This window comes from Neobacillus rhizosphaerae (genome assembly GCF_050477885.1).
Lineage (GTDB): Bacteria > Bacillota > Bacilli > Bacillales > Cytobacillaceae > Neobacillus > Neobacillus rhizosphaerae_A.
On record NZ_JBCNAC010000110.1, the window covers coordinates 57,672 to 102,449 of the forward strand.

A 44,778-nucleotide genomic window follows, 5' to 3' on the forward strand; every position below is an offset into this window, starting at 1 on the left:
CACTGTTTCTATCAACCTAAAGCAGAGGATTGTGCAAATGTTTATAATACTTTTTAAAAAAATCCCCATTTAAGATTAAAATACAAAAAAATACACCCTCTTTGATTGAGAGGTGCATTTTTTTTGAAATGATCTTTTACCCTAAATTATATCTTTAATCGATTATTAAAATGAATAAGTCTATCTAATTCTGCAACCATTCTACAACACTGTAAATAATCCTTTTTACGGCGTTTTTCGACTTTCATTCTCACTGAATGATGTCTTCTGTATTCTTCATATCCTACACCATGAGCACTACGCATCGCTTTTTCCATTTCGCTCGTATAACTTAATTGTAAATGATTAATACCCAATCATTCCTTTCAGTTCTTTTTACTTGGCGAATTGTTCTTTAACGTAGTTTTTATCTTATCACCGAATTCTAGGGAACACAAAGTCGAAAAAACGTTGTAATTTGCTGTAATAGGGAATGTCATCCGCTCACAGGAAGATATCACTGCCATTCTTAGTTTTATATCCATATCCTTCCAAATAATGCGTTTTTCTAAAAATAATCCGAAAAATAAGGTATTTGTCTTTCAATTAAATTTTCTAATATTTCAACTGTTTGTTGATTACCTGCAAGCCGACCAATAACAGCCAAATAAGACGGCCTCTTGTAACCAAGCAACATGGTTGTAAGTGTCCGAATGTCCAATGAAAAATCAGGTGAACCTTCACTTTCGGTTAGCTTTCCTTGACCTTTGTCAGTTACATGAAGTGTAAATATCCCCTGATTCCATTCCAAAATTGGATCATTAAGCATAAACGTCAATCGGAGGTCTGTACTCACTGCCCTAAAAGGATATTGAGAAATAAATTGTTTAACATCCACAATACGCGCCATGTAATAAGGAGTAATTGTTTCTTTGATATCCCCATCCTCCAGCCAAAAGGCTAATGGGTCATTCGTAAAGGTGTTTCCTTCAACTTTTGACACCATTGAAAAATGAGCACTTATAAAATTCCAGAGCCCGTTTCTCGCCTCTTGATGAATATATACCATTTCTTTTACATGTAGCACATCTTTCGAAATCCAATATAGTAGGTAACCCTGTGGTTGGTGCGAGCGATCATAATAAACAGCTGCCGTTAGATCATCCAAATCCCATCTCCAGTATTCATCCCAAGCCAATTCATTTCGAATCATAGCGGCATGACGCATACTAGAAAAATTCCTGTAAACCGTACGAATGTCTGGATGCTCTGTATTTAATCTCTCCACATAACCAGTAACCTTTTTCACCTTTGGCAATTGATTGTCTCTGATTTCAAAGGTCATCTTATCTGAAATAATCTCCCATCCTTTTCTCCGATAAAAAGGAATCGAATAAGGAAATAAATAAGAAATGGATTGCTTTCTTTGCTGCATATCTGCAAGTGCCTGCCTCATCAAATTATTCATGAGTCCCAAATTGGCATATTCGGGATAGGTACCAACACCTGTCAGCCCTCCCATCTCAAATGTTCTCCCAAAAATATTCACTTGAAATGGATATACTGCTAGTTGCGAAATCAGCTTTTCACCATCAAACCACCCCAATACGTCAGCCTTTTCCAAAACTGGAAGTTTAGCTAATGCGATTTCTCGTTCCTCCCATCCAACCATTTGTAGGTCTTTTTTCGTAACTTGGAATACATATCGCAATAACTCATTAAACTGTTGAAAATGGCTGGTTTCCACTTTCCCCATTCTGAGTCTATCCAATCGACTCATACTATTCCCTCCAAAGTTGTGCAGCTTCATTTATCTTAAGGGTACCCTCGTTCTCCTTCATCTTTTTATTTTGGGCATGTATTAGGTATTTATGTGCAATTAGCTTGTCTAATTAATCGCTATCTTGTTGTTTTAGAAGTACATATTCTGACTTTTGATGCCTTGAAACATATTTATTATTAGTAACCCAAAAGCGCCATGGAAAGTCACGCGCTTCACCCGCGTTGTCAATTCCAATCCTTTTTCCGACTGATATGCTTTCGGGACAAAAACCCTTGGCAATATATAAGGGAAGAGCTGTAAGTGGACGGCCATAGTCCTCTTTCGTAATCCCCAATGATTTCGTCAGTTTGCCAGGTCCATTGGTTAAACTCGTCAGTTCTTCCATTCCTCTTCTACTTTTCATTAGCCCAACGCCGTACCAAGGTTCCACGGCGCGAATCAAAACGGCTTCAGGTTTTCCCTCACCACCGCTGGTCACATTGAATAGGCAGTGTGTATGCATCATATAAATGTAGGCAAGGCCGGAACGTTGAAACATGACCTCTGTTCTTGCTGTCCTCCTGTTTTGATAGCTGTGTGCTGCCCTGTCACTTGGACCGATGTAAGCCTCTGTTTCAACAATATATCCTGCCGCCATTCCTTCATTCGTTTCTTTTACAAGAAGGCACCCTAGCAAAGCCTTTGCCAGTTCAAGAGTGGGCTTTTCAAAAAATCCCTGAGATATAGGAACGATTTCTTTATTAAATTCCTCCATTTTTATGCCTCCATTATATTTTAATGATTTTTCCTATGTAAAAGTTTAATCCTCTTAGATGTTATTGAGAAAAATTGGAATTTGTTTTGTTTAGTGTTTATTCATAGCTTGTTCATTGTTTATTCATAATCATTATGTATTATAGTTTTTACCTTCGGTAGAATATTATTTTTAGGAGTGTAAAAATGAAAAAATTGATTCTTTCAGGACTTATTATAAGTGCATTAGGATTGTCTGCATGTAGTAGTAGTGGTAGTTCATTAGTAAAGTCCGATGCAGGAAACATCACACAGGATGAACTTTATCAGGCTATGAAAACCAAGTATGGAGCCCAAACACTTCAACAACTTCTTGTGGAAAAAGTCCTTTCAAAGGAATATAGTGTTTCAAAATCAGAAATCGATACAGAAGTACAAAAATCAAAGAAGCAACTAGGTGATCAATTTCTCACCACCCTACAGCAATATGGTTATAAAAGCGAGGATGACTTCCGAAAAAGTGTAAAACTAAATCTGTTAGAGAAAAAAGCGGTGCATAAAACGGTCAAGGTGACAGATAAAGATTTGCAAGATGCCTACGCCGCCTATAAGCCAGATATTCAAGCTCGTCATATTTTAGTTGCCGATGAAAAAACAGCAAATGAGATTGAAGCCAAACTTAAAAAAGGTGAAAAGTTTGAGGCTTTAGCGAAACAATCTTCCACAGATACCGAGAGTGCTAAAAAAGGTGGAGATCTCGGATGGTTTGGCTCTGGTATAATGGATCCAGATTTCGAAAAAGCAGCTTTTGCCTTAAAACAAAACGAAATCAGCGCTCCAGTCAAAACGCAATTTGGCTATCACATCATTCAAGTGACAGGAATAAAAGAAAAACAACCATTTGATAAGATGAAAGATACTCTCACGGATCAATTGAAAGACTCGAAGGTAACGCAGGATATGATTCTCAAAGTATTAAAAGACGAGTTTAAAAAGGCAGATATAAAAATCTCTGATAAAGATTTGAAGAGTGCTGCGGAATTTTCTACACCAACAGCAAGTTCATAATGATCTAATATACACAAAGAAGGCAACGACCAAACTGTCAGTTGCCTTCTTTTAATAGGAGGGCCAACTAGTTTAACGCCCTACTTCGCTTTTTCTCCTGACTATCCTAGCTATGCAAACTTCCTTTTAACCAGACGCGGGGACGGTATGGACCTACAGGGATTTGTATGAGGCATGTTTTTTCTTTCGAATTGACTCCGTAAAGGTCATCACTTTGGTTCGAGTCGAATCCTAATAGTGGGTGTCCTCCCATCTCTAGCGCACACGCTGTCAAGAGCAGCCTTTGCACGAGTATACCAGCTTCCATCTGTTGAATTCTGTATCCTCTATAGCCCAGTTCCTTTTTGAGGTGATCCTTGTCTCCAACAACATGCAGACAGAGCGGAACCTGAAACAGGTTTACATTAGGCACTGTTAAACAATTTTGCATATACTCCCGTAAATCACCCTTAGCTATTCTCCCAAGTGCATGAGCATTCTTGTCATAGACATAAGCACCATCCTGAACACCTTCCACGTTATAAAAAGTGCCATACAAATTTAAACCAGTCTCAAGCTTCCCCTGTTTATTGTAAAGGTCTTTTTGATATGAAAATGAAAAAGTCTCATGTAACAACGTGGATACTTTTGTTTGACTGATTTTCCCTATCATAAAATCAATATCTGGAGAGTGCCGCTCTCTGCAAACGGATGCCAGATCGTATGAAATGGCCTCCGGAAATGGCAGTATGGTTAACTCTGTACCTAATGCATAGTTAATAGAATCATCTTGTTTTATGTTCACAAATGAATGTGTTGATTCGAACATCGAGGCTTTATTGATCTCTTTCAGCTCTGGGTAATCAATGACTCTCTTTGAACGGTTATATGTTACATGCTTGAGCAATGGAACTTCCCGAGACAATTCCGTTGCAGAAATAGAAATATTATTTTCTATATTAAATTGGTCGACATTATAAATAGATAATGGGATCACAGCATATACATTTTCATCTTGTTCAGATAGCCCAAGCAAATGATTGATAGAACGATCTAGAAATTGGTAACATACCCGTGTTGAGAACCCCATTCTACCCGCCACTTCTAACGATTGCCCAATTAGCACGCCTGTATCTAACCCTTGTAACCTGTAAGAGAAGTTATTGTATTTATAAAAATTTTTTCCAAAAACCGTCGATACAAAAACAGTGCAAAAACAATCTGAAAGATTATAACGATTTCCAAGACTTCTGGATAGGTAGGAATCATAGTTGCCTTCACGCAGCAATAAAAGGCGATGGTGTGCAACATCGTAGTGGTATACTCCCTCTGGTACACCCTCCAATTTTAAGTACACATATAATTCATTGGGATACAACGCTCCGCCAGAGGGAACAAATCTACGAAACAACTGGGCATAGCTTACAGCAGCTTTTTCCTCGTTGCCTTCAATGAAAGCAGCTTGAGAGTATCGAGTAAGACCATATACATACCATAAGTAATGACCAATCTCCTCCAAGCTGGGTATTGAATTAGCTTCTCTTCCTTTGAGAGTTAACGGTACATCTGCGGTAAGTGGAATCTCTGGTAAGCCACGGTACAGTTTATAGGGAAGTGGTGCGTCTTCCCAATCCGGTTGCCAATCCGGCGGAAGAAGTTTATCAGTGTCAAAATGCAGATTGTATAGGAATGTATCTAGTTCCAACCTGAAACCCTCCTACTCTTGCAGTTATGGAAAAGGATGGGGATATGGATTCAACTGTTCATATGTTAACGGGTGCTTTTTAAACCCGAGTTTCACAGGTACGTTGAGTACCCGTTCAAGACCTTGTATACGTGTAAGGTGATGCCCAAATGTCATTGGCAGCATGCCAGGAATCAATACCTTTACACAAAATAAACCGTTTCGTTTGGTTATTGGTGTTGTTTGGTCAACCACAATGACTTCTAAGTCTAGCATTCGGAACCTATTTAGAATATCCTCAACATCATCCTTCAAATTAGCAGTCACAGGTGGGCATTTAAATTCCTCTGCAAATGTACGTAAAGGGCGATTTTCATCTAATAGAAAGCTCAAGTTCTCCTCTGCTTCTCTTAGTCCGTAAAGCATGCCATGGTCCTCCATAGTACGTACTGCAAAGGGATCCTGTAACATCGCTTCATATTTCGGTCGATTTTTCTCCAAGATTTCATCATGCCTAAACATCATTCCTGCAAGCTCGTAAATCGCACTTTTTACTGCATTTACTGGATCAGGATTCGCTGCGGCTGCACAAATGAGGTTTGCTCCCTTGGATCTTCTGTTTTTGGCCACTGCCCAAACGCTTGGAATCTCATGTTCCATCGTCGAATTGTAAAAATGCAGGTCATAACCAGCCACTTCACGAATTCGGCTCACCATCAGCTGCAATTCTTTGTCGTTCGCAGAACTAAGGTCAAGTCGGGGAAGGGGGAGTTGTGCATACCAGGTTAATAAGAATGAGTCTCGCTCGACTACTTCCATAATGCCATGGAAAATGGCCTCCTCTAAACTTCCTCCTAATGCACAACCGTTTGAGGTCTCATAAACAAAACCTTCTCCATATCCCAAACTGTAATAGGCCAGTAACTCCGGAACCAGAATAGGGCGTTCTTGTAAAAATGAATATCCCCAAACCCAATTCATTGGTTTATCAGGGTGAAATGGTTTAAATGGAAAATGGGGCCGTGCATACTGTTCCTTCTCATGCAAACCTACCTTTGCAGGATTTAGTGCTTTTTCCGCTAAATTGTAATAACTATCACGAACTACCTTCCTTTTGCCGCGAGGTTCGATTCCGCAATATCTCTCCAAACCCTCTAAAATGGCAGTTAGCTCACTCATTTCATAAGAATTAGTCCTACCTGCTACTCCCTCGTCCCCATCAAACAACGGCATGTTCACTAAAACATCGGCGAACGGCAGGTTAATATCTTGCATTTTCCCATTCATGATTCCAGTGCGAAAATCCAGATAATCTTTGACTAGCACGTTTTTTAATTCATCCATCGAACGACATCGGTAACCAGTGGGGTTCAATTTAGGACTTGGCTCTAACTTAATGTGCGCCAATTCAGATGTGTCTTTAGGTATTGGACTGCACATAGGGCATAACGAATTTGGCAAGAAAAAGTGGTTCGAGATCGTTAACGATTTCAGATTTGTAATAAACACCCGTTCTTCTAAGCTGCTTTGTTCTCCTTGAAGAATCTTTTTCACTTCGTTGCTAATTAAGATCGCCATTTGCGATAATCCGGTTCGTGATGCCCATGGATCACGCAGTAAATCTTCTCCTGTTGCCACTTTCACCCGAAGCCCCCACATTTCTTGGCGGTCAGGTCCAGCTAACATAAGTCGTAAGTCAGCACAGTGAGAACATCCCGGTACACCAGGGCGTACAAATGGACCAATGATTCCCTCACCAAACGAAACGAAACCTCGAAACCATGGAATAGCTAAAGCCCTTAGCCTCTCTTCCGCTTTTTGATGAACGGATGGTTTCCAGGTATCATGCAGCACAAGAACTAATTCTGTATTTTCGGGAACCTCTTCAAGAATGCTTTGGCGCCAAACTAGATAGTTTGGGGACAATTGATCATAGACATAATCCGCTAATACCCCCTCACCATCTATAAGTATATGAGCAGCCATTAGGATCCCCCCTCTTTTACCTGAACACCAAACACCCCTGCCAGCTCTTGTTTTAAAAATGGCTCAAAGGTAAGGTCATAGATTACTAGCCGATTGCGGTTCCGGTTCAATACCTGAATAGACGATTGTAATAGCTCCCGAGACCTAATTTCATCACAAGATGGGATATCCAGTTTGCTTTCGTTTTTTTCCAGAAAAACAATAGACTCCATCTCTTGCTTTACTGTGGAATTTACTTGGTTTTGAGCATCCAAAAGCGCTTGTTCCAATGCATTACGTAATGACAATGTGGTATTTAGACCTACGCTAGTGTACCAACGGCCCTTCGACCTTACCCCTACCACAGGGAAGCCTAGTACATCCTCTTTTATACCAATTATTGGAGCACCATTTAAGGTAGTCAAGGCATTAAAATAAAATCTGCATCTCTTATCCTCTATGGCTCCCACCTTCATTCGATAAATCCTACTCTGCTGATTGACCTTTCTCTTTTTCAATTCTTCACCTAAATAGACTTGAAGTCCTCTACAAACAGCCTCTGCAATTGTTTCTCCAGAACCGATGCCAATAAATCCCTCAGGTATTTTCGCACCTACCTTATTTTTCTGATGATTGTTTCCTAAAACGGACAAATTTATCATTTGTGAAACATACATTTCAATGCCTGTTAGCCCTGCCTCTTTTTTTGCTTCCTCATGTGTTAGTCCTGCACAGACAACTTCAGGAAGCAGCTCTGCCGGTCCCTCTGAAAAAGGGTCAACTGCTTGAACGTAGCACTGTGCAATTGGAAGTTGGGGTAAATTTCGTTCCTCCCAGGTATGGAAAATTCCTATTTCTTCTGACGTTAATCGACTGAAATACTCTAAGAGGTTACTCGTTGGTTCATTTCTGTCCGTTTCCTCTTTGAGGCGTAAATCAAAATCTTCCACCAGTCTTGGAGTATCACATTTAGACGTACCCAATGGATGTGGGATGAAGTAAAGCCAGTCTCCTTCGAGGGTTTCAAGATCAAGCCTGTAAATTTGATGACTCTCATTGGAATCTGCAATCCCGGTAGCCCTTTTGAAAAATTCGAATACTGAAACATTTGCCAGAATCGATCCCGCTGTTGAAGAGAAGGATTGAGGCGGCCGATCTTTTTTTAGTGCAGATTGATGGATTCTGCGCCATGCGGACTCCCAGCATCCATCTGTATCCGGTTGATCGAATGGACCAGAAAGCCCCACCTGGTCTAAATAGATGGCTGGCATAAATGCCTTCTTTTCTTCTTTGCAAACCAGATTAAGATCCCTTAACTCATTTATATTGCCATCCTGCGAGACGTATAGAATCCAATCATAGGGCTGAACTGCTTCTCTCCAGAAACTGCTTCCTGCTTCTTTATGAAAGGGTACATTCTTTATCTCGACTTCAGAATCGGTCTTACGGGCATTTTGCACCAGTTCATTTTGCCTCTGCCAATTGGTAGGAACAGAATCTGTGACCAAGACATTTAATTTGGGCAAACCTGATTCGATTAACGATGAAACCAATGAACCCAGAAAGTGGCCAGAGCCAACAACCAGAACTTTCGCCTGACGGTATTCTTGAAAATGGTAAGCACCAGACCCCATAATATTATCAATAAATTCGATTTGTGATGCATACTTTTCAAGAAGGTTTCGATTCAATTGATGGGGTTTATCTTTCCTTAGATCGCGTACAAAACCGTTGTTGTGCAACGTTTCTCCTATTTCGTATACCCTGTCCCGATAAGGGGTAGTTAATCCCATTGTTAATTCTCCCATTGTATGCTCCCCATTGAACATTGGAAGCAATTTTTCAATCCACTGATAGATTGTATTACCTTCCATTCGGAATGAGCTTAAGTTGTTTCTTAAATACACACCGCCATGTGGATCTGGTAGAAAGAAAGTATCCCTTTTGACCTTGAGACGTGAGGACGAGTCCAGTTTTGTCATTCAGCCCCTCCTTATTCATAATCGTACTAATTATGCACTATCAGTTTATGTACGATTTTTTGTCCAATATGATAAGAAAAGCGGAAGCTCCTAGCACATGCGCTTGAGCTAGAATCAACAATGGCTTTAACACCGCCATAAATTTAAGAAGTGCCCCTGCGGGCAAATTACGCAAGGGCACTTTTGATTTACAGAATAAATTTTTATCTTTAGGAAATGTTATCGGTGCACAACAGCACAAACTGCCAAAGCAATTAAATGAAACCGAAACAGCTAAAACCGATTCCAATGCCGAAACAGCTGAAACCGAAGCAGCCAAAACAGCCAAAACCACCACAACGGAAGCCTCCACAGCCTCCACAACGAAATCCTCCACAACCGCCGCAACGAAATCCTCCACAGCCACCGCAATGTCCGCAGCCACCGCAACGTCTAGCCATCGATTGCAGGTCCTGGCTCTGAAAATCCATAGGAACTAACTGACCAACTTGGTAAGGGTCGATTCCCAACCCTTGTAGCTCATTTTGAAACATTTTGTATTCTTTCCTCCCCATTGTAATTAATGATCTAAATTAACCTTGAATAGAGAGTAAAATGATCAATAGCAGTTATGTGAAACGAAATAATTAGTTAGTTGTGTACTCTCTTCAACAAATTATGTTTTCTTTTAGGTCTCTGTTACTAATCTAAGAGCCTATTTCGTGTTGAAGTATCTTAAACTGTTGCTAAAATAAAACTTATGGTTGATTCCTATATTCAGTCTGCATATTTTTTTGCCTTATATTTAGTTGGTCCATAAATCCCTCTTAGCCTTTAATATTCCGTATAAAAAAGTCTCTCCACTATACAAGCAGAGAGACTTTTTTTTACACAACTTCATCATTATTTCCTTAAAACTAAAAGTGAACAGCACTCAACATGTACCGTATGCGGGAATAGATCCACTGGCTGTACAATCTTTAATTCATATCCGAATGGCTCCAGCTCTTTAATATCTGTAGCAAACGTATCCGGATTACAAGATATATAAACGATTCTTTCTGGTTTGGAACGGCCAATTTTCCTCATTACTTTACCACCTGCACCCGAGCGAGGAGGGTCTATCACTAATAACTCCGGATGACCAAAGCTCTCCAGTACTTCATCTATCCCATTTCTCGCATCTTTGGCTAAGAAGTATGTGTTCGTAAGGCCATTATCGAGAGCATTTCGTTTTGCCGATTCAATCGAACTCTCTACAATTTCAATTCCTGCCAGTTTTTCTACTCTGCTGGCGAAAGGAAGAGAGAAGGTACCTACCCCACAGAATAAATCAATCATCTTTTCCGTTTTCTTTGGTTCACCCATCTCAATTGCCAAATCCACCAATTTTTGAGCTTGTGTTGGATTCGTTTGGAAGAACGTATCAAACCATAGACGGAAACGATAGCCATCCATTTCATCGTATATAAAATCACGTCCAGCTAATACATGACTTTTTTCTGATTGCGTGCGGTCGGCCCAGTCTGTATTTTCAAGCCATAAGAAGCTTTTAACCTGAGGGAACTTTTGTCCGATTCTCTTTGTTAAATCGGCAGAGGCATCCTCTAAATGCTCGACAGGTCCTTCCGTTGCAAATAGCGCCAGCATGATTTCACCTGTAGCAAAAGACTGTCTCACCATTAAATGTCGCAATAAGCCATCATGTAAGTCTTTGTTATATCCTGTTAATTGGTGGTCCCTTACCCATGCTGCTACTTCCATCGCAGCTTCAACCATTTCCTTACCCGCAATCAAACATGATTCGAGTGAAATGATTTTTCGGAAGTTCCCTTGTTCATGCAGCCCAAGTGACCCATCAGGAGCAAACGTAAATTCCATTTTATTTCGATAATGCCAAGGTTCGTCCATACCAATCGTGTCTTGGACGAGGTCCGGATTAAAGCCTTGAGCTTCAATTGCCTGCTTTACATGAAGTGTCTTTTGCTTTAGCTGGCCACTATAATCCCAATGCTGCCATACACACCCACCACATCTTTCAAAATGTGGACACGGCGCTGCTGTTCTTTCTGGATTCGCCTCTAGAATTTCTTCCGGCATAGCTTTTCTTCGTCTTCGATCCGGCTGGTCAACGATGACACGGACCTTTTCTCCAGGAAGAGTTTGAGGGATGGTCAGCTTTAACTTCCGTTGATTTCCCAATTCATTCTCAAGCCACTGAACCGCTTGTCCTGAACCTTTTTCATCTAAATTATCTATTTTAACTAGCATTTCTTTTGCTGTAGTAACAGTCAATTTTTCTTCCTCCCAAATTACCTTTCTTACTCTATTTAAAAATATAGTAAATATCTATTATGACATAAGTTTATCATTTTTTTAATCCTCTTTTACAAATAATAAAACCACCAAAATCTATTTTTTGGCGGTTTTAGTGTTTATTTTATTGTTTTCAAAGAAGGGCATTTACCAAGATTTACTCCTTCATCCCTGCAGATAGATTGGATCCTTTAATAAAGTAGTTCTGGAACAAAAAGAATATAAGAATAATAGGAATCAGAACCATAACTGACATGGCCATCAAATAATTCCATTGGGTTTGCACACTACCTTTAAAAGTTTGAAGGCCCAGCTGCAATGTATAAAGCTTTTCATCGCTAAGATACAACAACGGTGTTAACAGGTCATTCCATGCTCCTGTAAAGGAAAAAATCGCAACTGTGAGTAACGCAGGTTTCACAAGCGGCATAACAATCGACCACCAAATACGAAAATGGCTTGCACCGTCCATAAATGCTGCTTCAATGATTTCATTCGGTACGGTCATCATAAATTGCCGTATCAGAAAAATATTAAAAGCACTTCCTAAAAAAGCCGGTACAATTAACGGTAGATACGTATTGACCCATCCTAATTTTGAAAAAAGTATGTATTGAGGTATCAAGGTTACGAAACCAGGAATGATCATGGTCGAAAGAACAAGAACAAAAAGCGCATCCCTTCCTTTAAAACGAACTTTTGCAAACCCGTAAGCAACAAAAGAGTTGATCAAAACATTCCCTACTGTGCTGGTAACAGCAATTAGTAGGGTGTTCATACTCCATCTTGTAAAATCCCCCGTTTTCCATGCATCAATATAATTGGAAAAACGGAAATGATTCGGAAATAGAGAGGGTGGAAACTGCAAAATCTCCTGCGTTGATTTTAAGGAAGTGGAAATCATCCACAAAAGTGGTGTCAATAACACCAAGCTGCCTACTAGTAGAATGAGGAATACAACCAAATTCTTAATCTTCCATTCCTTCTTATGATGAAATTTTAATTCTCTTGAAGCCCTCATTTTCCATCCCCTCCCTCATAGTAAACCCACTTCTTTCCTACTTTTAAATTAATTACGGTTAACGCCATAATGATTATAAATAGGAACCAAGCCATAGCAGATGCATATCCCATATCAAATGACTTAAACGCATTGTTCCACATGTGAAGATTATAGAAAAGCATAGAATTGGCCGGACCGCCTGTACCATTTTGAGTCATCACATAAGCTTCCTGGAAAATTTGAAAGGATCCAATTGTACTGGTAATCACATCAAAGAAAATAATGGGCGTAATCAATGGAAGGGTGATATGGAAGAACTTTTGAAAACTGTTGGCCCCATCTAATTCAGCTGATTCATACAAGGAGGGTGAAATACCCTGCATTCTGCCAAGATATAATAACATCCCGCCACCGACACTCCACATTTTCATCAAAATTAGTGCCGGTTTTGTCCACGTTGGATCGAATAGCCAGTTAGGACCTTCGATTCCAAACATATGTAAGAATTGGTTAACTAGTCCCGTAGACGGGCTTAATAGTTGCATCCATAAAAAATATACGGCTACACCCGACAAGATAGCAGGAAGATAAAAAATGGTACGAAAAACTTTTATTCCTTTTATTTTTTGATTCATTAAAACCGCAGCAAAAATCGCCCCTGCTGTAGTTAAAGGAACAGAAAAAATAACATAATAGAACGTATTCCACAGGGAAGTCCAAAACATATCATCAAGGGTGAACATCTTCTTGTAATTATCCAAACCGATAAAATTCATCTTTGAGGTAATATTGTAATCTGTAAAGCTGGCAAATAGAGCGAATAACAAGGGCCCTGCTGTTAAACCGACAAACCCAACAAGCCAGGGAAAAATAAATACATATCCCGTAATGTTTCTTTTCCACATTACTCGGGAAGCAGTGGGGAGAATCGCGGCTTTGGAAGCCTTCTGGGTAAATTCAATATTTGATAGTGTTGTATCAATTTGCTTCATTGTTGCTTTAGCACCCCTTTCTTATAAAAGGAAGAGAAGCACGATGGCTTCTCTACTCACCTACTATTTTTTCATTTTTTCTACTTCTTTTTCGGCCTTTTCCAAGGCTTTTGAAGGTGTATTTCCACCTAGAATCGCAGCTTCTACTAACGGATTAATCCGGTTTTGATAATCAGGATAATGAATGGGAACTGGAGACATCGTCGTGTATTTTAACGCGTTAACCGCTTCTTGATAGACGGTTTTGGAGTCACCCGTTAAATCCTTCAGAGCACCTTCTGCACCCTTGACATTTGCGACATTATCATAATTCTTTTCAGCCCAATATTTTTGTGCTTTTGCACCCGTCAAATATTTAATAAATTCCACTGCTTCTTTCGGATGTTTGGCACCTTTGGGAACCTCAGCGACAAACCCGCCGCCATCACTCCAATGCTTACTTTTCTCATCAAAAGAAGGGATGGGTGCTACACCAAAGTTCATCTTTGAACCTGAGTCACGTAATTGGGTGTAGAAAGTAGCTACATCTGTGTACATAGCGACCTTTCCAGCAATGAACGGATTTGCTTGACCATTACTAAATTCAGACTGATAATTTTGAATCGTCTTATCCCCGTAATGTTTTTGCCAATCTGCCAGCATTTGTAGTGCTTTTACTTTATTAGGGGTATTAATTTTTAACTGTCCATTTTCAATGTAGCCATTTCCGTTATCAGCATTTTTCAGCCAACTTGGTGCACCAAAGCCGCCAAACAAAGGATAAAATCCGATTCTTGTAAATTGGCCGTCTTGCTTTATATCCAGCTTCTGGGCATATTCCTCTAGCTCTTTCCAAGTTTGAGGCGGTTTATTAGGGTCTAATCCAGCCTCTTTGAAAGCATCCTTATTATAGAAAAGCAATCTAGTATCCGTGGTAAACGGAACGGCGTACGGCTTCCCTTTATATAAAACGGTATCCCATAAATTCGGGTAGAATTGCTTTTTGAAGGTATCTGCTTTTATGTACTTTGATAAATCTTCTGCTTGATTGTTTTCTGCGCGCTGGGCCACACTATTAATATCATTAATGACAACATCTGCAGGATTTCCTGCTGCGACTGCGGCAAGATTTTTAGTCCAAATATCTCCCCAAGGTATGAATGTATGTTTCACAATAATTCGATCTTGCGATTGATTAAAATCATTGACGATTTTTTCAATGACCGGTCTTCTTGTTTCTGAGCCCCAAAAGGTCCAAAAGTTAACCACTACCTTCCCTTTTGTGTCAGCCGCTTCCGTTTTACTTGAACAGCCTGATAGGATCGTTGATAAAATGAGGATTACTACAAATAAAAAACTACCAATTTTTTTTGTCATTAGACGATGCCTCCTTAGATGTTTTTGTTTTTTTATAAAAAAACAACCCGATTACACTAGGAGGAATACCCAGGTTTTTGTCTAATAAACCTGCTTATTGTCAAAATAGGAAGAAAGTACGAGAAAACTTTGAGGGCTATAATATGACAAGTGGGGCAAGGTGAATTACCTTTACCTGCAAGTTTACCCGTGTTTCTATTATTTAAAAGGTGGCTTGGGTATATTACAATAAGGTCATTTGCCTTATTTTTTAGAACGGGGAGGAAAGTTCAATGGGAATTGTGACAGGAGCAAAATTTCATTTATATAAAGAGAAAATATTTTCTCTACAATTGCCGTTATCCGATCATGACCTGCTAAATTCAACTTTTTTATTAGAAAAGGATGTACAGAAAAAATTAGAAGTCTATTACACTCCTTTTGATTATATAAATGAGCACGCAAAGGTGGTTATAGCAGGCATCACACCTGGACTCCATCAGATGAAAAAAGCTTATACAACTGTTATTGAGAATAGACATTTAAGTGACGAGGAACTACTTCATCAGGTAAAAAAAAGTGCCAGCTTTGAGGGTTCAATGAGAAACAACCTTATTGCCATGCTTGATGAACTTGAATTGCCGAGATATCTAGGCATTTCATCTTCAAGTCAACTTTTTGGTGAAGCCAGTCATCTTGTTTACACTACCTCCATCCTTCCATATGCTGTATTTTACGATCATCAAAATTTTAACGGTTCACGGCCCAATATTTTAAAAACTGACATGCTATTGGCATATATAAAAAATTATTTTATGAAAGATATCTCAAAAATTGAAAATCCATTCATTATTCCTCTAGGTGTGAATGTAAGTAAAGTTCTTACCTTTTATTATAATGAAGAACATATTCTGAAGGGATTCCCTCATCCTTCAGGGAGTAACGGCCATCGGCACAGACAATTCCGTGAGAATAAAGAGGATATGAGAAGACAAATCGAGAATTATTTTACAGACCATTCGTTAGGAGTTTAGGAAATATGGAAAAAATCGCTGTCATTTCTGACATTCATGGAAATATCCCTGCACTAGAATCTGTGCTAAGTGATATAGATTCTAGAAACATTAAGAGAATTATTTGCCTAGGTGATTTAGTAGGCAAAGGCCCACAATCTAGTATGGCAATACAAATAATTCAAAAGCATTGTGAACGTGTGATTAGAGGAAATTGGGATGATTTTTTTCCTAAACCCCAAGAAGCGGACACAATTAAGTGGCATCAAAACCAATTAACAAAACACCAAATGGATTATTTAAAAGACCTCCCCTTTTCCGTCGAGTTTATGATGAGTGGAAAACTAGTCAGAATGTTTCATGCTTCACCAAGAAGTGTGTATGAAAGAATACAGCCATGGGATTCACTCGAACGACGCTTAAGTATGTTCGAAAACACTGCATGCACAGAAAATATAGAGGGAAAAAGGGAGCCGGATGTCGTTTGTTATGGAGATATTCATAATGCTTATCAGCAAAATATAAAAGGTAAAACTTTATGCAATGTCGGCAGCGTTGGTAATCCTCTTGATCTCACTCAAGCCTCCTATGCCATTCTTGAGGGTGAATATAACCAAACTGAAAAAGGTGTGTTTTCGATACAGCTTGTTCGTGTTCCATATGATATAGAATTATCAATCCAATTAGCGAGAGAAGCGGCAATGCCTGAGCTTGCAGAATATATTCAGGAATTAACCACGGCAAAATATCGAGGTTTAAATAAGTAGTGGAGAAATCAATTTTTAAAAGGCATGTATTCGATTAAGTCTCGAACTCATGCCAAAGAGGTGTTCTAATCATACGTGCCCAATTTTTCATGTATAAAACAAATCAAGCTGACCCACTATTTTTGTCCCATGTACTTCACTTATTTTAAGCTTACTAGTGATAAAATTTAGGTTTCTGTCTGTAATTCCTCCACCGGGCATAATGATGATTTTGTCTTTCGCATATTCTACATATTCCTTCAACCGACTTAGATTGTCTTCAATCGAACTAGAACTTGGTCCTCCATGAGTTAAAATTCGATTCACTCCATGCTCAGCAAGCCAATCAATAGCTTCAAGTTGATATTCGGGGTTTATATGATCAAATGCCATATGAAAGGTGACATCAAGCCCTTTCGCAGATTCCAGCAAATGGAGCATGGGCGCTTCATCTATCCAGCCAGAACGATTCAAACAGCCAATTACCACTCCGTCTGTCCCTAACTCTTTGAAATGTAGAAAGTCATTTTGCATAATATCGATTTCTTCTTTAGAATAGATAAAGTTTCCACCTCTGGGCCTAATTAAGGTCATTACTTTCGTATTGTGAAGGTGACAATATGTAATGGTTTTTTCAGCTACCCCGTGACTTACGGTGGTGCCCCCTACAGATAGGTTGTCACAAAGCTCAATACGATTTCCCCCACGCGCAATAGCCATAGGAACCCATGTGAAATTCTCTACACAAACTTCTTTAAGCATACAATTACACCCTTTTTGTTTAAACTTAACCATATTATATTAACTATTATTATATTATTGAAGAAACAAAAAAAATCCCCTCTCTTTTAGGGGATCAAATGTAAATCTATCAGTTTCAAATAACCGCTTATCAATTCACATTAAGGGTTAAAGGGTGAAGTTTTGACATAAATCTATTCGTACTTAAGCATACAAAAGTCCTTAGCCTTAAGTAGCCAGGCACCTTCGCCACAAGCATTATAAACTTCTTCTATTTACCTGTCGCTCACTTTTTCTCTTTCCACGGGCATTAGAATCTTCTTCTATTTACCGGTCGCTCACTTTTTCCCTTACCACGGGCATTAGAATCTTCTTCTATTTACCGGTCGCTCACTTTTTCTCTTTCCACGGGCATTAGAAACTTTTTCTATTTACCAGTCGGGCACTTTTTCTCTGTCCACGGGCATTAGAATCTTCTTCTATTTACCGGTCGCCCACTTTCTCTCTTTCCACGGGCATTAGAAACTTTTTCTATTTACCAGTCACTTACTTTTACCTGACCACGGGCATTAGAATCTTCTTCTATTTACCTGTCGCTCACTTTTTCTCTTTCCACGGGCATTTAAACCTACAAATTCTATTTATTCTTTTCTAAAAAAAGAGAAGTGCTTTTAAACACTTCTCCCCCTACTTTAATTCATCATTTCAAGAGCCCCGTCATCTTGGAAACACCTCTTGCAGCGCTTGTCACTGTAACTTCATTTCTTCTGCTAAATCTCGCCTTAATCGAACTTAAAATATGATACGTTGTAGGTACAATCACCAAGGTTAACAATGTTGAAGTCAACAGTCCCGAAATAACGACAATTGCTAAAGACCTAGAAATCAATCCACCTTCACTGGACAAAGCTAAAGGTAAAAGCGCACCAATTGTCGCTAGCGCGGTCATCAAGATTGGACGAAGACGTGTCTTACCAGCTTCAAGCAAAGCTGCTTTGATTTCCATGCCCTTCTTCTCATTCTGCTTCACCCGTTCCATTAGCACAATTGCATTTGTAACCACAATTCCGATTAACATGAGGAAGCCAACCAATGCTGGCATGCCGAGTGCTTGATTCGTCAGATATAAGCCCAACAATCCACCAGAGAACAAGAATGGCAGAGAAGACAAGATCGACAATGGCATTAACATATTTCCAAATGCGACAAGCATGACAATGAACACCAACACAACAGCTACAGCCATCGCAATCGTCATATTTGTAAATCCTTCATTCATTGCTTGCGCTTGGCCTTCAGAATGATAGGTAATTCCCTTTGGTAAGTCTAACTCTTTCAGACGCTTATCGACCTCTGCTTGCACACCAGAAGTATTATCCGTTGTGATCCTGCCCGAAACCTGCACATATTGCTGCTGATTTAGTCGGTACAATGCGGAAGGACTTGGTTGCTTCGTAAGAGTCGCTACCTCTGATAAAGTGACTGGAACCCCCATTGGATTCATAATCGTTTGGCTCAAAATATCATGAATAGAATGGGCTGGGTCTCCCGCCAATAACAAATTAACACTGGTTGTTTTCCCATCTACTTGCATATCGCCCACATGATCGCCTGAAATCAACTGTCTAACGAAGCCTGCAACCATAATGGGACTTAACCCTTTTTCTGCAGATTTTTGATCATCGATTTTCAATTGAAGCTGTTCCTTCACGCCAGAGAGGTTCGATTCGACATTTTCCAAACCATCAATATCTTTAATTTTATCTACAATCAGTTTACCGGCAGTCTCTAAATCTTTAGCATTCGCTCCCTCGACCATTAACGCTAAACCGCTTGTTCCAACGATCCCCACAGGAGCGAGGGCGACTTTCATTTGATTATCCAATTTCTCTACTTCTGTTCTTACCTTTTTTTCAAAATCATTGGTCTGTTCCTTCGTGATATCATCCTTTAAATCTATGGAAAAACGAATATGTTCCCCATTCACAATTGTTCGCACATTTTTAATTTGTTTTTCTTGAGCTAGCACTTCTTCAACCTTGACAGCGAGTTCGTTCGCTTTTACTAGTGAGGTTCCAGCTGGTAAATCCCCAGTTAACCGGTAAGAAACAGCTTTTTCCTGTGGTAAAAAGTTCTTTGGAATCATGGGAACCAGTGCGAGCGATCCGGCAAACATTACCACTGCAATGACAATCGTGATCGCTCGTTTATTTAAGACCCATGTCAAAGTATGCTTATACGCTTTTTCAAACCAACTTTCTTTCACTTCTTTATGCTTAATCTTCAATAAGAATAATTTTGCCAACAACGGTACAACCGTTAGTGAAACAATCAGTGAAAACGCGAGCGCCACGATAACAGTGATGCCAAACGGTGCAAAGAAGCGGCCAATAATTCCTGGAACAAAGGAAAGTGGACCAAATACGGCAATAGTTGTCAGAGTGGAGGAAGTAATGGCTCCTCCCACCTCTTTGGCTGCCGTTAACACCATTCGCTCATCGCGTCTTGTGCTCGTTAAGGTTCGACGGTATACATTTTCAATGACCACAATCGAGTCGTCAATTACCCGCCCGACAGCAACCGCTATTCCAGCCAGGGTCATCATGTTTAAGCTATAGTCCAAATATTTCATTGTGACCATTGAAGCCAAAATCGATAATGGGATTGATAAGACCGCAACAATCGTTGCTCTTATATTTCGTAAAAATAAGAACGTGACAATCACTGCAAACAAAGTACCAAGCAATACCTCACGCAACATTCCATTAACAGATGTTTTGACTTCTTTTGAGGTATCAAATAGTTTGGTTAATTTATAGCCAGCAGGAAGATCTAACGCATCCAGCTTTTCTTTTGCCTGCCCCACTACTTCAACCGTATTGGAGCCTGCTTGCGCCTTCATTTCGACTAAAACAGCCGGCTTTTCGTTTAAGCGGGTATAAACGGTTTCCTTTTTATTGCTGTAGGAAACGTCGGCGATCTCTGACAAACTGACCTTTTGGATACCACTCGACCCTTGGGCCAAAATTTGAAAATCCTCTACATCCTTTACTGAACCAAGCTTGAAATCAGCTTGAACATTTAATGTTTTATCCTCTACATTCATTTGACCAGCAGGAAATGAAAAATGATGAGCTAAAAATGTTTGTTTGACGGTCTCATATGTAATCCCGTAACTGTTCATCTTTTCCGGATCAAGTTTGATTGCTACTTGCTTTTCTGTCTCACCAGAAACCTCAATTGCACCTGCACCATCGATTCCGCTTAGAGCTGGCTTGATGTGTTCATTAATATACTGAGTTAAATCGGATTGATTGGCTGTTTCTGAAGAAAGAGCAAACTCAAATACTGGTGCAGCAGAAGGACCGTCCTTTAGAATTTGTGGTTTCTCGGCACCCTCCGGCAACTTGATTGAAGCGACTGCTGTGGTCACATCCTTTTCGGCTTCATCCATGTCCTTGCTCATCTCAAACTCAAGAATTCCAACAACTACATTGCTGTGTGCCTCAATATAGAGATTATCCAGTTTCTTGATTCCCGACAAGGTCGTTTCCAATGGCTTCCCTATATCCTCTAACCCTTGTTCCGGGGTAGCTCCTACATATGGAACCTGTACGATGATATACGGAATGTCGACATTCGGCATCGACTCCATCTTCATCGTTTTGACGGAATAGATACCGCCTGCAATCACCATTAACATGGCGATAAAAATAACCCCTGCGTTCTTTAAAGAAAATTTAATCCACGACTGCATAACTTCTTTCCCCTCCGGTATTCGTTTTTTCCATTCGCTTTTCATTTGATCTCTTTTTTCATTATAGGTTTTCCACCAACTTCCAGCCTCGGGCGGTTGTTGTAAAATAATCTAAGACCAGAGACCTAGAAATGTTTTCCAACTAGATTAATCAAACTGCTAAATAACAATTTACAGTCGAATAGCACCAGATGAATAGACGGGAAAGTTGAATGTATAGTTTCATAAAATTATCCATTTTTTCCGAACACACAAAAAAGCCGCCCAGCAGTAGGAGCAGCTCTTAAATAATGGCTCTTTTCTAAGTCATTGTTGCTTTTGGCTACCTTTTTTAAGGTTCGTTCTAATAAATAGACGGAGGAATTCCGCTTATTTGGAATACTGGATGTAAATTAGCTCAAATAGACGGAGATATTCCGCTTATTTGATTTTTAAACGCTAAAATGGGGCACTTTTCTTTGAATAAGCGGAAAAACTCCTCTTATCTATTCCGAAATTAGCTGGATTTTGCAAATAACCGGAAAAACTCCTCTTATTGTTTACTCTTCTAAAGGGGCAATCCAATTTGCCATCTTTTTCGCAGTGTAGCGCAGATTCTAAATGAATAAACCTCCGCTTTTATACCATCTCAACAATGTTTAAGTAAACTGCCTAAAAAATAAAAATCCTCGAATCGAAAACATAACTCATTTCATTACCTTATCCTTAGAAAGAGCTTGTTTAAACTGTTCGATTAATATAGGAACGATCTCAAAGGCATCGCCAACAATTCCATAATGACAGTTTTGAAAAATAGGGGCCTCTTTGTCCTTATTAATGGCAATAATTAAACCGGAATTTTTCATTCCCACAATATGTTGAATGGCACCGGAAATTCCTATCGCAAAATATATTTTTGGCGTTACCGTCACACCGGTTTGCCCTACTTGATGTGCGTGATCAATCCAACCCGCTTCCACCACATCCCTGCTGGCACCAACCGCTCCTCCAAGTGTTTCCGCCAATTGGTGAATTAGCTGAAAACCCTCGTAACTCCCCAATCCTTTTCCACCTGCAACAATAATGTCTGCTTCGTCGATTCTTACTTTCTTTACCGTTTCTTTTACAATTTCCAAGACTTTTGTCCGAATATCATCTTCCTTTAGGGATATTGTTTCTTCAACAATTTTGCCGGTTCTCCCTGGCTCCGGTTCCAGTGCCTTCATGACTTTGGCACGTACTGTCGCCATTTGTGGGCGATATTTTTTACAAAGGATGGTCGCCATAATATTTCCGCCAAACGCTGGTCTGCTCGCCAGTAGTAACCCTGTTTCCTCTTCGACATCCAGCTCAGTCGTATCGGCCGTCAAACCTGTTGGCAGATCAGTCGCTACTGCGCTTGCTAGGTCTTTGCCCGTTGAAGTGGCCCCGTAAAGGATAATTTCTGGTTTATGTTTATCACTGCACTCCAACAACGCCTTCATATAGGTTTCAGTTCGATAATGCTTGAAGATGGGTTGATCGTATACATACACGGTATCTGCTCCATATTCAAATACGGTCTTTGTTAAAGATTTAACATTTTCTCCGATTAGAATGCCTGCCAATTCCACTCCCCGTTTGTCTGCTAACTTTCTACCCGCACCTAACAGTTCAAGAGATACAGAAGCAACCGCCCCATCCTTTTGTTCAATGAATACCCAAACACCTTTGTAATCTTTGAAATCCAATTACATGCCCTCCTTTGTTTCGAACAGTTCTTTCTTTTCAAGCAGGACAGAGAGCAATTGCTCTACTTGTGAGGTCGGGTTGCCTTCGAGGAACGTTCCCCCTGCCGGTTTTTGCGGAGCCCAAACTTTAGATACAATCGTTGGGGACCCCTTCAATCCAAGCTGCTTGATATCTACACCTTCCAGGTCATCCACAGACCAGATATGAGGTTTATATCTGGCAGCTTTTATCATGTTAGGAAACGGAGAGTACGGCACGTCATTAATTGTTTTTTCAACAGAAAACAAACACGGCAAGGCGGACCGGACGACCTCATATCCATCCTCCAACTTACGATGAACAATGGCATATCCCTCTTCTTGATTAATTTCTACGACTTTATTAACAGAAGTCAGCGGTGGAATATCAAGCCTTCTTGCGATTCCGGGTCCGACTTGACCGGTATCGCCATCGATGGACATTTTTCCGCAAATGATTAAATCTACGGGCTTTTGTTTTGCTATTTTTTCAATCGCCTTTGTAACGGCATAGCTCGTTGCCAATGTATCAGCACCCGCAAACCGGCGGTCGGTGATTAAATAACCCTCATCGGCACCGATTTCAATACACTTCTTAATCGCGGTAACAGCTGGAGGCGGGCCCATCGTGACAACAGATACGATCCCCCCATATCTTTGCTTTAAACGGACAGCCTCTTCAACAGCATGAGCATCATACGGATTCAATATCGCAGGCGCAGTCCTACGGTCCATCGTATTTGTTTTTGGATTCATCTTAATAATTTTGGTGTCAGGCACTTGCTTGATACAGGCTACAATATGCAGCATTAAACCCCTCCCTTTTAATAAAGCAATTAATCCTCTACTTTCCGCAATATGAAACTTGCAGGATGTTTTTCGCTAAAAAGCCTTTTTATGCCCGTTTACTTTTACTTTATTAAAAGAGATGTCCTGACATTCGAGTTTTCTGACAAATAAATATGTAATGTTGCCGATGAAAAGCCAGACACATGTAAAAAAGAAGCTGCCAATAGTTTTGGCAACTTCTTAAAATACGGTTTATTCACCATTAGAGATTTGCCTGTTTAAAGGTATCTCCACCCTCAATGGTGCCATTTTCAAATCCTTTCTTAAACCATCGCTTTCTTTGTTCAGACGTTCCATGTGTAAAGCTTTCAGGAACCACATAGCCCTGTGCTTTTTTCTGAATATTATCATCACCGACTGCGTTTGCTGCATTCAGTGCCTCATCAAGGTCTCCTTTTTCAAGGTAGCCCTTTCCTTTGGCGTCGTGTGCCCAAACGCCCGCCAAGTAATCTGCCTGCAATTCAAACCGGACGGAGTATTCATTGGAACGTTTTTGGCTTGCAGAAGCGTTGTCTCCCATATTCAAGAGAGTCTGGACGTGGTGGCCAACCTCATGTGCAATAACGTACGCCATCGCAAAGTCACCAGGGGCCTGGAATCTTTGTTTCAGTTCCTGATAAAAACTTAGGTCAATGTAAAGCTTATGGTCACCTGGACAATAAAACGGTCCAACAGCAGAACTAGCAGTTCCACAGGCCGACTGAACACTGTCCCTGTACAAAACGAGCTTTGGATTTTCATATGTTAGACCTTGTTCCTTGAATTTTTCTGCCCATACATCCTCTGTATCAGCAAGGACTACAGAAACAAAGTTCGCCAGTTCCTTCTCTTGAGTTGATTCCTGATAAGGAGCACTTGTATCTGAACCAAGATTAGATGTGCTGTTGTTGATTAAATCTCCTGGATTACCGCCGAGTAGCGTAAAGAGGAGAACAATTATGATACTACCGATTCCGCCTCCAATTACCGTCTTTCCCCCCATGCCCATACCTCTACGATCCTCAACGTTTGAGCTTTGCCGTCTTCCTTTCCATTGCATTTTTTTACCTCCCTAAAAATTACTGATAATCAACCAGTTATCTATTTCCATAATGTTATACCCATGTAAAAGGGAAATAAAAATATGTATTTATTGGAAGTTGTTTCTTGACCTATTTGTTTCACACTTTCTATTAGTTTTCAAATTAATAGGCATAAAAAATCCACCTTTTCAAAAAGAAAAAGTGGATAATATTAATTTTTTATCAATAAATCTTCAATTTTTTGAAGAACAGGTGAAACCGAACATATATTGTATACCTAAAACAATGAAAGCCCTACCTCTCTTTCATCCTTACGGCTCCTTGTCCGTGCCAGTGTGGATCAGGAATGCAAAAATCAAGTGACTATTTTATTGAGTTATTTGATGAAACTTCAAACGTTCGTATAAGAATTTTAAATAATAAAATGGATTAGATTGTAGAAATGACATAAGAGGTTAATGCTCTAAAAGTGAGTTGAAGAAGCTGAATGTCTTTGAAATGATTTACTTTTAATTATTTTGGAAGATGTAATACATTATCTATTCCTTAATAGAAACTTTTTATTTGATTTTCAGTGATCCCTTTAATTAATCGCAGTTCACTCATCAAAAATCCATGTGCGTTATCCAACATTATTTTTTCGCTTGAATTAAGTGCTTTTTCTTTCTTCATACGCATTAAATCACGTACAACTTCAGCACCTTCTTGTATTTTACCCGTTTTTACTTTGTCGGTGTTCACTTTATACCTTTGTTTCCACGGCAGTAAATTATCTGATTCTCCATGCTGAAAAATGTGTATGATGTGTTTTAATGCAATTATGTCAGTAACTGGACGTATACTTGAACTCAATATTTTACCCGTAGGAATCAAAACTTGCATATTACTGATTAACATTTTTATGACATAATACTGTTGTTTTACCCCTGAGATTTCCTTTTCTTCTATGGCTTTAATTATACCTGCTCCGTGCATTGGATAAACAATGTTATCGCCAATATGAAACAAATAATCCACCTCCAAATATTGTAACTTTCTTAAGGTTAACACATATATTATTTTTTATCAAATTTTCATAATATCATAAATTTATTTTCAACGTCAACTACTTTTTCTTTTAAAATTAGAAAAAGTATAAACAAGTGTGATACTTTAATATTTCAACTCTCCAGCCTACATATATCGTAAATGATAGCATCAACTAAACGGGAAATATTAAGACCCGTTCACATAAAGAAGTTAAAAGGAAAACACACTGACTTTTCGATCAGTGTGTTTTATCTTATTCTATGAAGAGTTATTTTCCCACTCAAGCTATTTCAGGAAAATACATATTCAGACTTTTGATGCCTAGAAACATATTTATTATTAGTGACCCAGAATCGCCATGGATAGTCCAGGGCTTCACCCGAATTGTCAATTCCAATCCTCTTTCCGGCCGAAATGCTTTCTGGACTGTAGCCTTTAGCGAGTTATAAAGGGGGAATCGTTAGTGGGTGTCTATAGTCCTCCATTGTAATAGCTTGAAGAATATATTCAGGAATTAACCACGTCAAAGTATAGAGGGTTAAATAAGTAGTGGAGAAATCAATTTTTAAAAGTCATGAATTCGGTTCAATCCCGACTCATGCCATAGAGACCAATATCTTTAATTTTTTCTACGATGAGTTTGCCTGCGGTCGCTAAATCTTTGGCCTTAGCTCCCTCAATCGTAACTTAATCAACTGGAACTCTTGCATGGTACAACTCATAATCTAGTTCACGAAAATAAATTTTCTTTTGTTCATCTGTCCAACCCATTTGATTAGCCATATATTCAATTACGGCATCTTTGTTTTTAATAACATCATTAATATTAAACAATAAATCTCCAGTCCGCCTTAAAAAGAAATCCAGCGGTGTAGCTACCATTTCATATTGAATAGCATAATCAAGTTTTGCTAATAAGACTACTGGTAGCTTATTATTATAAACCAGTTCCTTCTTTTGAACGATGTCATATAAAACAGAAGCATTTGAGCCATAGCTGAGTGCAATTTCTCTTGCTTCTTCTACTAAAAGTCCAGCCCTCTGTCCTTTTTTTACCTGTTCATTAATAAAAGCACTAAATTTCTTTGAACCACCAAATTCGCCTCCAGATATGGGAATATTCCTAGTGTGAGATTCCGTAAACTTTCTGCCGGTTTCTTCAGTAAGTTTTTCGGAAAGTAAATCTACTACTGTTTCTGCCATTTTTCGATATCCAGTCAATTTTCCTCCGGCAATTGTGATTAAACCGGACTCAGAAACCCATATTTCATCTTTACGTGATATCTCAGACGGATTCTTTCCTTCTTGAAAGATTAATGGTCTTACTCCCGCCCAGCTGGATTCAATGTCATTTGGTTTAATCTGTACCTTTGGAAACATATAATTAATTGCATCGATAATATAGCTCCTATCGCTTGCTGTCATTTTTGGATTTGCAATATCACCGTTATAAAAAGTATCTGTTGTCCCTATATATGTTTTCCGATTACGGGGAATAGCGAATACCATTCTTCCATCCTGTGTATCAAAATATACCGCCTGCTTTAGCGGGAATCTTGCTTGATCAATTACAATGTGCACTCCCTTTGAAAGCCTAATCTGTTTCCCCTTTTTAGAATGGTCTTTTTCCCGGAGGGTATCTACCCAAGGACCTGCAGCGTTAACCACCTTCTTGGCCCTTACGGTGTAAGTCTCATTGCCTAACTGGTCTGTAAAAACGATTCCCATTGCCTGGCCATTATCATAGAGAAATCCTTCTGCTTTACCATAATTTATGGCAGTAACTCCAATTTCAACTGCCTTTTTTATTACTTCTATGGTAAGTCTGGCATCATCAGTTCTGTACTCTACATAGCAGCCTCCTCCCTTTAAACCTTCCTTTTTTATTAGAGGTTCAAGGTCAAGAGATTCACGTTTACTCAGCATACGTCTTCTTTCACTCTTCTTAACCCCAGCGAGAAAATCATAGACCCGCAGACCAATCGAAGTACTCAATTTACCAAAAGTACCACCCTGGTAGATTGGTAGAAGCATCCATTCCGGTTTTGTTACATGGGGACCATTTTCATAGACAATTGCCCGTTCTTTTCCTACCTCGGCTACCATTTTCACTTCTAACTGCTTTAAATATCTCAATCCTCCGTGAACAAGCTTTGTAGAACGGCTGGATGTACCGGACGCAAAATCCTGCATTTCAACTAGTGCTGTTTTCATACCTCTTGTTGCAGCATCAAGCGCAATACCTGCCCCTGTAATCCCGCCGCCAATTATTAGGACATCGTATTCCTCAGTTACGAGGTTTTTTATTATTTCTTTTCTGCTTAGATTTGTGAATGGCATATTAATCCCCTCGAGACCTTACAGGTTAAATACTATAATACGTTCCTCAGTCATTTCTTCGATGGCGTATTTTGGACCTTCCTTCCCATTTCCACTATTCTTTACCCCGCCATATGGCATATGATCCACACGATAGGCAGAAGCATCATTGACAATGAGTCCACCAACTTCTATTTCCAGAGCTGCTTTCATCACAAATTGAAGGTCATTCGTGAATAAACCAGCTTGCAATCCGTATTCAGAATCATTTACTTTTGCAATGACCTCATCGACCTCTCTATATGTGGCAACAGAAACAACCGGCCCAAATACTTCTTGCCGGCAAACCTTCATGTCATCATTTACATTGGTAAGAATAGTAGGATCATAGAGGGCCCCGTTGCGTTTCCCCCCCACCTCAATAACGGCTCCTTGTTCGACAGCTTCGTTGACCCAGGCTTCTACCCTCTCAGCCTCTAATAGGCTTATCATTGGACCAATGTCCGTTTTTTCATCCATTGGATCTCCGAGGACAAAGGAACTTGTTTGATCCTTTAATAGCGCTAAGAATCGTTCATAAACATCCTGGTGAACGTATACCCGCTGAACAGAGATACAAACTTGACCGGCATTGCTGAAGCCCTTTTGAACAATCAGAGATGCTGTCTGCTCTAAGTCAGCATCTTTATGAACTATTGTCGCAGAATTATTACCTAGTTCTAAAGCTACTTTCCTTAGTCCGGCTTTTGTGCGAAGGATTTCTCCCACACGTGGACTTCCTGTGAAGGTAAACATATTAATGTCTTTATTTTCAAGCAGCCAATCTCCAATTTTGGCACCTGAACCTGTTAATACTTGCAGTCGTCCGCTTGGAAGCCCGGCTTCCTCCATTATTTCTGCTAACAATAACGCACAAATCGATGTTACTTCCGCTGGTTTTAATACCACACTATTTCCTGCAGCAATGGCAGGGCCTATTTTGTGACAAACAAGATTAATAGGTACATTAAACGGAGTGATAGCGGCAATGACACCTACAGGTACACGTACCGTGAAGGCGATCCGATTTTCAGAACCGGGGGCCGCTTCTACAGGAACGCCTTCCCCTTGAATCCGCTTGGCTTCTTCAGCTGATATTTGTAAAGTTTGAGCTGCACGTTCAACCTCACCACGGGACTCCCGAATGGGTTTACCAACCTCAATCGCCAGAATGTTCGCCAATTGTTCCTTACGCTCTAATAACAGCTGTGACGCTTTCATTAACACCTTATAACGCTCGTAAGGTGGAAACGGTTGTTTAAGCGCGGCCTTCGCTCCTTTCACTGCCGTTTCCACATGCTCTTTTTTGGCAATGGAGATGTGCGCTGCCACCTCTTGGCTGTATTTATTTAAAACTGCCGTAGTGTCTACTGTCTTTTCAAACTGCCCATTTATATAAAGTCCATATTGATTGGATAAAGTAACAACCGACATCTATTCTCCACTCCTTTATGTTGGGAATGACTTCATTTACCTAATTATTTCTTCTGGGAAAACATTCTATAAAAAGACTTTTGTCTCTAGCCCGAGGATCCGGCCTAGTTCAATTAGCTGCTTCGTTACATCACCGTAAACCAATGCATAATGCGGCTCAAAGCCTTCATGCATAAGCTCATATACGGTTGATGTGACTTCTGTTGATAATTCAACTTCTACCGATGTTCCACTGAATGGCTGCTCAACATCAAGAGCAGACCCTTTCATGACAAGGAGCCGGTATCCATCTGGATAATGACTAACTCTAAATATCGTTACTTCTCCTGGTTTTAAGCCAAAGTCCATGGCCAATCCTATTTTTCGATTGGGATGTACACCTGCTGTTGCTCCAGTTGATGGATGTGCAAGGGAATAGGCACCAGCACCGCAGTGCCAAAATACCACCGAATTTTTATCTTCATTCACATGAACTAAATCTCCCAAGTAAGGAGCATTGCCACCTGTTAGTTCGCGTAACACAAACATTGAAATAGACCCATGAATATCGGATTCACATGAAGTAACCATGCCATCTTCTGTGAACTGCGACAATGTCGAACATGGTGCTGCGCCTAATTCATTGAAAAAGTCCGGCCAGCAGCGCATCGCTAAAGATTTCAGCTCTTCCTTTTTAATATGTTTTTTAATGTAGGTAGAGAACTGGGCGAATTTCTTTACGGTTTCGTCATCACGCTTTAAGCCGACCACTTGCTTTGCAGCCCGGTCAATTTCCCCAACCCACTCTTCCTCTGGAAGTTCCACGCATTTCTTAAAGGCTTCCTGAAGATCAATCTTATGAAGGGAAACGCCAAGTGCCCTTTGAAGTTCTTCTTCGTTGGCATCCGAGAAAAAGAATCCCGGTGGATAGTCCCCCACTACACCAATTTTTAATTCTCGGAGTTTTTTCAGTACGCGCATCACATCAAATTGTTGACGCAGCCTTTTTTGAAGCTCTTCCTCATCTGGATTTCCGAATACAAACGAAAATGGATGTTGATGGTTTTTTAGTACATTACACGTACTATTGCCGCCAGTTAAGGAATTGAGGCGTAATCGGCCGCCAACACTAGGTTCCCGAACCGACCATACAATGACTGGTTCTTTAAAATACTCTAATGCCTTCACCATAAATTCCCCATCAGCAAACGTAACACTTTGATATAAAATGGTATCAATTTCAATGCTTTTAAGGGGCTCTAAAAATTCCTCGAGTTCTTCTATTGATGAAATGATCTGTTTAGGTGCAAGAACAGTTTGGCAGCTTTCTTCCAACCACTTCAGGCTTTGATCACGATACCGTTCGGCGACTTCCATATCAAATGTTTTTCTGCCGATCGGCAGGTATAAAACTGCTGAATTTATCATTAAACGGTTCTCCTTTTTGACTAAATTATCATCTCTGCATACATCATTATCTTTTTGATAACAAAATGTGTTTTCTTAAATTCATATTGATGAAGAATCATATAATATTTGGATATTTTCTCCGATAATTCCTGGATAAGCACCACGATTCACTAAAACTTCTCTTTCAGGATGTACAAGTAGCCATTTATTTTTCATAAATAGCAGCTCATCCTCTTCAGTCCGTTTTACGACCTCTTCCTCTAAAGGGTCGTTCGTTCCTGTTGGTAAAATAACAACCGCTTTGAAACCATCCGGATTTACTTTACATGGTCCAAAATGCAAGGTAGTTGCATAAATTTCTATCGCTGTTCCTTTGGGAATAAAAAATGCTTCTACATTTTTAGAATCATAGCGGTTTTGATTGATATCCTGTACACGTCCCAAAAGAAGTACCAGATCCGTAATCGCAATGTTAATTTCGCTGCTTTTATGATACTCAAGCCCATTTAATGTAGAATTTGGACCATTACAGTATCCAATTTCAATTGGCATGCCCCCATAAAAAGCCGATTGAATGGCTTCTTTCAATTTGGTGTTTTCCATCACCGGAACCGATGCCACATAGACATTTCCTTCAGCCGGAATTACTGTTTGTTCCATAAACGGGTGTAAATCTTTAAAATCATAATTCTCGATTATTTTTCCATACCCTTTGAATTTTTGATCCTCTATATGAAAAAAAGGGACGTGCGGATTTAATTCTTTTAACCTGGTAAAATCTGACATCGTCATTCACTTCCTATACTGGCAAATTCAAAAAATGGTTGGGCTTTTTGACTACTACCGAATAGTCTTATTTTTTCTTTTACTTTTTCTTTCATGAATTCGCGTCCGTTTCCAAGCGAATTTGCGAGGTGATATTCGTGAGGATTATCCTTAAGTATTTCTAGCATTCCATAGGTAAATGCCTGGCGTAATTCTGTGTCGACATTGATTTTCGCAACTCCACGTGAAATAGCAGCTGATATTTGTTCATCAGGTACATCGGACCCCCCATGAAGAACAATCGGCCGATTTACAGCACCAGAAATTTCCTTCAGTCTTTCCAAAGCCAACTTTGGTGGTTTTTGATAAATGCCATGTGCAGTACCGATTGAAACAGCCAAGTAATCCACATCAGTTGCTTCCACAAAGGCCAATGCCTCTTCCGTACTAGTGATCATCGCATCCTCTTCTGCTACTGTAATATCATCCTCTGTACCGCCAATTTTCCCAATTTCCCCTTCGGTACCGATTCCGAGTGGGCGTGCTAGCTTCACCACTTTTGAGGTGATTGCTGCGTTCTCCTCAAAAGAACGAGCTGACCCATCAAACATGACGGACTGAAACCCGAGTTGAATGGCTTGTTTCGTTTGAGCAAAGTCACGGCTGTGATCCAGGTGAACGGAAATGGGAACGGTGATATTTTTTGAGAACAGGTCAATCATCCTTTTCATATGCTCTAGTCCCATGTACTGGATGACCTTTTGCCCTATCATAATCATGACCGGTGCTTGTTCCTCTTCAGCTGCCCAAAGAATGGCCTGAATCGTTTCCGCATTGTGAGCACTAAATGCCCCAACAGCGTATTTATTCGTATAGGCGTGGGATAATATGTCTTTTCCGGAAATAAACGTCATAGTATTCCTCCAAAATTAAAAAAATCATTTTTTACATCTATTGAATTTACTTGTGAATAGTCCGTACTGATTAGTGGTGAGAGCCACTCGTAATAATTGTTTGTTTCATATAAGTATTCATAAGGAAGTAATCTTTCGCCCGTATGAGCAACCGTATGGAGAGGCACAGCACAATATTCATAATGATAAAAAAGACCAGGTTTTCTTTTAATACTAACCATGACATTGGTTTTTCCTTCTCTTATAAAATCAGCAGCCATTTGCCCTATTTCATAAGCTTCCTGTCGATCCTGTGCAGATACAGCTAATGAAGAACTCCTCTGATTCATTCCAAGCATCTCAACTCTAGTAAAATATCCCAGACTTTCATTCACCATCTCTTTCAATTGAAAAGAGACGCCCCCCAGAACACTTCGCCCCTTTACCTCCGCCTGTTGTACTTGGCCCTGCCCTTCAAATACAGTCCCCTCGCTGACTACTACCGTGGCAGTACCATACTCTTTGACTGCATTCCCTACGTCTACGAGAAATCGATCTTTTTTGATAGAAACCTCAGGAACATATATCAGGTGCGGACCTTCCTGTTCCTGTCTTTTTAAATAACCCGCAGCCAATGCCAGCCAGCCGGCATTTCGCCCCATCGTTTCAATGACCCTGACTTGTTCAAAATTAGACATGGCTGCTAGATCGTAACTAATATCCCTAGTTGCATACGCAACATATTTGGCTGAACTCGCAAAACCTGGGGCATGATCCGTTTCAGCCAAGTCATTATCTACAGTCTTGGGTATTCCTAAGACTTGTAAGGGAATGTTTAATTTCCGGGCCATTTCACTAATGTGATACAGTGCTGCCATTGTTCCATTTCCCCCGATAAAAACGAGAGTAGTAATGTTCTTTTTTGCTAAATTTCTAACGGACATTTCTATTTTCTCTTCATCCATAGGGAATCTTCCTGCCCCGAGACAAGCACCCGGCAAATCCCTTCTTCGATGAACGCGTTTTATTAACTCGCCTTGAAGGGGGACAATATAATCGTGAGCCAGCCCCTCATATCCGTTCATTACGGAATATACAGGTCTGTTGGATGAAAGGTTTTCTAAAAATCCTATTACACTCAAATTAATAACGGCAGTAGGTCCTCCTGCCTGCCCAATTGCTATTCCACTCATACACGACACCCCTTTCGGCGCCAAACTATAATTCATTAATGGCAAATGTATTGAAAGAACCCATAAAATATGTGAACGGGCCAAATATTTTATGGGAGTGATGTTTATATACATTCACCTATTTCTTTAGATAAATTGTTCCAAGTGTTTTTTTGCGTGCAGCAGACCCTTCTGAACCTTTTCATCGGTCCCCTCCCAAATCGGGTCTTCATGTTCAATACTAAGAACATGGTCATATCCTGCTTCATGCAGTGCTGTAATGAATTTATTCCAATTTACATCCCCTTGACCCGGAATCCGGTGTCTCCACCATTTCATTGTCAGCATTCCTTCGTTCCGAAGGACGTTTGGAAGAACCTCGGTATCTTTCGCTTGGGCGAGTATTATTTGTTCCTTAAAATCATGTACTGCCTGCACATAATCAATTTTCTGCCACACTAAATGGGATGGATCGATATTTAAACCTAGTGCGCTAGACGGCACTCTGGTAAATAACTCGTTCCATAGAAATGGGGAAACAGCAATGTTATATACAGGCGGCCAAAACTCATACATCGGACAATTTTCAAAGGCAAGTTTTACACCGTATTTTTCAGCTTTTTCGGCAACCGCAGGAAACACTTGCTCAAAGGTATCCAAATTTTCTTCGATTGTCTTCATCGGATCCCGTCCTGTAAACGTAGAAACAACTGGCACGCCAATGTTTTTTGCCGCTCGTAATAACATATCGATATACTCCAGAGCTTCCTGCCTTTTATCCGGATCCGGCGACAAGAATGGAATCGCACCAAACATGATATCAATCACGGGCATTTCATATTTTTCTTGCAGACTCAAAATTTCTGATGTATTTTTCCCATCCGCAAGCTCTTTCCAATTGATATGCTTATACCTTGGGCCGCCGTGAAGTTCGATCCCGTAGAAATCATTCTCCTTGGCCCATTTAAACGTTTTTTCGAGTTCCCAATTCATAAAGCAAGAATGGTAGAATCCGACTCGCATCATACATCCCTTCCTTCCTGGTACTCTTTGATTTATACGTAAATGACTTTTCCAGTTTCGATTGATTCCAGCACGGCGTAGGACAGCTTTAGCATCTCTTTCCCCTGCTCAAATCCGTAAGGGACTGGTTTGTCATTTTCAAGAGCTTCTATAAAAGCTTCGAATTCCACTTGGTGAAGTACTCTGTTTTCCAGTGGAACGGTTTCTTCCTGATCACCAATAAATAGATGAATTTCTGCTCCGCTGTCAGTTCCCCACGTGTTAAAATAGCCCTCTGCTCCTCCTTTAGGTCCAATAAGCCTATCTGCTCTTCCCCGCATCTTTGTATGTTTCGCCAGTCCCCAGGAGATGGTCATGGTTCCGATATCTCCTGATTCAAATTCAATCGTGATGATGGCGGTATCTATTGCCAATTCCTCAAAATGGGCGATTTCCTGACGGTCCTTTCCTAAAATTCCGCCTCTTGCATACACTTTTTTAGGCTTCGAGCCAAACACGGTTTGCCACATCAGGAAAAAGTGACAGCAAGTATCCACAACCGGACCCTGGTTGCCATTTTTATCATGCATGGTGATCTTCGGGCGAACTTCCTGGAGAAGATCCGAATTAAACACCATTGGAGAACCAAACAATCCCTTCTTTACCCAGTCCCTTGTCAGTTCCACACCATGGGCAAAATTACGTTGAAAGCCCAGCCCAAATTTAACACCGGCTTCTTCTACAGCAGCTTGCATCCGTTCAACCTCTTCAAGTGAGCTTGCTAAAGGCTTCTCACAAAATACATGTTTGCCATGGTTTGCGGCCAAAATGGCTGCTGGGCCATGATTAATTAATGGTAATGCGATAGAAACGATATCTACATCAGGCTGGATAATAGATTGATTAAAATCTGAATATACCTGCTTTACACCTGCTTTTTCAGCCAAAGTATTTGCTCTTTCAAGATCCACATCGGTAACCGAAACTACCTCATGCCCGGCTAGCTGCCATCCCTGGACATGATGATTCGCCATGTCCCCTGCACCAAGAACTGCAACCCTATACTTTTTACTCATTGTTTCTACCCCCATAATAAAAATTGCTATTTTAGCATTGTTAAAGTTTTTTAAGGGTCCGCATTCTACATCCCCAGGTTTTGAAGGAATTTCCTGCTTATAATGGCACTCTCAAGTGGCACTTTATCGGTTTCATCCTGTTCAACAGTCCACCATTCCAAATGTAACTTTTTTAATTCGTCGAGAAGGGAGACCAAATCCATGTCACCGTTACCAAGTTCTTTCCATTGACCGTTTGCGGTGTCTTTCACATGCACATATTTAATCGTTTCTCTATACCGATCGATAAATTCTTTGAAACTATAATTAGCACGGAAAATCCATGCAAAATCTGCGGCTAGCTGCATATTAGGGTCTTTGTTTATCACATCGAACAGCTGATATCCGTAGTCAAATTCCCAATCATGGTTGTGGTATAAGAGCTGTATCTTTTTATTTGCACAGCTTTTTGCCATAGCGGATATGGCTTCCATCCATTCTAAATATTCTTCCAAACTATCTTTTTTTAATAATGTAACGATTAGCCTTTGAATACCGAAACGATTCATTCTATCAAGTAAGGCATTTAAATCCTCCTCAGGTCGGTCGGGGTGAAAGGATTCTGCAAGAATATGTAAAGCAACGATTTTTAGGTTTGGATTTTGCTGCAGGTAGGTGTTCAGTTTTTCCTCATCATTAACAAGATTAAAACGGCATTCAACACCGTAATATCCTGCCTCCAAAACATCATTGAAGATGAGAGGAAAATCCGTTTCGATCCGTTCTACGCCCCACATTCTTGTTTGTATGGCCAGCTTAGGTGAATGCATCTTAAAACACTTCCTCTCTATTATTTTCTTTAAAGAAAGGGAGACGTGGTTCCGTCTCCCAATCATAATCATTTTTTTATTGTTTCCTTAAGGTGTTCATCGCTTCATCTAATTTTTCCAGGGTCTGCTCTTTGGTCAATTTATCCGCCACATAGGCTTGGAAAATTGCACCGAATTCTTTCTCATAACCAGACGGCAACATATTGTAATAACGTCCATCACTTAACCCTTTATCGGTGTAAGCAGTAAGGGCCGTAGCCAGTGGACCAAGCTGTTCATTTGTAAATTTAATATTGGTGAAAGCAGGGATAAACTTAAACTTCTCCACAATAAACTTTTGACCTTCCGGATCGGTAACCAGCCAATTTAACCATTCTTTTACTTCAGGAATAACCTTTGAATCCTTATTGATAGACCAATAGTTTCCTGCAAATGCAAACATTTCTTCGTTGGCTTTTACATCATCATTAATTGGAATCGGGAACATCCCTAAGTTTAATTTAGACCCCATCTGATCCAGCACTGGCTGTGTCCATGAACCTTGTTGAATAATGGCCCCCTCACCGGCCACAAACTTTGCCATAGAAGTGTTGTAATCAGTTGTCATCGCATCTTTATTGCCATACTTTTTATTCAAATCAAGCAGTTTCATGTAATCTTCGGTCTGGGCGTTTCCTTTGAAAGTTACTTTTCCATTATTTAAATCTTCCATCCATTTTCTCGGATCACCTTGTCTGGCAAACACAGCATTAAACCCTTGTTTACCCATGGTGAAATTTTCCTGCCATGCATTAACGAAAGCAGTAATTCCTGCGGCTTTCAATTTTTTAGCTACATCTTCAAGCTCGCTTAACGTTTTCGGAGTTTCCTTAATACCGGCTTTTTCAAATAAATCCTTATTGTAAATGTAGCCAAAACCTTCTATATTGTAAGGCATTCCATAAATTTTTCCATCAACAGTAATAGGTGGTTTAGCGATTTCTACCATGTCTTTCACCCAGGGCTCATTGGAAAGATCAACCATTCGGTCTTTCCACAATACCGCGTCAGCATCACCATTATTGGTAAATACGTCAGGAGCATTCCCAGATGCAAAGGCTGACTTCAAAGCCGTGTTATAATCATCCTGCCCGCCTAAAAACTGAAATTCGATGTTTGGGTGTGTTTTTTGATATTCCGTGGCCATTTCTTTTAATTGGTCGATGATTTCCCGCTTTAATTGAAGAACCGTAATAACCTTCTTCTCTTGGGATTTTCCCCCTCCTCCTGCTGCATTGTTTGAACTCGATGTCTCCGTCTTATCGGAGCAAGCGCTGAGCATAGCAAGTAAAAGCATTAGAGATACACACAAGTTAAATACCTTTTTCATTTGATAGCCTCCCCAAATATTTTTATATGGTTTTCATTTACTAACCTTTTACTGATCCTGCCGTAACTCCTTCTATCACATGTTTTTGCAAAATCAGAAAGAAAATAATAATTGGTGTAATGCTCATTACCAGGCTTGCCAGTCCCATATCCCACTGCTTCGAATATTCCGTAAAGAAAGTGAAATTTGCCAGTGGAATGGTTCTCAATTCTATGTTTTGTAAAATCAATGAGGGAAGTAAGAAGTCATTCCAAACCCACAGGCTTTGGAGAATAATGACAGTTACTGTCATGGGTTTTAATAGAGGAAAAACCACCCTCCAAAAAACCCCATATGGAGAGCAACCGTCCATAACTGCTGCCTCTTCCAATTCAAGAGGAATCGTCTTAATAAATCCTTGGAATAGAAAGACACATAACGGTACTCCCAGACCCCAATAGATAAAAATAAGTCCCAGATGACTGTTCATGATATTCAAACCATTAGCCACTTGGACAAGAGGAATCATTATAGATTGAAAGGGAATAACCATAGCAGCAACGAACAAAGTAAAGACAAGTTTACTAAATAATGTGGGTCTGCGTGCAAGACGGTAGGCTGCCATTGCACTGATCAGTGTCATCCCGGCAACGCTGAAAACGGTTACAATTAATGAGTTCCAAAAAGCTTTCGGATAATCAATTCTCTCCCACACTTTTACATAGTTAGACCAAAGAAATTCTTTAGGCCAACTTGCCCCATTGATCAGAATATCTGCAAAACTCTTAACTGAATTAATAAAAACGAAATAGAAAGGAATTAAAAATAGAATGGCGATTATGATTGCAAATAGCTCCAAAATCCACCTTCCCTTGAAGATTGCCAATTATTGAACCTCCCTTCTTTTTGTAAACCAGACCTGTAATAAGGTAATTAAAGCGACAACAATAAAGAAAATGAATGCTTTAGCTGAACCAACCCCCATATTATTACGAGTAAAGGCTTCGACATAAATATCTAAAGCCACAGGCTCAGTGGAACGGAAAGGCCCCCCCTTGGTTAATGAGAAAATAACATCAAAAACCTTAAAGGATGTGGATAAACTGAGGAATACACAGACGGTAACAACCGGCATGATTAATGGAAGAATAATATGTCTGATTTTATGAAAGGTAGTAGCACCATCCATTTCAGCTGATTCCAATAATTCATGCGGGACACTGGCTATACCTGCTATATATATAACCATTAAATATCCTGCAAAATGCCAAACACTTACTATTACAATCCCCCAAAATGCGGTGTTTTCTGTACCAAGCCACGGCAGGTTAAAAAAGTCAATTCCCGTTAATTTACCGACTGTAGGGAGGCCTCTTGTGAAAATGAATAGCCAAATAAATCCTAGTAAAATCCCTCCAATTACATTCGGCAAAAAAGCGATGGCACGAACTGGATTTCTTGTACGGATTTTTCGAGTTAATAAGAATGCTAATAAAAATGCTAATACATTGTTCAAAATCACAACGACAACTGAATATTTAGCGGTAAATAAAAATGAGTCAAGAAAGTATTCATCTTTAAATATACGAAGGAAATTATCAAAGCCAATCCAATTTTTTGCTGTAGAAATTCCATTCCAATCTGTAAAGGAATAGTACATTCCCAAGAAAAACGGGATAATCTTCATTATGAGGAATAAAACTAGTGCAGGTCCCAAAAAAATCACGAGTTGCAGATTGTCGCTTTTTTTGCTATATTTCATTATTATACCTCCTCCCTTATCTAAAAGTTTACAATTAATAGAATTGTCGGTAAATTCTAAATATTTGATATATGAAGTGTAATATATTGACATAGGAGGAATGATGTTTAGCATTCGTTATAAACTAACCATACTCTTGTTGGCTGCCATTTTACTTCCCATTGTAACTTCGATTTTGATCACCCATAAACTGACCAAATCTTCTATCACTGAAAAGGTGATAGAGGGGAACTCAAAATTATTATTTCAAGGTAAAACAAATCTTGAGAACTACTTGCAATCCATTGATAACACCACGCAAAGCGCTTTATTTTCTAGAACCTCCTATCGATTATTTGACTTAATGAGAATCCGTACTCCAAAGGATCAGGAAAAAAACAATATTAATTTGTCTATCACTCAGCTGGGGGATTCAAAAAAAGAATTTCATCAAGTTTTCTTATTCTTGGACAGACAAAAGCAAAGCTATCTTTACACTGACTATGTTAGTAAACAAGCTATGTTAGATTTTAAAACAGAGTATAATGAAAGGGCTTTCATAGAACCAACTCATTTAAGTCACGACTATGGTTTCAATCAAAGGAATTTACTATCCCGGTCTGAACGTACACAAGTATTTTCCTTTTATCGAATCATTGAAGACGTACCGTTAAAGGATCGTCTAGGCGTACTTTCTATTGACGTACGGCTTGATTATCTGCGTTTTATTAGCAATATGCTATACACGGATAAAGAAGAAGATATTTTAATACTGGATCAAGACGGGAATGTCATTTATTCCTCTCAAGAAAAATTAATAGGTACTAAAGTACATGCACCGTGGGTCGATAAACTGTTTAGGAATAAAAAAATGGCCTCTCATTTTGAAGTGAATCAATCTGGTTCTAAAGATTTAATTCTATATGATACTATTAATCTTCCTTATGCAAACTGGAAATTGGTTAAGAAAATACCTTATAGCTGGCTATATCACGATGCCAACCTTTTAACTAAGATTAATACTTTTGTAGTCATCTGTTTCTTAATTCTGGCCATTAGCGCCTCATTACTAATAGTCATCCAAACTGTTGTAAGACCAATCCGCAGGCTTATTTATGAAATGAATATTGTCGAGAGAGGAGAATTTAATGTTCAATTCCCAAACATCGACCGTAAAGATGAATTTGGGGTATTATCGAGGCGCTTCCATCAAATGGTTGACCGAATCAATTCTCTTATTTTAAGCGAATATAAGTTAGAAATAGCCAATAAGACGAACCAATTAAAAGCACTTCAAGCACAGATTAATCCCCACTTCTTCAATAATGTACTTCAGTCAATTGGTACGTTAGCGTTAAAGAATAAAAACTTTAAAATCTACTCGTTAACATCCGCGTTAGGAAGAATGATGCATTTTAATATGAAAATCGATGAGTCCATTATTCCACTTGGGAAAGAAATAGATTATATTAAATCCTATTTGGAACTACAGCAGCAAAGGTTTGAAGATGATTTCCAGTTGATTATAGATATTGACGAATCCACTTTACCTATTCAAGTTCCTAAGATGATACTGCAACCCATTATTGAAAATTACTTTGTGCATGGCAGATTTGATGAAAATAACCAGGGTGTCCTGAAATTAACAACTAAACTGGAAAGCAATGAACAACTGATTTTAATAGTCGAAGACAACGGACAAGGAATTTCAGACTCGAAAATGAAAGAATTGACGGATTTATTACGAGAGAAAAACGACTTTGAATGGAAATCAACGGACCATATTGGCCTATTAAATGTATTAACTAGGTTACGTGTTTACTATTCCCCAGAAGTTAAAATGATTTTGGAACATGTAGTGCCACATGGTTTAAAAATAACGACAAGAATACCTTTACATAAAGGTGGTGACCCAGAAAAAAATGAAGGTGTTAATCGTTGATGATGAAAAACATGTTCGAGAGGCCATAATGCTTTTAATTCCATGGGAAGAATATAAAATTTCAAAGGTGCTGGAATCACAGAATGTAGAAGCGGCTAAACAAGTCATTGAGCTAGAAAAGCCGGATATTATTTTTCTGGATATGATGCTGGCAAATCAAACAGGTATTGAGCTGTTAAGCTGGATTCATGAATGCGGCATCCCTTCAAAAGTTATTGTAGTAAGTGGATACAATGATTTTCACCTTGTCAGAAATACCATGAGATATAACGGAGTTGATTATATATTAAAACCAATCGATCAAGGTGAAATTATAAATGCCCTGGAAAAAGCGATTGATGCGTGGAAACAAGATGAGATAAAAAGATTAGAAAATCAATCAAAAAACTTAAGAATGCAACACATAGAACCCATTTACTTGGACAAAGCTCTATCGGAATATCTCAAAGAACCAGCAAAGCATTATACTATTCTACACGAGATTAACAGGGATATCGACGTAAACAATGGTCTGATTCGGATTGCTTTATTGAGCTTTCAGCTGATCCATTGGAGAATTCTTCAAAAGTTTTCGACAAACAAAGATTTGCTACTTTTTTCAATCAAAAATTTATGTAACGAATATTTAAGTCTGTATGGTTGTGGTTATGCTTTTCAGGATTGGAACAATGAGAATGAGATTGTCATATTATTTTGGAATCAGTTTGACCATACAAAACAAATCCTGGAGGGTATAAATCAGAAGATTTATCAAACTCTAGGTTCACATTTTTTCTTTTCCGTTGGCAAGCCTCAGCCTCTTCCATTAGGAATCTCTCTTTCCTATGGTGACGCTCGAAAGGTATTAAAGAGCAAATTGAACCTAAAAAAACCTGCCAGCTTTATTTTTGATGATTCACACCCGAGCGTCATAGAGAATGAAACCATTTATATCAATAATTATGAAAAAAAACTCCTTTTTGCCATGAAGTGTAAAGAAGATTATGTCATCAAATCAATAACAGACAACTTTACAAACGAATTGCGAACCTTACAAGCCATTACACTCAATCATATAGAGATTTGGCAAAACGAGCTCAATATATTAAAGTTAAAATATTTTAAAGAATTCTCCGATCATTTAAAGCGATTTGACCCTCAAATTTCCTGTATCCTAATGAATGACAGTGGTCAATTGCTGATTGAGGAATGGTTAAAGGAGCTCAAACAGTCTTTCATTCTTCTCCATCAAATCATATCCAAAAATAATACTGAACGAGTAAATGTTTTTCATGAAATAGCTAATTATATCAGGAAGAATTATCATGAAGATTTAAGCCTGCAATATTTTTCAGATCATTTCTATTTAAGCCGTGAACATATTTCAAGGAAATTTAAGCAGGAATTTGGTACAAATTTACTTGATTTCGTCATTGACGTTAGGATGGAAAAAGCCAAGGCACTATTGTCCGACCCCGATTTAAGGGTTTCGGATATCTGCAAAATGGTTGGATATAATGATGAGAAATATTTCTATAAAGTTTTCAAAAAAAGTATAGGGTATTCTCCTTCTCAATTTAGAAATCACAAGATCTTGGAAAAATAATAGGGATTGGGGAAACCTTTTTCCCTGATCCCTTTGTGGTTTTTCCTCATCAAGGAATAATCGTAATACATATATTTTTTTCACTTAAGGAAATATAATGATGACTATTTACATCCTTAAATCGAGAATGGAGTGAGAAAAATGAAAGATTTACATTCAATCGAAGAGGTAGACCATTTTGTAAATGATCACCAACTTAGTTTTGTATATGTATTAAAACAGAATTGAAGCGTTTGTCACGCTTTACTTCCTCAGGTTGAGGAAGTTTTAAAGGAGTTTAGGCAGATTCATTTTGGGATTATTGATGCAGATGAGGTAACAGAAATAGCCGGCCACTTTGTGATTTTCACTGTCCCGGTTCTCCTATTGTTTGTCCACGGAAAAGAATCCTTGAGAGAAGCACGAATAGTCCATATAGATCTCTTTCAGGAGAAAATAAAAAGAATTTATGAGTCTGTGCTAAATTAAGATACTTAAACTTTCGCTTAAGTTGTTACAATTCTTTCATGATCCCTTACACTTTTACGCATACAAAAAAACCTCCAAATATACTAATTTGAAGGCTCTGAACAAACACAGTTTTGGCATCTCGGTCAACCACAGTTTCGTTCATGAGCAAAGACTATGTAGGTAAGAAATTTGATTGAACATGTTATTTTGGCGGGACTGCGTGGGAATCGAACCCACCAGACCTGGCACGCAGGTCTCAAGCAGTTTTGAAGACCGTGGAGGACACCAGTACCCCATTCAGCCCCACAAAGTGTAGTATTTTCAAGGGTTTCAGACAGCGCACACACGGTTTCGACTCTCGAACCCACACGGTCATGTCTTCAACCTTCACGGTCTATATTACTCAATTTCGCAATTTATTTCAACAACTAGAACCTATTTTGACAAAATAAAAAGAACTGGGATTTATTTGCCCCAGTCCTCGTCTTCCTCTCTTTGGACTTCCTCCCAACACTCCTCATGAAAAGAGTCGAAATCGTCCTCAACGAATGGTTCTCCTCTATAAATCTCATGACCACAAAACTGACATAAAGCGTGAAATTTCAAATGGTTGTCTGGCGTGTCCAGTTTCCAAGAGTCGTAATTCGGAATGTCGAACATTAAGCTTTCACCGTCCAGTTGGAGAGCTTCTCACAAGCTTCAGTGAGGTTCCTCAACATATTGAAAGCTTCCTTCCCTTTGTGAGTCTCCAAAATGATTGAACTCATTGCAAAGTGAACCCTGTGAATGACTTCTTGAGTGGTTCGTCCTTCTTTCACAATCTGGGTCCTAAGGTAATTGTCAAAAAACTCGATTGAACCGAACTTTTCAGTTTTCACAAGTTTTCCTCCTTTAATGGTTGTAAAATGGACTTTCTGACCATTCCAACGACTAACAACCATAACTGTGACAAAAACATAAAAAAAAAAAAAGAGACCTCATTGGTCTCCATTTATCCGAATATATGTACTTTATTAGAATTAGATTTATTACAAATATTCAACTGGCAACGTCCTACTCTCACAGGGGCAAAGCCCCAACTACCATCGGCGCTGAGAAGCTTAACTTCCGTGTTCGGTATGGGAACGGGTGTG

At 39.4% G+C, this 44,778-nt stretch carries 35 protein-coding genes, 1 tRNA gene, 1 rRNA gene and 2 pseudogenes (1 of these 39 cut by a window edge); 7 read left to right on the forward strand and 32 right to left on the reverse strand.

Annotated features, from left to right (window positions below; translation table 11 throughout):
- Positions 1-57, forward strand: the 3' portion of a protein-coding gene (locus ABES03_RS15245) for a cell wall hydrolase (RefSeq protein ID WP_430118167.1). The gene continues 372 nt to the left of window position 1, outside the view; only the last 57 of its 429 coding nucleotides appear in the window; the start codon falls outside the window, past its left edge; its stop codon occupies positions 55-57.
- A 490-nt stretch (positions 58-547) separates the two neighbouring features.
- Here ABES03_RS15245 and ABES03_RS15250 read toward each other — a convergent pair whose 3' ends face one another.
- Positions 548-1,759, reverse strand: coding sequence for a GNAT family N-acetyltransferase (locus ABES03_RS15250; RefSeq protein ID WP_430118168.1), 1,212 nt, complete (start codon positions 1,757-1,759; stop codon positions 548-550).
- Between the two features lie 112 nt (positions 1,760-1,871).
- Positions 1,872-2,516: a DNA-3-methyladenine glycosylase gene (locus ABES03_RS15255; protein WP_430118170.1), complete on the reverse strand. Its 645-nt coding sequence runs from the start codon at positions 2,514-2,516 to the stop codon at positions 1,872-1,874.
- 185 nt (positions 2,517-2,701) lie between these two features.
- Here ABES03_RS15255 and ABES03_RS15260 point away from each other — a divergent pair, with 185 nt between their 5' ends.
- Positions 2,702-3,562 (forward strand): peptidylprolyl isomerase, encoded by an 861-nt coding sequence (locus ABES03_RS15260; RefSeq protein WP_430118172.1) that lies wholly within the window; start codon positions 2,702-2,704, stop codon positions 3,560-3,562.
- 106 nt (positions 3,563-3,668) lie between these two features.
- Here the strand turns inward: ABES03_RS15260 and ABES03_RS15265 are convergent, their stop codons facing one another.
- From ABES03_RS15265 to ABES03_RS15300, 8 genes are all read right to left on the reverse strand, one after another.
- On the reverse strand, positions 3,669-5,246 hold the full coding sequence (locus tag ABES03_RS15265) for a SagB family peptide dehydrogenase (protein WP_430118174.1): 1,578 nt from the start codon (positions 5,244-5,246) through the stop codon (positions 3,669-3,671).
- Between the two features lie 24 nt (positions 5,247-5,270).
- Positions 5,271-7,211 carry a TOMM precursor leader peptide-binding protein gene (locus ABES03_RS15270; RefSeq protein WP_430118176.1) on the reverse strand — a complete coding sequence of 647 codons (1,941 nt, stop codon included), beginning with the start codon at positions 7,209-7,211 and terminating at the stop codon, positions 5,271-5,273.
- Complete coding sequence (locus tag ABES03_RS15275; RefSeq protein ID WP_430118178.1) at positions 7,211-9,172, reverse strand: putative thiazole-containing bacteriocin maturation protein; 1,962 nt, start codon at positions 9,170-9,172, stop codon at positions 7,211-7,213. The genes ABES03_RS15270 and ABES03_RS15275 overlap by 1 nt, the downstream gene beginning before the upstream one ends.
- A gap of 254 nt (positions 9,173-9,426) precedes the next feature.
- On the reverse strand, positions 9,427-9,726 hold the full coding sequence (locus ABES03_RS15280) for a heterocycloanthracin/sonorensin family bacteriocin (protein WP_430118180.1): 300 nt from the start codon (positions 9,724-9,726) through the stop codon (positions 9,427-9,429).
- A gap of 328 nt (positions 9,727-10,054) precedes the next feature.
- Positions 10,055-11,422: a 23S rRNA (uracil(1939)-C(5))-methyltransferase RlmD gene (gene rlmD / locus ABES03_RS15285; protein ID WP_430118235.1), complete on the reverse strand. Its 1,368-nt coding sequence runs from the start codon at positions 11,420-11,422 to the stop codon at positions 10,055-10,057.
- Between the two features lie 202 nt (positions 11,423-11,624).
- Entirely contained in the window at positions 11,625-12,488 is an 864-nt protein-coding gene (locus ABES03_RS15290; protein WP_430118182.1) for a carbohydrate ABC transporter permease, read from the reverse strand.
- A complete protein-coding gene (locus ABES03_RS15295) occupies positions 12,485-13,375 on the reverse strand; it encodes a carbohydrate ABC transporter permease (protein ID WP_430118237.1) in 891 nt (296 codons plus the stop codon). Before ABES03_RS15295 ends, ABES03_RS15290 begins: the two co-directional genes overlap by 4 nt.
- 150 nt (positions 13,376-13,525) lie before the next feature.
- A complete protein-coding gene (locus tag ABES03_RS15300; protein ID WP_430118184.1) occupies positions 13,526-14,818 on the reverse strand; it encodes an ABC transporter substrate-binding protein in 1,293 nt (430 codons plus the stop codon).
- 272 nt (positions 14,819-15,090) lie between these two features.
- Here ABES03_RS15300 and ABES03_RS15305 point away from each other — a divergent pair, with 272 nt between their 5' ends.
- Positions 15,091-15,831 (forward strand): hypothetical protein, encoded by a 741-nt coding sequence (locus ABES03_RS15305; protein WP_430118185.1) that lies wholly within the window; start codon positions 15,091-15,093, stop codon positions 15,829-15,831.
- Positions 15,832-15,836: 5 nt separating this feature from the next.
- Complete coding sequence (locus ABES03_RS15310) at positions 15,837-16,577, forward strand: metallophosphoesterase family protein (protein ID WP_430118187.1); 741 nt, start codon at positions 15,837-15,839, stop codon at positions 16,575-16,577.
- A gap of 87 nt (positions 16,578-16,664) precedes the next feature.
- Here ABES03_RS15310 and ABES03_RS15315 read toward each other — a convergent pair whose 3' ends face one another.
- From ABES03_RS15315 to ABES03_RS15405, 19 genes and pseudogenes are all read right to left on the reverse strand, one after another.
- On the reverse strand, positions 16,665-17,318 hold the full coding sequence (locus ABES03_RS15315) for a copper homeostasis protein CutC (protein ID WP_430118189.1): 654 nt from the start codon (positions 17,316-17,318) through the stop codon (positions 16,665-16,667).
- A gap of 679 nt (positions 17,319-17,997) precedes the next feature.
- Positions 17,998-21,054: an efflux RND transporter permease subunit gene (locus ABES03_RS15320; protein WP_430118191.1), complete on the reverse strand. Its 3,057-nt coding sequence runs from the start codon at positions 21,052-21,054 to the stop codon at positions 17,998-18,000.
- A gap of 686 nt (positions 21,055-21,740) precedes the next feature.
- On the reverse strand, positions 21,741-22,763 hold the full coding sequence (locus ABES03_RS15325) for an electron transfer flavoprotein subunit alpha/FixB family protein (RefSeq protein ID WP_430118193.1): 1,023 nt from the start codon (positions 22,761-22,763) through the stop codon (positions 21,741-21,743).
- On the reverse strand, positions 22,764-23,591 hold the full coding sequence (locus ABES03_RS15330) for an electron transfer flavoprotein subunit beta/FixA family protein (RefSeq protein ID WP_430118195.1): 828 nt from the start codon (positions 23,589-23,591) through the stop codon (positions 22,764-22,766).
- Positions 23,592-23,832: 241 nt separating this feature from the next.
- Entirely contained in the window at positions 23,833-24,669 is an 837-nt protein-coding gene (gene ypfJ / locus ABES03_RS15335; protein ID WP_430118197.1) for a KPN_02809 family neutral zinc metallopeptidase, read from the reverse strand.
- Positions 24,670-25,198: 529 nt separating this feature from the next.
- On the reverse strand, positions 25,199-25,675 hold the full coding sequence (locus ABES03_RS15340) for a CarD family transcriptional regulator (protein WP_430118199.1): 477 nt from the start codon (positions 25,673-25,675) through the stop codon (positions 25,199-25,201).
- A 296-nt stretch (positions 25,676-25,971) separates the two neighbouring features.
- Positions 25,972-26,172, reverse strand: a pseudogene (locus ABES03_RS15345) (DNA-3-methyladenine glycosylase); the annotation flags it as partial.
- 196 nt (positions 26,173-26,368) lie between these two features.
- The gene (locus ABES03_RS15350; protein WP_430118201.1) at positions 26,369-28,021 is read right to left on the reverse strand and encodes a glycerol-3-phosphate dehydrogenase/oxidase; all 1,653 of its coding nucleotides are present in this window, start codon (positions 28,019-28,021) and stop codon (positions 26,369-26,371) included.
- Between the two features lie 18 nt (positions 28,022-28,039).
- Complete coding sequence (locus tag ABES03_RS15355; RefSeq protein WP_430118203.1) at positions 28,040-29,473, reverse strand: aldehyde dehydrogenase family protein; 1,434 nt, start codon at positions 29,471-29,473, stop codon at positions 28,040-28,042.
- Positions 29,474-29,539: 66 nt separating this feature from the next.
- A complete protein-coding gene (gene sftI / locus ABES03_RS15360; protein ID WP_430118205.1) occupies positions 29,540-30,880 on the reverse strand; it encodes a sulfoquinovose isomerase in 1,341 nt (446 codons plus the stop codon).
- Between the two features lie 81 nt (positions 30,881-30,961).
- Positions 30,962-31,648 carry a DUF4867 family protein gene (locus tag ABES03_RS15365; RefSeq protein WP_430118207.1) on the reverse strand — a complete coding sequence of 229 codons (687 nt, stop codon included), beginning with the start codon at positions 31,646-31,648 and terminating at the stop codon, positions 30,962-30,964.
- 2 nt (positions 31,649-31,650) lie between these two features.
- Positions 31,651-32,541, reverse strand: coding sequence for a class II fructose-bisphosphate aldolase (locus ABES03_RS15370; protein WP_430118209.1), 891 nt, complete (start codon positions 32,539-32,541; stop codon positions 31,651-31,653).
- On the reverse strand, positions 32,538-33,713 hold the full coding sequence (locus tag ABES03_RS15375; protein WP_430118211.1) for a diphosphate--fructose-6-phosphate 1-phosphotransferase: 1,176 nt from the start codon (positions 33,711-33,713) through the stop codon (positions 32,538-32,540). Before ABES03_RS15375 ends, ABES03_RS15370 begins: the two co-directional genes overlap by 4 nt.
- 126 nt (positions 33,714-33,839) lie before the next feature.
- Entirely contained in the window at positions 33,840-34,718 is an 879-nt protein-coding gene (locus tag ABES03_RS15380) for a sugar phosphate isomerase/epimerase family protein (RefSeq protein ID WP_430118213.1), read from the reverse strand.
- A 29-nt stretch (positions 34,719-34,747) separates the two neighbouring features.
- Entirely contained in the window at positions 34,748-35,770 is a 1,023-nt protein-coding gene (locus ABES03_RS15385) for a Gfo/Idh/MocA family protein (RefSeq protein WP_430118215.1), read from the reverse strand.
- A 65-nt stretch (positions 35,771-35,835) separates the two neighbouring features.
- Positions 35,836-36,579 (reverse strand): sugar phosphate isomerase/epimerase family protein, encoded by a 744-nt coding sequence (locus ABES03_RS15390; RefSeq protein WP_430118217.1) that lies wholly within the window; start codon positions 36,577-36,579, stop codon positions 35,836-35,838.
- A 76-nt stretch (positions 36,580-36,655) separates the two neighbouring features.
- Positions 36,656-37,948 (reverse strand): ABC transporter substrate-binding protein, encoded by a 1,293-nt coding sequence (locus ABES03_RS15395; protein WP_430118219.1) that lies wholly within the window; start codon positions 37,946-37,948, stop codon positions 36,656-36,658.
- Positions 37,949-37,988: 40 nt separating this feature from the next.
- The gene (locus tag ABES03_RS15400) at positions 37,989-38,813 is read right to left on the reverse strand and encodes a carbohydrate ABC transporter permease (RefSeq protein WP_430118221.1); all 825 of its coding nucleotides are present in this window, start codon (positions 38,811-38,813) and stop codon (positions 37,989-37,991) included.
- A complete protein-coding gene (locus tag ABES03_RS15405; protein WP_430118223.1) occupies positions 38,814-39,689 on the reverse strand; it encodes a carbohydrate ABC transporter permease in 876 nt (291 codons plus the stop codon).
- Between the two features lie 100 nt (positions 39,690-39,789).
- On the opposite strand from ABES03_RS15405, the gene ABES03_RS15410 reads away from it, so the two are divergent.
- The 3 genes and pseudogenes from ABES03_RS15410 to ABES03_RS15420 all read left to right on the forward strand — a co-directional run bounded on the left by ABES03_RS15410 (position 39,790) and on the right by ABES03_RS15420 (position 43,663).
- A complete protein-coding gene (locus ABES03_RS15410) occupies positions 39,790-41,610 on the forward strand; it encodes a sensor histidine kinase (protein WP_430118225.1) in 1,821 nt (606 codons plus the stop codon).
- Positions 41,591-43,195 carry a response regulator transcription factor gene (locus tag ABES03_RS15415; RefSeq protein WP_430118227.1) on the forward strand — a complete coding sequence of 535 codons (1,605 nt, stop codon included), beginning with the start codon at positions 41,591-41,593 and terminating at the stop codon, positions 43,193-43,195. The genes ABES03_RS15410 and ABES03_RS15415 overlap by 20 nt, the downstream gene beginning before the upstream one ends.
- A gap of 132 nt (positions 43,196-43,327) precedes the next feature.
- Positions 43,328-43,663: pseudogene (locus tag ABES03_RS15420) on the forward strand (thioredoxin family protein).
- Between the two features lie 190 nt (positions 43,664-43,853).
- Here the strand turns inward: ABES03_RS15420 and ABES03_RS15425 are convergent.
- From ABES03_RS15425 to rrf, 3 genes are all read right to left on the reverse strand, one after another.
- Positions 43,854-43,950: transfer RNA gene (locus tag ABES03_RS15425), tRNA-Sec, on the reverse strand.
- 354 nt (positions 43,951-44,304) lie between these two features.
- Entirely contained in the window at positions 44,305-44,523 is a 219-nt protein-coding gene (locus tag ABES03_RS15430; protein WP_430118229.1) for a hypothetical protein, read from the reverse strand.
- A 162-nt stretch (positions 44,524-44,685) separates the two neighbouring features.
- Positions 44,686-44,778: ribosomal RNA gene (gene rrf / locus ABES03_RS15435) — 5S ribosomal RNA — on the reverse strand; the annotation flags it as partial.

What these genes read in the sequence shown, in the direction of transcription:
- ABES03_RS15250 (WP_430118168.1), bottom strand. Translation starts at nt 1,759, where the DNA reads ATGAGTCGATTGGATAGACTCAGAATGGGGAAAGTGGAAACCAGCCAT.
- ABES03_RS15255 (WP_430118170.1), bottom strand. Translation starts at nt 2,516, where the DNA reads ATGGAGGAATTTAATAAAGAAATCGTTCCTATATCTCAGGGATTTTTT.
- ABES03_RS15260 (WP_430118172.1), top strand. Translation starts at nt 2,702, where the DNA reads ATGAAAAAATTGATTCTTTCAGGACTTATTATAAGTGCATTAGGATTG.
- ABES03_RS15270 (WP_430118176.1), bottom strand. Translation starts at nt 7,211, where the DNA reads ATGGCTGCTCATATACTTATAGATGGTGAGGGGGTATTAGCGGATTAT.
- ABES03_RS15275 (WP_430118178.1), bottom strand. Translation starts at nt 9,172, where the DNA reads ATGACAAAACTGGACTCGTCCTCACGTCTCAAGGTCAAAAGGGATACT.
- ABES03_RS15280 (WP_430118180.1), bottom strand. Translation starts at nt 9,726, where the DNA reads ATGGGGAGGAAAGAATACAAAATGTTTCAAAATGAGCTACAAGGGTTG.
- rlmD (WP_430118235.1), bottom strand. Translation starts at nt 11,422, where the DNA reads ATGCTAGTTAAAATAGATAATTTAGATGAAAAAGGTTCAGGACAAGCG.
- ABES03_RS15290 (WP_430118182.1), bottom strand. Translation starts at nt 12,488, where the DNA reads ATGAGGGCTTCAAGAGAATTAAAATTTCATCATAAGAAGGAATGGAAG.
- ABES03_RS15295 (WP_430118237.1), bottom strand. Translation starts at nt 13,375, where the DNA reads ATGTGGAAAAGAAACATTACGGGATATGTATTTATTTTTCCCTGGCTT.
- ABES03_RS15300 (WP_430118184.1), bottom strand. Translation starts at nt 14,818, where the DNA reads ATGACAAAAAAAATTGGTAGTTTTTTATTTGTAGTAATCCTCATTTTA.
- ABES03_RS15305 (WP_430118185.1), top strand. Translation starts at nt 15,091, where the DNA reads ATGGGAATTGTGACAGGAGCAAAATTTCATTTATATAAAGAGAAAATA.
- ABES03_RS15310 (WP_430118187.1), top strand. Translation starts at nt 15,837, where the DNA reads ATGGAAAAAATCGCTGTCATTTCTGACATTCATGGAAATATCCCTGCA.
- ABES03_RS15315 (WP_430118189.1), bottom strand. Translation starts at nt 17,318, where the DNA reads ATGCTTAAAGAAGTTTGTGTAGAGAATTTCACATGGGTTCCTATGGCT.
- ABES03_RS15320 (WP_430118191.1), bottom strand. Translation starts at nt 21,054, where the DNA reads ATGCAGTCGTGGATTAAATTTTCTTTAAAGAACGCAGGGGTTATTTTT.
- ABES03_RS15330 (WP_430118195.1), bottom strand. Translation starts at nt 23,591, where the DNA reads ATGCTGCATATTGTAGCCTGTATCAAGCAAGTGCCTGACACCAAAATT.
- ypfJ (WP_430118197.1), bottom strand. Translation starts at nt 24,669, where the DNA reads ATGCAATGGAAAGGAAGACGGCAAAGCTCAAACGTTGAGGATCGTAGA.
- ABES03_RS15350 (WP_430118201.1), bottom strand. Translation starts at nt 28,021, where the DNA reads ATGCCATTCACAAATCTAAGCAGAAAAGAAATAATAAAAAACCTCGTA.
- ABES03_RS15355 (WP_430118203.1), bottom strand. Translation starts at nt 29,473, where the DNA reads ATGTCGGTTGTTACTTTATCCAATCAATATGGACTTTATATAAATGGG.
- sftI (WP_430118205.1), bottom strand. Translation starts at nt 30,880, where the DNA reads ATGATAAATTCAGCAGTTTTATACCTGCCGATCGGCAGAAAAACATTT.
- ABES03_RS15365 (WP_430118207.1), bottom strand. Translation starts at nt 31,648, where the DNA reads ATGTCAGATTTTACCAGGTTAAAAGAATTAAATCCGCACGTCCCTTTT.
- ABES03_RS15370 (WP_430118209.1), bottom strand. Translation starts at nt 32,541, where the DNA reads ATGACGTTTATTTCCGGAAAAGACATATTATCCCACGCCTATACGAAT.
- ABES03_RS15375 (WP_430118211.1), bottom strand. Translation starts at nt 33,713, where the DNA reads ATGAGTGGAATAGCAATTGGGCAGGCAGGAGGACCTACTGCCGTTATT.
- ABES03_RS15380 (WP_430118213.1), bottom strand. Translation starts at nt 34,718, where the DNA reads ATGATGCGAGTCGGATTCTACCATTCTTGCTTTATGAATTGGGAACTC.
- ABES03_RS15385 (WP_430118215.1), bottom strand. Translation starts at nt 35,770, where the DNA reads ATGAGTAAAAAGTATAGGGTTGCAGTTCTTGGTGCAGGGGACATGGCG.
- ABES03_RS15390 (WP_430118217.1), bottom strand. Translation starts at nt 36,579, where the DNA reads ATGCATTCACCTAAGCTGGCCATACAAACAAGAATGTGGGGCGTAGAA.
- ABES03_RS15395 (WP_430118219.1), bottom strand. Translation starts at nt 37,948, where the DNA reads ATGAAAAAGGTATTTAACTTGTGTGTATCTCTAATGCTTTTACTTGCT.
- ABES03_RS15405 (WP_430118223.1), bottom strand. Translation starts at nt 39,689, where the DNA reads ATGAAATATAGCAAAAAAAGCGACAATCTGCAACTCGTGATTTTTTTG.
- ABES03_RS15410 (WP_430118225.1), top strand. Translation starts at nt 39,790, where the DNA reads ATGATGTTTAGCATTCGTTATAAACTAACCATACTCTTGTTGGCTGCC.
- ABES03_RS15415 (WP_430118227.1), top strand. Translation starts at nt 41,591, where the DNA reads ATGAAGGTGTTAATCGTTGATGATGAAAAACATGTTCGAGAGGCCATA.